This window comes from Frankia sp. CpI1-P (genome assembly GCF_001421075.1).
Taxonomy (GTDB): Bacteria; Actinomycetota; Actinomycetes; order Frankiales; family Frankiaceae; genus Frankia; species Frankia torreyi.
Genome location: NZ_LJJX01000030.1, coordinates 1 through 57671, shown reverse-complemented (window position 1 = coordinate 57671; position 57671 = coordinate 1). Strand labels below are relative to the sequence as shown.

The 57671-nt window shown below is 72.4% G+C and carries 36 protein-coding genes, 41 pseudogenes and 2 riboswitches; of the genes and pseudogenes, 50 read left to right on the top strand and 27 right to left on the bottom strand.

From position 1 onward, the window contains the following. Nucleotides 1–190 precede the first annotated feature (190 nt). Nucleotides 191–300, top strand: a pseudogene (locus tag FF86_RS64240) (DUF308 domain-containing protein); the annotation flags it as partial. A gap of 1 nt (nt 301) precedes the next feature. Next, nucleotides 302–943 (top strand): HdeD family acid-resistance protein (locus FF86_RS19480; protein ID WP_242419082.1); only part of this gene is annotated, 642 nt, incomplete at its 5' end. Nucleotides 944–993: 50 nt separating this feature from the next. Here FF86_RS19480 and FF86_RS19475 read toward each other — a convergent pair. Then, nucleotides 994–1773 carry an SDR family oxidoreductase gene (locus tag FF86_RS19475; protein ID WP_044887180.1) on the bottom strand — a complete coding sequence of 260 codons (780 nt, stop codon included), beginning with the start codon at nt 1771–1773 and terminating at the stop codon, nt 994–996. 542 nt (nt 1774–2315) lie between these two features. Between FF86_RS19475 and FF86_RS52625 the strand changes: the two are divergent. From FF86_RS52625 to FF86_RS19435, 15 genes and pseudogenes are all read left to right on the top strand, one after another. Further along, a pseudogene (locus FF86_RS52625) lies at nt 2316–2382 on the top strand (adenylate kinase); the annotation flags it as partial. A 1-nt stretch (nt 2383) separates the two neighbouring features. Then, nucleotides 2384–2738: molybdopterin-binding protein (locus FF86_RS19470; protein ID WP_242419081.1), on the top strand; the 355-nt coding region annotated here is incomplete at its 5' end. 201 nt (nt 2739–2939) lie between these two features. Next, a pseudogene (locus FF86_RS52620) lies at nt 2940–3105 on the top strand (Hsp70 family protein); the annotation flags it as partial. A gap of 1 nt (nt 3106) precedes the next feature. Next, nucleotides 3107–3767 (top strand): annotated as a pseudogene (locus FF86_RS52615) (Hsp70 family protein); the annotation flags it as partial. Nucleotide 3768: 1 nt separating this feature from the next. Then, a pseudogene (locus FF86_RS52610) lies at nt 3769–3872 on the top strand (hypothetical protein); the annotation flags it as partial. A 1-nt stretch (nt 3873) separates the two neighbouring features. Beyond that, nucleotides 3874–4144: pseudogene (locus tag FF86_RS52605) on the top strand (Hsp70 family protein); the annotation flags it as partial. A gap of 1 nt (nt 4145) precedes the next feature. Next, nucleotides 4146–4910 (top strand): Hsp70 family protein (locus tag FF86_RS52600; protein ID WP_242419080.1); only part of this gene is annotated, 765 nt, incomplete at its 5' end. Then, nucleotides 4903–5448 carry a nucleotide exchange factor GrpE gene (locus tag FF86_RS19460; protein ID WP_044887177.1) on the top strand — a complete coding sequence of 182 codons (546 nt, stop codon included), beginning with the start codon at nt 4903–4905 and terminating at the stop codon, nt 5446–5448. The genes FF86_RS52600 and FF86_RS19460, both read left to right, overlap by 8 nt. A gap of 13 nt (nt 5449–5461) precedes the next feature. After that, the gene (locus FF86_RS19455; RefSeq protein WP_044887176.1) at nt 5462–6484 is read left to right on the top strand and encodes a DnaJ C-terminal domain-containing protein; all 1023 of its coding nucleotides are present in this window, start codon (nt 5462–5464) and stop codon (nt 6482–6484) included. Then, nucleotides 6484–6798, top strand: a complete 315-nt coding sequence (locus FF86_RS19450; protein ID WP_044887175.1) for a chaperone modulator CbpM — start codon at nt 6484–6486, stop codon at nt 6796–6798. Before FF86_RS19455 ends, FF86_RS19450 begins: the two co-directional genes overlap by 1 nt. Further along, nucleotides 6795–6933, top strand: a pseudogene (locus FF86_RS62800) (hypothetical protein); the annotation flags it as partial. The gene FF86_RS19450 and the pseudogene FF86_RS62800, both read left to right, overlap by 4 nt. 1 nt (nt 6934) lies before the next feature. Beyond that, nucleotides 6935–7035, top strand: a pseudogene (locus FF86_RS52595) (hypothetical protein); the annotation flags it as partial. A 366-nt stretch (nt 7036–7401) separates the two neighbouring features. Next, nucleotides 7402–7867: pseudogene (locus FF86_RS64235) on the top strand (SRPBCC family protein); the annotation flags it as partial. A gap of 1 nt (nt 7868) precedes the next feature. Next, nucleotides 7869–8078, top strand: a pseudogene (locus FF86_RS52585) (cyclase); the annotation flags it as partial. 76 nt (nt 8079–8154) lie between these two features. Then, complete coding sequence (locus tag FF86_RS19435; RefSeq protein WP_044887173.1) at nt 8155–9327, top strand: zinc-dependent alcohol dehydrogenase; 1173 nt, start codon at nt 8155–8157, stop codon at nt 9325–9327. A gap of 69 nt (nt 9328–9396) precedes the next feature. On the opposite strand, the gene FF86_RS19430 is transcribed toward FF86_RS19435, so the two are convergent. Beyond that, nucleotides 9397–10092 carry a TetR/AcrR family transcriptional regulator gene (locus FF86_RS19430; protein WP_044887172.1) on the bottom strand — a complete coding sequence of 232 codons (696 nt, stop codon included), beginning with the start codon at nt 10090–10092 and terminating at the stop codon, nt 9397–9399. Between the two features lie 157 nt (nt 10093–10249). On the opposite strand from FF86_RS19430, the gene FF86_RS19425 reads away from it, so the two are divergent. Continuing rightward, the gene (locus tag FF86_RS19425; RefSeq protein WP_044887171.1) at nt 10250–11017 is read left to right on the top strand and encodes a HesA/MoeB/ThiF family protein; all 768 of its coding nucleotides are present in this window, start codon (nt 10250–10252) and stop codon (nt 11015–11017) included. A gap of 193 nt (nt 11018–11210) precedes the next feature. Here the strand turns inward: FF86_RS19425 and FF86_RS52580 are convergent, their stop codons facing one another. After that, on the bottom strand, nt 11211–11753 hold the full coding sequence (locus FF86_RS52580; RefSeq protein ID WP_242419079.1) for a hypothetical protein: 543 nt from the start codon (nt 11751–11753) through the stop codon (nt 11211–11213). Nucleotides 11754–12356: 603 nt separating this feature from the next. Further along, nucleotides 12357–13145, bottom strand: a pseudogene (locus FF86_RS52575) (hypothetical protein); the annotation flags it as partial. Nucleotides 13146–13907: 762 nt separating this feature from the next. On the opposite strand from FF86_RS52575, the gene FF86_RS19415 reads away from it, so the two are divergent. The 19 genes and pseudogenes from FF86_RS19415 to FF86_RS52510 all read left to right on the top strand — a co-directional run. After that, a complete protein-coding gene (locus tag FF86_RS19415; RefSeq protein ID WP_044887170.1) occupies nt 13908–14912 on the top strand; it encodes a MoxR family ATPase in 1005 nt (334 codons plus the stop codon). A gap of 1049 nt (nt 14913–15961) precedes the next feature. Beyond that, nucleotides 15962–17191, top strand: coding sequence for a DUF58 domain-containing protein (locus FF86_RS19410; protein ID WP_236705439.1), 1230 nt, complete (start codon nt 15962–15964; stop codon nt 17189–17191). Further along, nucleotides 17155–18924: pseudogene (locus tag FF86_RS64230) on the top strand (transglutaminase domain-containing protein); the annotation flags it as partial. The gene FF86_RS19410 and the pseudogene FF86_RS64230, both read left to right, overlap by 37 nt. A 1-nt stretch (nt 18925) precedes the next feature. Next, on the top strand, nt 18926–19938 hold a 1013-nt coding region (locus tag FF86_RS52565; RefSeq protein WP_242419078.1), incomplete at its 5' end, for a transglutaminase family protein. 300 nt (nt 19939–20238) lie between these two features. Beyond that, nucleotides 20239–20421 carry a hypothetical protein gene (locus FF86_RS19400; RefSeq protein ID WP_044887167.1) on the top strand — a complete coding sequence of 61 codons (183 nt, stop codon included), beginning with the start codon at nt 20239–20241 and terminating at the stop codon, nt 20419–20421. 109 nt (nt 20422–20530) lie between these two features. Continuing rightward, nucleotides 20531–20918, top strand: a pseudogene (locus FF86_RS52560) (PIG-L deacetylase family protein); the annotation flags it as partial. A 1-nt stretch (nt 20919) separates the two neighbouring features. Continuing rightward, nucleotides 20920–21289, top strand: a 370-nt coding sequence (locus tag FF86_RS52555) for a PIG-L deacetylase family protein (RefSeq protein WP_396229949.1), incomplete at its 5' end; no start/stop codon positions are given. Between the two features lie 187 nt (nt 21290–21476). Then, nucleotides 21477–21573, top strand: a riboswitch (glycine riboswitch). Beyond that, nucleotides 21574–21701: riboswitch (glycine riboswitch) on the top strand. A gap of 57 nt (nt 21702–21758) precedes the next feature. Further along, nucleotides 21759–22116: pseudogene (locus FF86_RS52550) on the top strand (glycine dehydrogenase (aminomethyl-transferring)); the annotation flags it as partial. A 1-nt stretch (nt 22117) separates the two neighbouring features. Further along, nucleotides 22118–22694 (top strand): annotated as a pseudogene (locus tag FF86_RS52545) (glycine dehydrogenase (aminomethyl-transferring)); the annotation flags it as partial. 1 nt (nt 22695) lies between these two features. After that, a pseudogene (locus tag FF86_RS52540) lies at nt 22696–23674 on the top strand (glycine dehydrogenase (aminomethyl-transferring)); the annotation flags it as partial. A gap of 1 nt (nt 23675) precedes the next feature. Then, nucleotides 23676–24785, top strand: a pseudogene (locus FF86_RS52535) (glycine dehydrogenase (aminomethyl-transferring)); the annotation flags it as partial. A gap of 682 nt (nt 24786–25467) precedes the next feature. After that, nucleotides 25468–25764, top strand: a pseudogene (locus FF86_RS64225) (FkbM family methyltransferase); the annotation flags it as partial. 1 nt (nt 25765) lies between these two features. Further along, nucleotides 25766–26139, top strand: a 374-nt coding sequence (locus tag FF86_RS52525) for an FkbM family methyltransferase (protein WP_242419077.1), incomplete at its 5' end; no start/stop codon positions are given. Between the two features lie 1682 nt (nt 26140–27821). Further along, nucleotides 27822–29275, top strand: a pseudogene (locus FF86_RS52520) (diguanylate cyclase); the annotation flags it as partial. A 1-nt stretch (nt 29276) separates the two neighbouring features. After that, nucleotides 29277–29330, top strand: a pseudogene (locus FF86_RS67150) (hypothetical protein); the annotation flags it as partial. A 1-nt stretch (nt 29331) separates the two neighbouring features. Then, nucleotides 29332–29628: pseudogene (locus FF86_RS52515) on the top strand (HD-GYP domain-containing protein); the annotation flags it as partial. Between the two features lies 1 nt (nt 29629). Beyond that, a pseudogene (locus FF86_RS67145) lies at nt 29630–29870 on the top strand (hypothetical protein); the annotation flags it as partial. A gap of 705 nt (nt 29871–30575) precedes the next feature. Further along, nucleotides 30576–31063, top strand: a pseudogene (locus tag FF86_RS64220) (glycosyltransferase family A protein); the annotation flags it as partial. A 1-nt stretch (nt 31064) separates the two neighbouring features. Further along, a pseudogene (locus FF86_RS52510) lies at nt 31065–31646 on the top strand (hypothetical protein); the annotation flags it as partial. Between the two features lie 41 nt (nt 31647–31687). Here FF86_RS52510 and FF86_RS19370 read toward each other — a convergent pair. After that, nucleotides 31688–32485 carry a TetR/AcrR family transcriptional regulator gene (locus FF86_RS19370; RefSeq protein WP_052681347.1) on the bottom strand — a complete coding sequence of 266 codons (798 nt, stop codon included), beginning with the start codon at nt 32483–32485 and terminating at the stop codon, nt 31688–31690. Between the two features lie 108 nt (nt 32486–32593). Between FF86_RS19370 and FF86_RS62795 the strand changes: the two are divergent. Together FF86_RS62795 and FF86_RS19365 are read left to right on the top strand one after the other, a co-directional pair. Next, nucleotides 32594–32767, top strand: a pseudogene (locus tag FF86_RS62795) (hypothetical protein); the annotation flags it as partial. 1 nt (nt 32768) lies between these two features. After that, the coding region (locus FF86_RS19365) for an MMPL family transporter (RefSeq protein WP_242419076.1) at nt 32769–35026 on the top strand (2258 nt) is incomplete at its 5' end. A 79-nt stretch (nt 35027–35105) separates the two neighbouring features. On the opposite strand, the pseudogene FF86_RS52505 reads toward FF86_RS19365, so the two are convergent. The 15 genes and pseudogenes from FF86_RS52505 to FF86_RS19335 form a co-directional block, all read right to left on the bottom strand. Next, nucleotides 35106–35285 (bottom strand): annotated as a pseudogene (locus FF86_RS52505) (glutamine synthetase); the annotation flags it as partial. A 1-nt stretch (nt 35286) separates the two neighbouring features. After that, a pseudogene (locus FF86_RS52500) lies at nt 35287–35498 on the bottom strand (glutamine synthetase); the annotation flags it as partial. Between the two features lies 1 nt (nt 35499). After that, nucleotides 35500–36494 (bottom strand): glutamine synthetase (locus tag FF86_RS19360; protein ID WP_242419090.1); only part of this gene is annotated, 995 nt, incomplete at its 3' end. Between the two features lie 224 nt (nt 36495–36718). Continuing rightward, nucleotides 36719–36964 (bottom strand): annotated as a pseudogene (locus FF86_RS52495) (IucA/IucC family protein); the annotation flags it as partial. Nucleotide 36965: 1 nt separating this feature from the next. Then, nucleotides 36966–38947 (bottom strand): IucA/IucC family siderophore biosynthesis protein (locus FF86_RS19355; RefSeq protein ID WP_242419075.1); only part of this gene is annotated, 1982 nt, incomplete at its 3' end. After that, nucleotides 38944–40333 (bottom strand): annotated as a pseudogene (locus tag FF86_RS19350) (lysine N(6)-hydroxylase/L-ornithine N(5)-oxygenase family protein); the annotation flags it as partial. The gene FF86_RS19355 and the pseudogene FF86_RS19350, both read right to left, overlap by 4 nt. 26 nt (nt 40334–40359) lie before the next feature. Then, nucleotides 40360–40566 (bottom strand): SidA/IucD/PvdA family monooxygenase (locus FF86_RS52485; protein WP_242419074.1); only part of this gene is annotated, 207 nt, incomplete at its 3' end. Next, nucleotides 40566–41023, bottom strand: a pseudogene (locus tag FF86_RS52480) (ferric iron reductase); the annotation flags it as partial. The pseudogene FF86_RS52480 and the gene FF86_RS52485, both read right to left, overlap by 1 nt. Nucleotide 41024: 1 nt before the next feature. Next, nucleotides 41025–41433, bottom strand: a pseudogene (locus FF86_RS62790) (IucA/IucC family C-terminal-domain containing protein); the annotation flags it as partial. Between the two features lies 1 nt (nt 41434). Next, nucleotides 41435–41648, bottom strand: a 214-nt coding sequence (locus FF86_RS52465) for an IucA/IucC family protein (RefSeq protein ID WP_242419089.1), incomplete at its 3' end; no start/stop codon positions are given. A 13-nt stretch (nt 41649–41661) separates the two neighbouring features. After that, nucleotides 41662–42398, bottom strand: a 737-nt coding sequence (locus FF86_RS62785; protein WP_304438161.1) for an IucA/IucC family protein, incomplete at its 3' end; no start/stop codon positions are given. A gap of 175 nt (nt 42399–42573) precedes the next feature. Further along, nucleotides 42574–43289 (bottom strand): annotated as a pseudogene (locus FF86_RS52455) (pyridoxal phosphate-dependent decarboxylase family protein); the annotation flags it as partial. 1 nt (nt 43290) lies between these two features. Further along, nucleotides 43291–44146 (bottom strand): pyridoxal-dependent decarboxylase (locus FF86_RS52450; protein ID WP_242419073.1); only part of this gene is annotated, 856 nt, incomplete at its 3' end. Continuing rightward, nucleotides 44143–44540, bottom strand: a pseudogene (locus FF86_RS52445) (aminotransferase class III-fold pyridoxal phosphate-dependent enzyme); the annotation flags it as partial. The gene FF86_RS52450 and the pseudogene FF86_RS52445, both read right to left, overlap by 4 nt. Before the next feature lies 1 nt (nt 44541). Beyond that, the coding region (locus tag FF86_RS19335; RefSeq protein ID WP_242419072.1) for a diaminobutyrate--2-oxoglutarate transaminase family protein at nt 44542–45582 on the bottom strand (1041 nt) is incomplete at its 3' end. 478 nt (nt 45583–46060) lie between these two features. Here FF86_RS19335 and FF86_RS19330 point away from each other — a divergent pair. Then, nucleotides 46061–47608, top strand: coding sequence for an alanine racemase (locus tag FF86_RS19330; RefSeq protein ID WP_044887155.1), 1548 nt, complete (start codon nt 46061–46063; stop codon nt 47606–47608). Between the two features lie 608 nt (nt 47609–48216). Beyond that, entirely contained in the window at nt 48217–48684 is a 468-nt protein-coding gene (locus FF86_RS33455) for a hypothetical protein (protein ID WP_055406242.1), read from the top strand. Between the two features lie 164 nt (nt 48685–48848). On the opposite strand, the pseudogene FF86_RS67140 reads toward FF86_RS33455, so the two are convergent. Continuing rightward, nucleotides 48849–48911 (bottom strand): annotated as a pseudogene (locus tag FF86_RS67140) (NUDIX hydrolase); the annotation flags it as partial. A 1-nt stretch (nt 48912) separates the two neighbouring features. Next, nucleotides 48913–49361: NUDIX hydrolase (locus FF86_RS62780; RefSeq protein WP_255355844.1), on the bottom strand; the 449-nt coding region annotated here is incomplete at its 3' end. A gap of 650 nt (nt 49362–50011) precedes the next feature. Between FF86_RS62780 and FF86_RS34300 the strand changes: the two genes are divergently transcribed. Beyond that, on the top strand, nt 50012–50158 hold the full coding sequence (locus tag FF86_RS34300; RefSeq protein ID WP_157866960.1) for a hypothetical protein: 147 nt from the start codon (nt 50012–50014) through the stop codon (nt 50156–50158). A 197-nt stretch (nt 50159–50355) separates the two neighbouring features. Here the strand turns inward: FF86_RS34300 and FF86_RS19310 are convergent, their stop codons facing one another. Next, a complete protein-coding gene (locus FF86_RS19310; protein ID WP_044887151.1) occupies nt 50356–50640 on the bottom strand; it encodes a hypothetical protein in 285 nt (94 codons plus the stop codon). A 50-nt stretch (nt 50641–50690) separates the two neighbouring features. Between FF86_RS19310 and FF86_RS67135 the strand changes: the two are divergent. From FF86_RS67135 to FF86_RS19300, 7 genes and pseudogenes are all read left to right on the top strand, one after another. Then, nucleotides 50691–51226: pseudogene (locus tag FF86_RS67135) on the top strand (transposase); the annotation flags it as partial. Between the two features lies 1 nt (nt 51227). Beyond that, nucleotides 51228–51349, top strand: a pseudogene (locus FF86_RS67130) (hypothetical protein); the annotation flags it as partial. Between the two features lies 1 nt (nt 51350). Then, nucleotides 51351–51463: pseudogene (locus tag FF86_RS67125) on the top strand (hypothetical protein); the annotation flags it as partial. Nucleotides 51464–51590: 127 nt separating this feature from the next. Next, nucleotides 51591–51852 (top strand): annotated as a pseudogene (locus FF86_RS67120) (IS1182 family transposase); the annotation flags it as partial. 1 nt (nt 51853) lies between these two features. Next, a pseudogene (locus FF86_RS67115) lies at nt 51854–51913 on the top strand (hypothetical protein); the annotation flags it as partial. A gap of 1 nt (nt 51914) precedes the next feature. Further along, nucleotides 51915–52460, top strand: a 546-nt coding sequence (locus FF86_RS52435; protein ID WP_242419071.1) for a transposase, incomplete at its 5' end; no start/stop codon positions are given. A 69-nt stretch (nt 52461–52529) separates the two neighbouring features. After that, nucleotides 52530–53552, top strand: a complete 1023-nt coding sequence (locus FF86_RS19300) for a bifunctional lytic transglycosylase/C40 family peptidase (protein WP_052681450.1) — start codon at nt 52530–52532, stop codon at nt 53550–53552. A 51-nt stretch (nt 53553–53603) separates the two neighbouring features. Here the strand turns inward: FF86_RS19300 and FF86_RS19295 are convergent, their stop codons facing one another. The 4 genes and pseudogenes from FF86_RS19295 to FF86_RS52420 form a co-directional block, all read right to left on the bottom strand. Continuing rightward, the gene (locus tag FF86_RS19295) at nt 53604–54461 is read right to left on the bottom strand and encodes an ATP-binding protein (RefSeq protein WP_055406246.1); all 858 of its coding nucleotides are present in this window, start codon (nt 54459–54461) and stop codon (nt 53604–53606) included. 203 nt (nt 54462–54664) lie between these two features. Then, nucleotides 54665–55673 (bottom strand): annotated as a pseudogene (locus FF86_RS52430) (PP2C family protein-serine/threonine phosphatase); the annotation flags it as partial. Between the two features lies 1 nt (nt 55674). Continuing rightward, nucleotides 55675–55870, bottom strand: a pseudogene (locus tag FF86_RS52425) (hypothetical protein); the annotation flags it as partial. Nucleotide 55871: 1 nt separating this feature from the next. Next, on the bottom strand, nt 55872–56776 hold a 905-nt coding region (locus tag FF86_RS52420; RefSeq protein WP_242419070.1), incomplete at its 3' end, for an ATP-binding protein. A 493-nt stretch (nt 56777–57269) separates the two neighbouring features. Here FF86_RS52420 and FF86_RS52415 point away from each other — a divergent pair. After that, nucleotides 57270–57671 (top strand): HAMP domain-containing protein (locus FF86_RS52415; RefSeq protein WP_242419087.1); only part of this gene is annotated, 402 nt, incomplete at both ends.

The window sequence follows — 57671 nt, the reverse complement described above, 5'->3', positions numbered from 1 at the left end:
GACGTGCCTGCGGCTCGCGGGTCCGGAGCCGCGCCCGACCTGAATAGTCCGGCACCGCGGCCGGCGGTCCGCCGGGACGATTTCCGGTGGTCATGCGTGGTCGGCTCTACGGTGGGAATCAGGGTGCTGACCTGTGGTCCAGAAGTGAGGGACGGATCCCGCCAGACGGGACGACCCTGACGAGACGGGGGTGGGAACTGTGATCGATCAACGGGCTGCGGACCGAAGGACGCAGTCGCGGTCAGCCGGTATTCCGTGGTACGCACTTCTCGCCGTAGGTGTGGCTTTCACCCTGTTCGCNCTGGCGATCCCGCAGTTCGACATGCATTCCCTGAAGAGGATCGCGGTGGTGCTGGGGATCGTCCTGCTGCTGGGCGCGGCCAGCGAGGTGCTGGCCGCGGGGGCGACCGCCCGGGACTGGCGGTGGTCCCACCTGCTGCTCGCCGCGCTGTTCGTGGTGGGCGGGATCGTGGCGCTGGTCTGGCCGGATCCCACCTTCAAGGTGGTGGCTCGGACGGTGGCCTGGTTCTTCCTGATCAAGGGTGTGTACGACATCATCAACTCGTTCGCGGCCCGGCGCTCCGAGCAGCACGCCGAGGCCGAGGCGGACGGGCGGGCGCCGGCGCAGTGGTGGATGCCGCTCGTCGTCGGCGCGCTGGAGATCGGGGTCGCGTTCTGGGCGGTGGGCTACCCGCGGGACTCGCGGTCGCTGCTGGCCCTGTGGGTCGGGCTCGCCGCTCTCGCACTCGGCCTGACCAAGATCGCCATGGCTCTGCGGCTACGGGGAGTCCGGGCGCCCGCGCCCCTGGACAGCCTGCACCTGGACGACCTGACGACCGCCGGCTTCGGCGGCAGGGCGGTCGCGGAGGGCGGACGCCTGGAAGGGGGCCGCGCCCAGCGGGCGACGACGACCAGCGACCGCTACCCGACCGGCGACCGGTAGACGATCGGCGACCGGTAGGTGACTGACGATAGACCGGCCCGCTGGCGGCCTCAGGCGGTGGGGCCGCCGGCGAGTACCGACCAGCCGGCGTCGACGCGTAGGACCGTTCCGGTCGCCGGGCGCAGGGCGGGGTCGAGGGCCAACCCGACGGCGGCGGCGACGTCCGCCGGTTCCAGGATGCGGTGCAGCACCGAGTTGTCCGCCAGCGCCTTCTCGCGTTCCGCGTTGAGGACCGCTGCGGTGGCCTCGGTGCGCACGGCGCCGGGCGCGACGGTCAGGACGCTGATCCCGTCGCGGGCCGTCTCCGCGGCGACGTGGCGGGCGAAGGTGGCCAGCGCCGCCTTCGCCGTGCCGTGGGCGAGCCGGCCCGCGCCCACGTAGTCGGCGGCGGTGCTGCCGAGATAGACCAGCCGCCCCTCGCCCTGCGCCCGCATGACCGCCACCACCTGCTGGGTGATGTGGAAGGCCCCGGCGAGCTCGCCGGTCATCTTCGCGGCGAACGCCGCCCAGGTCAGCTCGCTCAGCGGTGCGAAGGGCGGGGCGACGGTGTTCGCGTTGACCACCAGCGCGTCGATCCGGCCGCGGTCGGCGAGCACGGTCGCGACCAGCGACGCCACGTCGTCCGGGGCGGTGACGTCACCCGCCAGCGCGACCGCGCTGCCCCCCGACCGGTGAATTCCCGCGACCACGGCGGCCGCCGCGTCGGCATCGCGCCGGTAGTTCACGACCACGTGATAACCGCGGCGGGCGAGGTCGGCGGCGATCGCCGCCCCGATTCCCCGCCCCGCCCCGGTGACGATCGCCGTCGCTGTCGTCGGTGTTTCTGCCATTCCGACCTCGTTGCGGATGAGGGAGTGGACCGTGGACCTCGGCGGATTCCCAGATCCCGGGCGCCGCCATCCGCGAGGCGGCATTCGGGCCGACGCCTCGCCGGCCGCCGAGGCGAACCGCACCCAACGCCGGCGACGGTCGTCATTGCCCGTACTCTATCCGCCGGTCGGTCCGCGGGCGGGGTACGGCCGGAACGTTTTGGTGGGAACATCCGGGTGGCCCGGTTCGAGCCGCTTTGCGCCGCCCTGGCCCGGAGCGGATAGCCNGGAACGCCGTCCCCGGGCGGTAATGTGCGGGGCCGGCGGGAGCCAGTCGAGCGCTCTCGGGTATCGGCAGCCGTCTCCGAAATGTGGGATCGGCCACATCCGTGCGGCCACTTGCCTACGCTTTTCCAGACGCAAAGGGAGACGCATCCGCGGCGTTCACCCGCGGCTCTTTTCGGTACGTGCGGAAATCAAGGCGCGATCGGAGCGGGCACGTGTCCCAGGCGAACGAGTAGAACTGAAGGGACGCGCTGGGTGGACCGACGAAAGGTGTAGCCGTGAGTCTGACCATACGTAACCAACTGACCGGAACCGTCACCGACATCACCGAAGGTGCGGTGATGANTACTGTACTAATCGCATTGCCTGGCGGGCAGAAGGTGACGGCCGCGGTGACCATAGATGCGATCAAGGAACTCGGCCTGTCGGCGGGCTCCACCGTCGAAGTGCTGATCAAGTCCACCGAGGTTTCCCTCACCACCGGCAGCGTGGACGGTCTGAGCATCCGCAACCAGCTCCGCGGCACGATCTCCAGCCTCGAGACCGGCGGCGCGATGGCCGTCGCGCACATCGCCCTCGACAGCGGCGGCGAGCTCACCTCCGCGATCACCCTGGCCGCCGCGACCGATCTCGGCCTTGCCGAGGGTTCCTCCGTCACCGCCCTGATCAAGTCGACGGAAGTGGCCCTCGCGGCCGTCTGAGCGGCCCGGCACGGTGCCGACGCCCGCGCCGCCGCGGCCGCCACGAGCGACCACGGCGGCGTCGAGCACCGCCCGCGCCGCTCGGTATCGGGGCCGGCCGGGCCCGTGACCTGCCGGGATCTGGCGTCACACCCGATTGGTTCCGGCCCACGGGGGCAGCCTTCGCGTGACCCGCACGTCGCGGACTCCCGGGAGGGCATCGTGGGTAAGGCTGTAGGAATCGACCTGGGGACGACGAACTCGGTCATCGCCGCCGTGGAAGGCGGCCAGCCGACCGTCATCCCCAATGCCGAGGGAGCCCGGACGACCCCTTCCGTGGTCGCATTCACGCAGAGTGGGGAGAGGCTGGTCGGGGAGCTTGCCCGCCNCCAGGCAATTCTCAATCCGAAGGGCACGATAACCGCGGTGAAGCGGTTCATCGGCCGCCGGTACAGCGAGGTGGCAAGCGAACTTCGGACCGTCACCTACGACATTCATCGGGGCACCGACGACGCGGCGCGGATCGTCGTGCGCGGGCGGCAGTACGCGCCCGAGGAGATTTCCGCGATGGTGCTGCGGAAACTGGTCGACGACGCCGCCCGATTCCTCGGCGAGAAGGTCACCGAAGCGGTCATCACCGTGCCGGCCTACTTCAACGACGCGCAGCGGCAGGCCACGAAGGACGCCGGCCGGATCGCCGGCCTGGAGGTCCTGCGGATCATCAACGAGCCGACCGCGGCGGCGCTGGCGTACGGGATGGACAAGCGCGCGCACGAGACCGTGCTCGTCTTCGACCTCGGCGGCGGCACGTTCGACGTGTCGATCCTCGACGTCGGCGACGGCATCGTCGAGGTGCGCGCGACCGCCGGCGACACCCATCTCGGCGGCAGCGACTGGGACCGCCGCCTCGTCGACCTGCTCGCCGACGAGTTCACGAACAACAACGGCATCGACCTGCGCAGCGACCCGCAGGCGCTGCAGCGGCTGTTCGAGGCCGGGGAGAAGGCGAAGATCGAGCTTTCCTCGGTGACGCAGACGCAGGTGAACCTGNCGTTCGTCACGGCCGACGCAGGCGGCCCGAAGCACCTCGACACCACCGTGACCCGCTCGCAGTTCGAGCAGGTGACGGCGGATCTGCTTGAACGGTGCATGGGGNCGCTGCGGCAGGCGATGTCGGACGCGAAACTCTCCGAGCGGGACCTCGACGAGGTGATCCTCGTCGGCGGCGCCACCCGCATGCCGGCTGTGCAGGCCCTCGTGCGCCGGCTGACCGCCGGCAAGGATCCGAACATGACGGTCAACCCGGACGAGGTCGTCGCCGTCGGCGCCGCCATCCAGGCCGCGGTCATCAAGGGCGAGGTCTCCGACGTGCTGCTGCTGGACGTCACCCCGCTCTCCCTCGGAGTGGAGACCCTCGGCGGCGTGAGNACGAAGGTGATCGACCGCAACACCACGATCCCGGCGCGGCGCACCGAGACGTTCTCCACGGCGGAGGACAACCAGTCGGCGGTGGACATCGTCGTGCTCCAGGGGGAACGCGAGATGGCCGCCGACAACCGGACGCTGGGCCGGTTCCGCCTGGAGGGAATCCGCCCCGCCCCGCGCGGTCGGGCACAGGTCGACGTCACCTACGACATCGACGCCAACGGCATCCTCAACGTCACGGCGAAGGACACCGACACCGGCGTCGAGCAGCGGATCACCATCTCGGACAACACCAACCTGCCGTCCGAGGACATCGAGCGCATGGTCGCCGACGCCGAGCGCAACCGGGCCGAGGACATCCGGCTGCGGGAGAACGCCGACGCCCGCAACCAGCTCGACACCATCGTCTACCAGGTCGAACGCCGACTCGCCGAGCTCGGCGGCCGGGTTGCGACGCACGAGTCGGCCCGCGCCGAGCAGCTCATCGCCGATGCCCGGCGCGCCCTGGCCGAGAACGCCGACGTCGACCGCGCCCGGCCGATCATCAACGATCTGCAGCAGATCCTCTATGGTCTGCCCGCCGCCGGGGAGCGGGAGACGGCGTCCGCGCCGGGAGGTACGTCGTCGTCGGCCGGCGGTGCCGGTGCGGCCGGCGCAGCCGGTGGTGCCGGTGGTGGTGGGGCTGGCGGGGTCGGTGCTGGCGGAGGCCAGGGGGCCGGTGGGGACGACGTCATCGACGCCGAGTTCACCACCGGGGACGATGGCTGAGGACCGGTCGGACGCCGAGCGGCCCGACATCGAGCGGCCCGACATCGAGCGGCCCGACGCGGCGACGGCATCCGATCTCGCCGTCCAGCTCGAACAGTGCCAGGCGGCTCACCTGCGGACGCTGGCGGACTTCGACAACGTCCGTCGGCGGACGGGCCGGGAGATCGCCGCGGCGAAGGCAGCCGAGCGGGATCGGGTGGTGCTGGCCTGGCTGCCCGTGCTGGATCATCTCGAACTGGCGCTCGGGCACGCCGAGTCTCATCCTGATGCGCTCGTCGACGGCGTCCGCGGGGTCCGCCACCTCGCCCTGGAGGCCCTGCGGGCCAGCGGGGTCAGCCGCATCGACGCCGACAGCGGTCTGTTCGATCCCCACCGGCACGAGGTCGGGGCCGTCGTCGACGGCTCCGCGTGGGCGACGGCGGGCCCGGCCGGAACCGTCGTCGAGGTGATGCGCCCCGGCTACCAGGCCGACGGGCACGTGCTGCGGCCGGCGTCGGTGGCCGTGAGCGCCGGCCCGCGCTCGCCGACGGCGTCGTGACTGTGGAGATCAGATGAGCGCCAGCGGAACCAGGGATCGCAGCCGGGGGAACTTCTACGAGATCCTCGGCGTCCCCCGCGACGCCGACCCCGACGCCATCCAGAGCGCCTACCGCAGGCTCGCCCGCAGATACCACCCGGACATCAACTCCGATCCGCGGGCCGAGGAGCGGTTCAAGGAGGTGTCGGAGGCCTACGACATCCTGTCCGACCCGGAGAGCCGAAAGCGGTACGACCGGTTCGGCCGGGACTTCCGCCGGATGCCCGAGGGCGCCGAACACTGGGCCGGTGCCGGTGCCGGTGCCGGTGCCGGTGCCGGTGCCCGTGCCCGTGCCCGTGCCGGCCCCGGTGCCGGTCCGGGAACGGGTGGCGGCGGCGGTCCGGATGCCCGTTTCGAGGGCTTCTCGGGTTTCGAGGGCTTCGGCGTCGACGACCTGTTCGGCGGCTTCTTCCGCCGCCGCGACCAGGCGGGCCCGGTGCCCGGTGCGGACCAGGAAGCCGAGATCGAGGTCGGCCTGGCCGAGGCGTACCACGGGGGGCGGCGGCGGATCACTCTGCCCGCCTCCGGTGGCGGCACGCGGGAGGTGGAGGTGACGATCCCGGCCGGGGTCACCGACGGCCAGCGGCTGCGGCTGGCCGGGCAGGGCGGCCAGGGCCGCGGCGGGGGCGGGCGTGGCGACCTGTACCTGGTGGTGCGGCTGGCCCCGGATCCGAGGTTCCGGGTCGAGGGCCGCGATGTGTACATCGATCTGCCGCTCGCGCCGTGGGAGGGAGTCCTCGGCGCGCGTGTCACCCTGCCCAATCCGGCCGGCGGCGAGGCGACCCTCACCGTCCCGCCCGGCACCTCCACCGGCCGCCGTCTGCGCCTGCGCGGACGGGGCCTGCCTCGGCCCGGGCGTGCTCCGTACCGCGGTGAGGGCGCCGGCGACCTCTACGCCCACGCGCGGATCATGGTCCCGCCGAAGCCGACCGAACGGGAGCGGGAGCTGTTCGCCGAGCTCGCCGGGACGTCGTCGTTCAACCCGAGGGAGCGGTGATGACCACGCTGCTGGTGCGCACCCGAGCCGTCGACCGTCGCGACCAGGCGCTTGATCTGGACGCCTTCTGCGCCGCGGTCCGGCTGCATCCCGATCTGGTTCGCCGGCTGGTGGCGCTCGGCCTGCTCGACGCCGACATCGACCCCGCCGGCCGCTACACGCTCGCGGCGACGGCGGTGGCCCGCGCCGCCCGCATCGAACGGCTCCGCCGTGACCTCGGCATCACCTACGCCGCGAGCGGGGTCGTGCTCGACCTGCTCGACCGGATCGGTGAACTCGAACGGCTGCTGCGAGTCCGAGGAGGTCGATCATGACCACTACCGGGGTGGATCCCCATCTCGCGCTGGTTCGACCCGTTGTTCCGCACACCGCGCGCGGCTGTGAGGACTGCCTGCGGGTCGGCTCCGTCTGGGTGCACCTGCGGCTGTGCCTGACCTGCGGCCACGTCGNCTGCTGCGACTCCTCCCCGCTGCGCCACGCCCGGGCCCACGCGCACGCCACCGCCCATCCGATCGTGCGCTCCTTCGAACCGGGCGAGCACTGGCGCTGGTNCTACGTCGACGAGACCTTCGTCTGACCGGGATCAGGAGCCGATCACGAATGCCCACGCCCGGCCGGCACGGCCGGCCGGCCGAAGTCGAAACGGGGGATCAGCGATGAGCACGCAGAACAGTCAACAGCAGTTCCGCGACCCGCAGGCGCGCNAGCCCGGCGACCAGGGAGAACGCGGCGGCGCGCGAGGTGCCGTCCGCCCGGACGCCCTCGGCAGCGCGCTCGGCTGGTTCGGCATCGGCCTCGGCGCGACCGAGCTCGGGGCGCCCGACCTGGTCGCCCGGGCCATCGGAGCCGACGACTCGGCCGTCTCCAGGACCCTGACGCGGATCTTCGGCGGCCACAAGATCGCCGGCGGGGTCGGCGTGCTCGGCAGCGAGCAGCCGGGCCGGTGGCTGTGGGGACGGGTCGCGGGCGACCTGCTCGACCTGTCGGCGCTGGCGCTCGTCGCGGCCCGGCGCCGGGTGACCGGCGCCGGCCTGGCCCGCCCGCTGTTGGCCGTGGGCTCGGTCGTCGGCGTCACCGTGCTGGACGTCATCGCCGCCCGCCGCCACAGCCGCGCCGAGGCGCCGGGCCATCTGGTGCACGCGAGGTCGAGCACCACCATCCGCCGGGCCCCCCAGGACCTCTACCGCCGGTGGCACGACTTCGAGTCGTTGCCCACGTTCATGTACCACCTCGACTCGGTGCGGACCACCGACGGAACCTCGCACTGGAAGATCCGGGGACCGGCCGGGAGGAAGATCAAATGGGATGCCCGGATCGTCGAGGACCGGCCCGACGAGCTGATCGCCTGGCGGTCGGTCGGCCGCTCGGACGTCCGCAACGCCGNCACGGTGCGCTTCCGGCCGGCGCCCGGGGGCCGGGGGACCGAGGTCCAGGTCGACCTGGAGTACCAGCCGCCCGCCGGAGCCGCCGGCGTCGCGCTCGCGAAGGTGCTCGGGGAGGAACCCGGTCAGCTTCTCGCCGAGGACCTGCGCCGCTTCAAGCAGCTCATGGAGACCGGCGAGGTCGTCCGGTCCGAGGCGAGTCCGACCGGCTCNCGGCCGGCCAGCCGCCTGCTGCGCCAGCACCCGGCCCGGCCGCTCGGCCGAGCGTAACGCGAAGGGACTCCAGTCATGCGTGCAAACTGCTGGCTCGGTCGGGGCGAGGTCGAGGTCCGACAGGTCCCCGATCCGCAGATCCTGAACAGCCATGACGCGGTCATCCGGGTCTCCAAGACCGCCATCTGCGGCACCGACCTGCATCTCTACGACGGGTTCGTGCCGACGATGATGAAGGGGGACGTGCTCGGCCACGAGTTCATGGGCGAGGTGGTCGACGTCGGTCACGACGTGGAGACCCTTCGCATCGGCGACCGGGTCGTCGTGCCGTTCCCCATCGCGTGCGGACGGTGCAACACCTGCCTGGCCGGCGACTACTCGCTGTGCGAGAACTCCAACCCGAACGCCTCCCTGGCGGAGAAGATCCTCGGCCACGCCCCCGGCGGCATCTTCGGCTACTCGCACATGCTCGGCGGATTCCCCGGCGGGCAGGCCGAGTACGCCCGGGTGCCGTTCGCCGACATCGGACCCATCAAGATCGAGGACGACCTGCCGGACGAGCGCGTGCTGTTCCTCTCCGACATCCTCCCCACCGGGTACATGGGGGCCGAGTTCTGCGACATCACGCCCGGTGACGTCATCGCCGTCTGGGGGGCCGGGCCGGTCGGCCAGTTCGCCGTCGCGAGCGCCTTCCTGCTCGGCGCCGAGCGGGTCATCGTCATCGACCGGTTTCCCTACCGGCTCGAGATGGCCCGGGACAACTCGGGGGCCGAGCCCGTCAACTACGAGGAGTCCGACGTCCGCGAGGCGCTGCTGGAGCTGACCGCCGGGCGCGGCCCGGACGCCTGCATCGACGCCGTGGGCCTCGAGGCGCACCATTTCTCGCACGCGGCCCACTCCTACGACCGTGCGAAGCAGGTCACCCGGCAGGAAAGTGACCGCCCGTTCGCCCTGCGGGAGGCGGTGCGCAACTGCCGCAACGGCGGTGTCGTCTCGGTCATCGGCGTCTACGGCGGGTTCGTCGACAAGTTCCCGATGGGCTCACTGATGAACCGCGGACTGACCCTGCGGTCCGGGCAGTGCCACGTGCAGCGGTATCTGCGGCCGCTGCTCGACCGGATCCGCAACGGCGAGATCGACCCGAGTTTCGTCATCACTCACCGACTCGGCCTCGACGACGCGCCCCACGGCTTCACGACGTTCAGGGACAAGGAGGACGAGTGCATGAAGGTGGTACTCACCCCTTGACCGGACGGCCGGATGACCGGACGGCCGGATGACCGCAGCCGGACGGCCGGACGACCGGACCACTACCCGCTACCCGCCCCGCGGCCCGTCCGCGGCCGCCTTGTCCTGCACCCCGGGCGGCTGCTCGGCCAGCGTCTCGCCGCGCATCACGGTGAGCAGCTCGGATTCCGGTGGAGGCGGCGGCGCCGACGTCGCGGCGGCGGCCTGCAGCCCGTCGAGCAGGAGGGCGATCAGCCGGGCGGAGCTCTCCGGGGCGTGCGCGCCGGCACGGTGGATGAGACCGGCGTTGGCCATCAGGATGATCAGAATGTCCTGCGGGGCGAAATCGGCGCGTAGCGCCCCCGCGTGCTGTGCGCGGCGGATGGTGCGCACCACGTCCCGCCGGGCGTTGTCGCGTGCCGCGTCGATCGCGGCGTCCGGGAAGGCGTCGCTGGCCAGCAGGTCGGCCAGCCCCCGATCCGCCGCCTGCATCCGGCACAGTGCTGTCAGGTAGCCGCGCAGGGCAGTCCACGGATCGGGTTCGGCCGCCGCGGCGGCCGCCATCTGCGCGTACTTTTCCATCTGCTCGGACAGGGCGGCGGCGACGAGCTGGCAGCGCGAGCCGAAATGCCGGTAGAGCGTGGCGTTCCCGACGTTGGCACGCTGCGCGATCTCATCGAGTGAGGCCTGGATGCCCTGCTCCGCGAACACCCGGCGAGCGGTCGCCAGAATCGCCTGCCGGTTACGGCGAGCGTCCGCGCGGGTAGCCGGTGCAAGATCAGACATCCAGTCATCCTAACCGCGGGCGGGGACGGGACCGGCGTTCTTGGTACTGTGGTCGGCGAACCGGGGATTCGTCCCCGGTGGGGGTGAGAAGCGCGCAAACGCGGGAAACCAGAGCCAACTTCTGGAAAACGTCGGCCACACCAGACGAGGGCAGGTCATGGACACCCAGCGCTTCACGCGCCAACTGATGGCCGGTTTCGGCCCCGGTGAGCAGGAGCGTCTGAGCGGGGCGACGGTGCTCGTGGCCGGGATCGGCGGGGTGGGCGGCGCCGCCACCACCTATCTCGCCGCCGCCGGCGTCGGGCGACTGGTGTTGGTCCATCCCGGCCCGTTGGAGAAGCCCGATCTGAACCGCCAGACCCTGATGCGCCCCGACCGGATCGGCGAGCCCCGAGTCCTGATCGCCGCGGACACCCTGGGTATCCACTACCCGGAGGTCGCGGTGGAGACCTGGGACCGGGACCTGTTCGATCCGCTGCTGCCCGAGCTGGTGGCCGCCGCCGACGTCGTGATCGACGCGCGGCACAACTTCCCCGAACGCTTCCAGATCAACCGAATGTGCCTGGACGCCGAGGTGCCTCTGGTCGTCGCGGCGATGAACGCGACCGAGATCCAGTTGCTCACCGTCGCCGGGGACAGCGCATGCCTGCGGTGCGTTTTCGCCGAGGGCGACCCCGACTGGGATCCCCTCGGGTTCCCCGTCTTCGGAGCGGTCGCGGGGACGGTCGGGTGCCTCGCGGCGATGGAGGTCATCAAGCTGATCTCCGGGTTCGGCGAGCCGTCCATCGGCCGGATGCTCGTCGCCGATCTGTGGGATCTGGACGTCCGTTCGCTGTCGGTGGTGCGCGACCCCACCTGCGCGGACTGCGGCTCCCGGCAGCGGACGCCTCGCGCCTCCCGGCTGGACAGCGCCTCAGGGCGTTAGGGCAGCCGGCCACCGCACCGTCTCGAGGCGGCCGTGGCCAGGCCCGGTCGCGCGGGCTCGGCCGTGTCCAGGGCTGGTCGTCGCGCGGGCCCGTTCGTCGCGCGGGCCCGTTCGTCGCGCGGAGCCACCCCTGGTCGGCGGGCTGTCCGGCGCCAAGCCGGATCGTGGGCGAGGCAGGTGTCCAGGCCGGTCGTCAGGTGGGCCGGCGGGGGGAGTGGGGCTGCGTCGTCGGATCCCCGCCGGGAAGCTCGACGAGTGTCTGCTCCGGCTGGGTGGTGATGCCCGGCCGTGGGCTCGGGGTGTCCGTGGGCTGCGGGGGACGCGGGACGGGCGATGTCGTCGCCGGTGGAGGCGGCAGGGTGACCACGTTCCCGGTTTCGGGGTCGGGGATGACGGCCGGCTGTGGTCGCGTCCCCGCCCGCTCGGCGGTCGCGGGCGCCGGGCGCGGTTCGACGGGCGTGGCCTGCGGTCGGGGCGGCGGGGCCGGCAGCGGGCGAGCTGGAGCCGTGCCGGTCTGACCCGGCAGCCCCGATGGCTGTTTCGCTACCGTCGCCCGCCGCGTGCCGTCGATGAGCACGGCGTCGGGGCCGGCCGGATCGTTCACCCACACCTGATCGCCCTCGGCGGTCACGGTGATCCGCGCGGTGTCTGCGGCGGTCGCCGGCTCGGGGGCGGACCCGGGGACGACGATCGGTGAGATGAATCCGCGAGTGCGCGTATCGAAGACCCAGACCATCCGGCCATCCTGGTCCGGGATGTAGATCATCCCGCCATGTCCGACCGGTGGACCGAGCCGGCGGGGAGCTACCGGCCCCTCGTCCCCCTCGCCTCCGCGGCCCGCTTCGCCGCCTCCGGCCGCTGCGTCCCCTTTGGCCGCGTCGCCTCCGCGGATTGGGTCGCCTCCGGTGACGTCGGGTCCACTGGCCTGCCCGTCCGGTCGGGCCAGGTCGCCGCCCGTGTGGGCGTCCCCCGGAGGCGTCGCCGAGCCCTCTGATGATCTCGCAGGTCGATCGATGTCGGGGAGCCCGGTCGGGGCTGCGGGGCCGGCGGAGGCCGCGTCGCCGCCACCCCCCGCTCGGACTGTGTCGTCCCCCGGCGGGGATGGACTGCCCTCCGCTCGGGCCGTGCCACCCCCCGGCTGGGTCGTGCCACCTCCCGGCTGGGCCGTGCTGCCCCCCGCTCGGGCCCTTCCATCATCCGGCACGGTTGGCAGATCATGCGCGGTCACCGTGCCGTCGTGGACGTCTGCGAGCAGGAGCCGTCCGGCAACCGTGTCGATTACTGGGACGGTGCCCTGCTCTGTCGCGTCGGCCGCAACCACCACCGGGTCGGACGGTGNGGACGCGGTGGTCAGGGTCACCGGCAACGCGATCGCCCGGCCAGGCCGGGCGCCGGCGAGCGGGATCGCCGTCCCGGCCGTGCCGTCGACGACCACCGGGCGATCCTGGGCCAGCACGATGTCGATCTGATGGTCCGGTCGGGCGACGGGAATCGGGGCCGACGCCACGCCATCGCGGATCGGCACCACGGAGCCGCTGGTACGCACGGGCACCCACAACGTTCCGTCCCGCGTCCGGACGACGGCGCCGAGGGCTCCGCCGAGGTCGATGACCGGTCCAACGTCGGTGAGCAACCGTCCGTCCAGGCGTCGTACCCGCCCACTCGCACCATCAACGGCGTAGATCACCTTGCTCCCTGCGATCACTGTCGTGCCGGGACGCAGGCTGGCCGTTCGGGCGGGGGCAAGGCGTTGCGGCTCGATCAGGTGGAGCAGGCCGGCGTCCTCGTCGCAGACGAGGAGATCCGGGCCGTTGCGCAGGACGGACAGCCGATGTCCGACTGCGCCGGGCACGGTGACGGCCGCGTCCGCCCGCTCGGTCGTGCTCTGCAGGTGCGTGACGGTGCCGGTCGACTCGCTCGCCAGCCAACTGCCGCCGGTGGTGAGGTCGAGGGCGAACGGTGGCGTTCCGGGTGCGGCGGCGGCCAGCCCGGCGCCCACGCACAGCGCCGCGCCGGCCGCTGCCGTGATGACGCGACGCAGCCGCCGCCCGAATGCGGAGATGGTCGTGGTCTCACTTTCCCTGATCAGGGCCGGCGCGCGGGCGCGGCAAGGCAGCTCCGGCAGCACGGCCGTGCCGGGCGTCGTTGGTCCTCGGCGCCGGAGTGCAGGCGGTGGGAGCGGACAGCCCGAACGGGTCGGTGTCCTCGAACGGGTCGGTGTCTGTGTGGGCGTGCCACCCCGCCCGCCCACACAGACACCGCGGGGGAGCGCCGCGGGAGGGGTACAGCGCTCACCGCATCCCAGGCGCCATACCCAACGGCGCGCGGGAGTCTGTTGATATTCATGTGTTGACGTCGACTATCCCGAGATGGACCACTTGGGCGGGTCATCCCTCTTGGTAGGTAGGACGCGGCGTTCGTCGGACAGGTTGCGACGCGCTTGATGCCTTTCGTGACATCACCTCGGGGGAGTCGCGCAGCATGGCGGACGCCGGTGCGGCGCGTGCATGCCGGTGTGGGCCTCCTGGCCATCAGATCAACAACTAATTCAGGCTATGGCACAACGAAACGGGGGTGCCCGTCGNCTACCGCAGCGGAACGGATCGTCTCCGTGTCGGCGACGGCCGCTGGAGTCGCCGTTCCCGGGCGGATCTCCCCACCGCCCGCGGGCGGACCGGGCCGGTCGCCCCCTAGTCCGGCACGGTCCGCCCCCCGACTCGTACCCGCCCGCCCGCACCAGCCCGATCGCAGCAGGTGCGACCGGTAGCAGCACGACTCGTACCCGCCCGATCGGTCCCGACGAGGAGGAGCCCGACCCGGTGATGAGCAGCCAGTCCGCGCGGCGAGGACGGTCAGCGTTCCCTACCCCGACCGGACCAGGAGGCAGGGCATGACAAACAGGAACGACGACCGCGACCACCTGCGCGGCGACCAGTCCGGCGTGGCCGCGTTCTCGGCCACCTTCCATGACGTCGTCGCGAATATCGAGAAGGTCATCCGGGGCAAGCGGGATGTTGTCGAACTCGCGACGATCTGCCTGTTCGCCGAGGGGCACCTGCTCGTCGAGGACGTTCCGGGCCTGGGTAAGACCTCGCTGGCCCGAAGCCTCGCGGCCTCGGTCAACGCCGGCTGCCACCGCATCCAGTTCACGCCGGACCTGCTGCCGGCGGACATCACCGGGACGATGGTGTACGACCAGCGTGCCAACGAGTTCGGCTTCCGCCGCGGACCCGTCTTCGCCAACCTCGTCATCGGCGACGAGATCAACCGCGCCTCACCGAAGACGCAGTCGGCCCTGCTGGAGGTGATGGAGGAAGGGCGGGTCACCGCTGACGGCACGGGCTATCCCGTGCCCCGCCCGTTCATGGTCGTGGCGACGCAGAACCCGATCGACATGGACGGGACATACAGCCTTCCCGAGGCCCAACTGGACCGGTTCCTCATGCGGCTGAGGATGGGGTACCCGTCGGTCGATGCCGAGCTGGAGATCCTTGAAGGCCGGCAGGTGGGACGGCGGATCGAGGACCTGAGGCCGGTGATGCGGGCGGAGGACGTCGTCGCCCGAACGGCCCAGACCTTCGCCGTCCACGTCGCGCCGGCGCTGCGCCGTTACCTCGTGGACCTGGTGGCCGCCACGCGGACCATCCCCGACATCGTCCGGTTGGGGGCGAGCCCACGGGGCAGCATCGCGCTGCTGCGCGCTGTCCAGGTCAGGGCCGCCGCGCACGCCCGGGTGTTTGCCACTCCCGACGACGTCAAGGCAGTGGCCGGCCCGGTCCTGGCGCATCGTCTGGTGCTCAGCCCGGAGGCCGAACTGCGGCGCGTCATCGCCGAGGATGTCGTCGACGAGATCCTGCAGACGGTGCCGTCACCGCGCCGGCTCGTCGGAATCTGATCGTGTCGTCCCCCGACGACCGTCGCCAGGGCGGCGACCGGGCTGACCGCGGGCTGCTCCGGGTCATCGACGCGGACACGGCGACCACCCCCTTGCCCGCCTTGATGCCGCCCGCCCCGCTGCCGTCCGCCTCGGTGTCCCCGTCTCCAGCCTCCCTCGCCCGGACCATGCAGCGCCGGACGGGCCGGTCCGCGCCGGACCGGCCCGAACCCGGGCGGACCGTGCGCGGGCTCGGCGAGCGTCACCGTCCGCCTACCCAGGAGCCGCTCCCGCGCCCGGCCGCGGTGGGCCGGCGAGTCGCCTCGGCGGGCCGGCAGCTCACCCCGACCGGTGCGGACGCCGCGGAACGGGCGGGCTCGACCCCGCCGGGTTGGGCCCCCTCCATGGTCGGACCTGCGGAACGCGTTGCTTCCGGGACGGCGGAACCGGACGTGGCCACGGCGGAATGGCCGGCACCGGCCCGAAACGGGCCTGCCCGGTCGGAACCCGTCTCGTCGAGTTCGGGCGCGTCGGGATCTGGACCGGTGGGGCCCGATCGGTCCGGTCCCGGGAGCGCTGCGTCCCCGGCGAAGCAGGGCTGCCCGTCGGATCGTGGAGCCGTGGGGAGCGGGGATCCGCCGGGAAGGGCCCGCCTGAGGGTCACCCCGCTGGGATGGGGGATGTGCGTCACCGTCGCGGCCCTGCTCCTGGGCGCTCGAGTGCTGCGATACGCGGAGCTGGCTGTACTCGGCGGGGCCGGGGCCGCGGCGATGGGTCTGGCGGCTGCTACGGCCGTTCGCCGCCCAAGGGTGTCGGTGGCGGTCCGCGTGTCGCCCAGACGGGTCACCCGAAGTGAGGCCGCCACCCTCACCGTCACGGTCCGCAACCTGTCGCGGTGGCCTTCGCCGCCGTTCACCCTTCATCTGCCGCATGGCCCTGCCGCCGCGCGCCCGGACCTACCGGGGCCGGGTGCTCCCCGTGCGGGGCGGCTGCTGGCCGCTTCGGACCTGGTGGAGACGTGGTGGGAACGGCGTACGTCGACTATCGCCGCCCGCGGAGGCGACGGCCGCGTGCACACCCTTCCGGCCGCGCGCCAAGGGACGCCGCGCACCGGCGCCGCGCCTGGCGGCCACCCGCCGCGGGCTGCCGGCGCCCTGCACGCACCAGACTCCACGCCGTCCCACGGCACCGGCACCGATGGCCGGGGCGCGGCCGGGGCACCGGATTCGTATCCCCCGGACGGGCCGGACACGCTGGCTGCGGCCGTGTCCGTCCAGGTGCCCCGACTCGCCGGCTCGGGTTGCCGGACGATCGAGCTGGCCATGGACACCAGGCGGCGCGGGGTGGTCCGGCTGGGCCCCGCCGAGGTGATCAGATCGGATCCGTTCGGGCTCACCCTGCGCCGGCAGCGGCTGGCGGCGGCCGACACCCTGCACGTCCGGCCGCGGACCCGGCCGCTGGCGCCGCTGGCCTCCGCGCCCTCGCGCGACCCGGATGGGCAGACCGGACTGGGCACGGCCGGGGGACTGGAGATCCACACCCTGCGGAGGTACGCGCCCGGTGAGGACCTCCGCCTCGTGCACTGGCCGTCCAGCGCGCGGGCGGGCGAGCTGATGGTCCGCACCCACGTCGATCCCAGCGAGCCGGCTGCCACCGTCGTCCTCGACAACCGGCCGGCCGCCTATCCGCCCGGCCGGGTCGGCGTCGCGACGTTCGAGGAGGCCGTGGACATCACCGCCGCCGCGGTGATGACCTGCGCACAGGAGGCGTTCGGGGTCCGGCTCGTGACGACCGCCGGGTTGCGGGTGGCAGGCCGGCGCCGCCGACGGGACGCCGACGTGCTGATGGACGAGCTGGCGGGCGTGCATCTGGACGACACCGCCTCGCTGGATGTCGTCGCGACGCTGCGGCGCGGCGGGCTCGGCACGCTGGTGCTCGTCACCGGTGGATTCGACCGACAGGCGCTGGCCGCACTCGCCCCGGTGGCCCACGCATACGGGCGCGTCGTTCTGGTCCGGGTGGGCCCCCGCAGCCCGGCCGCCGCCCGGGCCATCGACCGGCGCGACTCCTCCGACCGGGCCCGCCTGCGGACCGCATCGCCCGGCCGGGTGGCGGGGATCGGCGTGCTCGGCAGCACCGTCCCCACCGGCGGTACGCACCTGGACGGCACCACCACCCGGGCCGCCGGCCGGCTGACGGTGATCGACATTCCCGACGCCGAGGCGCTCGGCGACTACTGGCCGACCGGCGAACGGCACCGGCGATGGCCGCGGGGCTCCCCACGGACGAGCCGATCATGACGCAGATCGGTGGACCGTCCGGCGGGGCCATGCGCTCGGCGTCCGGCTCGAGCGGGGGGCACGTCGTCGGGGTCGACCTTCCCGCCCGTCGGGAGGAGCCGGTGCGGCCTCGCCTGGCGGCCCTGGTGGTGGTGGCGGGACTCGCGATCGTGGGCGGGTTCGGGTTCCGCCGGGTCTTCACCCTCCCCGATCTCCAGGTGATCATCCCTGTCGCCGCGGTCGTGCCCGTGATCACAACCGCGGTGCTGGGTCTGCGACGCCGGCCGGTGCCACTCGTCGGGACGATCGCGACCTGGGCCGGGGGGTTCGTGGTCTGGGCCACCTGCACGGTAGCGGCCGGTGCGGGCGGGTTCTGGGCGCGGTTGTCCCTGGTCCGCTCGGGCGTCCTGCGCGGATGGGCGCGCCTGCTGGACGCGGCCGTCCCGGCCCCGCCCGACGGGGCCCTCCTGCTCGTACCAGCGGCACTGACCTGGCTGGCCGCCGCCGTCGGCGCGGAGCTCGTCGTCCGCACCAGGGCCCGGCTCCTGCCCGCGTTGCCCGCTGCCCTCGTCCTGGCGGTCGCGGTCGCCTACGCGGCCCCCGTGCCGGGATCCGACGCGCCGTTCGCCGCCGCGTTCGCCGCGCTGGCCGCGGTCCTCGTCCGGGTTCGCGGGAGCGGCCCGTCCCGGCCACTGGGAGAGGCCGCAGCCGCCATCCCAGGCCCCACCGGGCCGGGCGTCGGCTCGGGTGAGGCCGCAGGGTCCCCCCGATCCGGGCCAGGTCTGCTACCCGTGGCAAGCCCGCGAGGTTGGGCGGCGCTCCGCCTCGCGGCGCGGTCCATCGTCGCCGTGGCCGTCGTCGTGGGAGCCGGTCTGGCACTCGCGAATGGTCCGATCGGGCCGGATGGGCGACCGCCCGTCGACCCTCGCGACCACCGCACAATCGCGCCGGCACCGCTTGCCGCCCTCAACCCCCTGAGTCGGCTAGCCGGCTGGACCGCCCATCCTGACCAGGTCCTGTTCCGGCTGGGTCTGTCCCCGCAGCCGTCGGGGCCGGTCGCGCTACGGCTCGCCGTCCTCGACTCCTACGACGGCGCCACCTGGTCCACGAGCGGCCGTTACCTGCCCGCGGGACGGGCGATCATCGGCGGGCCAGGCGACCGGGGGCAGGCCGGGCGCGACGCCGGCCAGGATGGTGGTCGGCCGTCCACGCCGGTCACCCAGGACCTGACCGTCGTCGACCTCGGTGGCGATCTTGTGCCCGCCCTCGCCCGGCTCGGCCAGTTCATCGTGGTCTCCGCCGCCGGCACGGTGTCGCCCGCCTCGCCCGCCTCGACCACTGCTCGCACGCCGCATCCCCCGGGCGGGGATCGCTCCACGGTGGCTCCCGAGGGGCCGGCGGGCCAGTTCGCGGTCGATCCGGAGGACGGCACACTCGTGCGCACCACGCCGCTGCACCCAGGCAACCGACTGCGCCTTGTCTCCACCCCGCCGGCCACCATGACCGCCGACAGGCTGCTCGCCCTCACCGTCTCCGCGACGCCGGCCAACGCCCCCTACCTCGCAGTGCCCGGCGGGATCCCTCCGGTGCTGCGGGAACTGGCCTCCGTCGCCACTAACGGCGGGGCGACGCCGTACCAGCGGGCCGCCCTGCTGCGCCAGTACCTGATGGCCAGCTTCAGCTTTGATCCCACCGTGCCCGCCGGGCATTCGCTCGCCCACATCGACCACTTCCTCGGCCAGACCCGACGCGGCNCCTCCGAACAGTTCGCCACGACGTTCGTCCTCGCGGCGAGGCTGCTGGGCCTGCCCGCCCGCCTCGTCGTGGGATTCACGGCTGCCGACCCACCCGGCGTAACCCGCACGATCCGGGGTGCCGATGCCCTGGCCTGGGCGGAGGTCAACTTCGACGGCGCCGGTTGGCTGCCGTTCTTCCCCACTCCCCGAGCGGGGGACGAACGCGGTGCGACGGTGGCCGGGTCCACTCAGGGCGAGTCCTCCGCACAGACCTCACTCGTGGAAGCGGTGCTGCGTACCACCATCTCCGTGCCGCCCGGTCGGGCGGAGGCCACCCTGCCGGGAGAGGCCCCACCTCGTTCCGCCGACCGGCGATCGCCATCCCCCGGCTGGGCGGACCTCGTCATCCCCTCGGCGACGGCCGTCGGCGTCACCGCCGTGCTTGGCTGTCTCCTCCTTGGCTGGCTGCTGCCGATCGCGCGGCGTCGGCGGGTGCGGCGCGCCGCGAAGGGCAGCAGGGCGCGGATCGTCGTCGCCTGGCAGCGGGCCATCGAGATGTTCGCCGACTCCGACCGGGCGATGCCGCGGGCGGCCAGCCCGAGCGAGGTGGTGGCCCTCGCGGCGGACCTGGTCGACGACGCCGGACTCACCGCCCTGCGTGGGTTGGCCGACCTCGCCACGCTCGCTCTGTTCGACGACGGCACCATCGGTCGCTGGGAGGAGGGACCCGGCCGGCGCGCCGCGGATGAGGCGTGGCGCCTGCTTGACGGCCTCGAGCAGGCGGTCCGTCGCGCCGTCCCCCGCCATCGCCGACTCGGCAGGCGGATCTCGCCGCGCACGGTCCGCACCGAGCTGCGCAGGCTGCGCCGGACGGCGCCGGCGCCCCAGCGTGCCGCCCACCGCCCGCCGGGGCCAGGCGGACCCGATGCCTCCGTCCCCGCGGCCGAGCGCCGCCGCCGGACCCCTGCATCGGGTTCCGGTCCGACTTCGCCGTGGCCCGAGCGGGCCACGGCCGGCAGGGATCACAGGTAGCCCACGGCAGGTCGGCATCCCCGGAACGGGTCCGTTCTGTCGCTATCTGGACGGTCCGCACCGAATGCGCCGGCATCCGGTCCGCGGCGCGTGGGCCGGTCCACAGCGGTTCCGGCCTGTCGCGGGCGGGTAGTCCCAGACCGGGCGGCTTGTGGGAGTGGGCCGTGCGGGGACCGGGCCCGGCCGGGCGCCGTGCGCAGCCGCGTGCGGGGCGGCCCATCATCCGGGCGGGTGTGCGGCCGCGACCATGGGCCCCGATCGGGCCATGCCGATCGCGGCCGGAGACAGGAGGAGGCAGCCATGGCTCAGGCGATGAAAGGACGCACGAGGCCCGCCGGCGCGGGCACCTCCAACGACGAGATGGCCAGGCAGGTCGCGAGCCAGACCTCGTCGGACCGGATGGCCGAGGAGATCTTCCGCCGGGAGAAGGACGGCGCGCTGACGGACACCGAAGCAGCCAAGAGCGAGGCGCTGCAGCACTGAGGCGCCGGGGGCCGGCCCTGCGTCGCCACCAGGCCCGGGACGAGCGTCACGGCCGGTCCCGGGCCGGATGTCCGTGCGGAGCGTCGGCGGTTCGGCGTATGGATGAGCGATGCACGAAGACACCCCCGAGGCGGGCCGCCCCTTCACCGACGACGGCACCCCCGAACCGGTCTGGCGGGCCTGGCAGCCGGGATGGTCGGAACTGGACCTCACCCCCGCACCGCCGGCAGTGGTCGTCGTGGCCCCCCATCCGGACGATGAGGTTCTCGGCGTCGGCGGGCTGCTCGTCCGCCTGCACGGACTCGGAGCCGCGATCACCGTCGTCGCGGTCACCGATGGTGATGCATCTCATCCCGGGTCGCCGACGCTGGCCCCGGCCGAACTGGCCCGACGACGGATCGCCGAGCAGCATGCCGCGCTGACCGCGCTGGGGCTGGCGCAGGTGCCGGTGCACCGGATCGGGCTGGGGGACGGGCGGGTCGCCGGGCATGAGGCGGNCCTTGCTGACCAGGTGGAACCGCTGCTCACCCCCGGCTGCTGGGTGCTGACCACGTACACCGGAGACCGCCATCCGGACCATGAGGCCACGGGGCGCGCGGCGATGCTGGCGGCGGAACGGGCCGGCGCGCGGCTGTTGGAATACCCCGTCTGGACCTGGCACTGGGCGGTTCCGGATGACCCCAGGGTGCCGTGGGCGAGGGCTCGGACGGTGCCCCTGCCCATCCCGGTGCAGGAGGCCAAGCGGCGTGCGGTCGACTGCTACACCACCCAGATCGCCCCACTGTCCGACGACCCGGCGGATTCGACGGTCCTCGGGGCGCAGGTGCTGGCCAGGCTGCTGCGCCCCTACGAAACGCTCTTCGTCTAGTCCATCGTCGGAGCACGTCGCCCGGAGCACGTCGCCCGGAGCACGTCGCACGGAGCACGTCGCCCGGAGCGTGTCGTCGAGGGTGTGTTGTCGAGGGCCTGTCGTCGAGCGCAGGCCCCGACCATCGTTGGCCAGGGATCGCGATCGCGGTTAGTCTGCGGGGCAACGAACTGCATACCGCTGCCGCTCACACCCGTGCGGGAGAGTCCCGGCTGCCACCTGCCGGGACGCCGAAGGAGCAAGCTCTCCCCATAAACTCTCAGGCCCCCAACCGCCGGGTCAGGCAACTCTGGAAAGTGGACATCCCGGTGTCCCGCCGACGGTGAAAGCCGCGGCCGCCGTCCGCGGGTCCTCGGCTCGGACCCATGGCGGCGGCGGCCGGTGAAGCTCTCAGGCCAATGACAGAGGGGGAGGCCCGCCGCGGCGTCGGCTTCGTTGTCGTCGTCGCCCGACCTCCGGAGCGCTCATCATGTATGACGGCACCGATCACGAGGACGCCTCCGCAGCGGCCGCCACCAGCAACGCCACTGGTCCGGCAGCCGTGGCTTATCCGCAGTTCGCCGACCGCCACATCGGCCCGGACGCCGGGGCCCAGCGCTCCATGCTCGCCGCGCTCGGGGTGGAATCGCTGCGGGCGCTGACCGACGTCGCGGTCCCGGCCGTCATCCAGGACCGCAGCCTCGAGCTGCCCGCGGCGCTCGACGAGACGGCGGTCCTGGCGGCGCTGCGCGCGCTCGGACGCAACAACCGTCCGGTGCCGTCGATGATCGGTCTGGGCTTCCATCCCGCGGTGCTGCCCGGCGTCATCCAGCGCAACGTTCTCGAGANCCCCGCCTGGTACACCGCCTACACGCCGTACCAGCCGGAGATCTCCCAGGGCCGGCTGGAGGCGCTGCTGAACTTCCAGACGGTGATCACCGATCTGACGGGTCTGGCGGTGGCCGGAGCGTCCCTGCTCGACGAGCCGACCGCCGCGGCCGAGGCGATGCAGATCGCGCTGCGCACGGCGAAGGGGTCCCGCGCGACGTTCCTCATCGACGCGGACACGCTCCCCCAGACGATCGCGGTCGTGGCGACCCGAGCGGAGGCGCTGGGTGTGACCGTCCACGTCGCCGACCTGTCCCGTGGCCTGGCGGCGGGCGGCCCCGCCGCCCCGGACGCCGGGGTGCCCGCGGAGGTGCTGGACTCGACGTTCGGGCTGCTGCTGTCCTACCCGGGGCCGGGCGGGGCGCTGCGCGACCCGCGGTCGGTGATCGCCGAGGCACGTGAGCGGGGGATCGTCGTCACGGTCGCGGCAGACCCGCTGGCACTGACGCTGCTGCGCTCGCCCGGCGAGCTCGGCGCCGACATCGCCGTCGGCAGCACCCAGCGTTTCGGGCTGCCGCTGTCGTTCGGCGGGCCGCACNCCGGCTACCTGGCGGTCCGCAAGGGTCTGGAGCGGTCCCTGCCCGGACGGCTGGTCGGGGTGTCGGTCGACGCGGACGGCGCGCCCGCCTACCGGCTCACCCTGCAGACCCGTGAGCAGCACATTCGACGGGAGAAGGCGACGAGCAACATCTGCACCGCCCAGGTGCTGCCCGCCGTGCTCGCCTCGATGTACGCCGTCTATCACGGCCCGCAGGGACTGGCCGGGATCGCCCTGCGCATCCACGGACTCGCGGTCCGGCTCGCCGAGGGGCTGCGGGCCGGCGGGGTACCCACCGGCGCCGATGCCTTCTTCGACACCGTCGTCGCGGCGGTACCGGGCCGGGCCGCCGAGGTGGTGGCCAAGGCGCTGGCACACGGCGTCAACGTGCGGCTCGTCGACGGCGACCACGTCGGGGTCTCCTGCAACGAGACGACCGTGGAGGCGGATCTGCGCGCCGTCTGGGCGGCATTCGGGGTGCCCGCGGCGGCATCGGCCGAGGTGATGGTCCCGGCGGTCCCGGCGGCCCCGATCGCCCCGTCGGCGTTGCCCCGTGAGCTGGTGCGTACCGACTCCTACCTCGAGCACCCGGTCTTCCACGAGCACCGCTCCGAGACGGCGATGCTGCGTTACCTGCGCCGGCTGTCCGATCTCGATCTGGCCCTCGACCGGGGCATGATCCCGCTGGGGTCCTGCACGATGAAGCTGAACGCGACCACCGAGATGGCCGCAGTCACCTGGCCGGAGTTCGCCGACATCCACCCGTTCGCGCCCCTCGACCAGGCCGGCGGATACCTGACGATGATTCGCGATCTGGAGGACTGGCTGGCCCGGATCACCGGCTACGCGGGCGTTTCGGTGCAGCCGAATGCTGGCAGCCAGGGTGAGCTCGCCGGCCTGCTCGCGATTCGCGCCTATCACCGCGACAACGCGGTGCCCGGGGCGCCGGTCCGCGACGTCTGTCTCATTCCCTCCTCCGCNCACGGGACGAATGCGGCGAGCGCCGCCATGGCCGGAATGCGTGTCGTCGTGGTCGCCTGCGACGACGACGGGAATGTCGATCTTGACGATCTGGCGCTCCGGGCGCGGGCGAACGCCGATGTTCTTGCCGCGCTGATGGTGACCTATCCGTCGACGCACGGCGTCTATGAGGAGGGCATCGGACAGGCGTGCGCGATCGTCCACGAGGCCGGTGGCCTGGTCTATGTCGACGGGGCGAATCTCAACGCGCTCGTCGGGCTCGCGAAGCCCGGCCAGTTCGGCGCCGACGTCAGCCATCTCAACCTGCACAAGACGTTCTGCATCCCGCACGGCGGCGGCGGGCCGGGGGTCGGCCCGGTCGCGGTCGGCGAGAAGCTGCTGCCCTACCTGCCGAACCACCCGCTGCGGGCCGAGGCCGGGCCGGCGAGCGGGGTCGGACCCATCTCGGGGTCGCCGTGGGGCTCCGCCGGAATTCTGATGATTCCCTGGGCGTACATCCGGATGATGGGGGCGGACGGTCTGCGCCAGGCCACCTCGGTCGCCGTACTGAACGCCAACTACATCGCCCACCGGCTCCGTCCGCACTTTCCGGTGCTCTATGCCGGGCGGGACGGACTGGTCGCGCACGAATGCATTCTCGACCTGCGGCCGCTGACGAAGCGGACCGGTGTCACGGTGGACGATGTGGCCAAGCGGCTCATCGACTACGGTTTCCACGCGCCGACCATGTCCTTCCCCGTGGCCGGCACCCTGATGGTCGAACCGACCGAGAGTGAGGATCTGGCCGAGATCGACCGTTTCTGCGATGCCATGATTGCGATTCGCGCGGAGGCGGACAAGGTCGGTGACGGAACCTGGCCGCGCACGGACAATCCGCTGCGCAACGCCCCGCACACCGCCCAGATGGTCACCGCCGACGAATGGCCGCATCCTTATGCGCGGTCCGTTGCGGCCTATCCGGTAGCCGCACTGCGGGCCGCGAAGTACTGGCCGCCGGTGCGGCGAATCGACGGCGCGTACGGCGATCGCAACCTGGTCTGCACCTGCCCGCCGGTCGAGTCCTTCGCCGCGCGGTCCGAGGACGGCCCCGTTCTCGTCGCCGCCGGCTGACGGCGGCCCCGGACCGGAGAGGGCGTGTTCCTCCCCGCGCGGGGTCCCACGTCGGGGTGCGGGGCCGCGGTCGTGGGGTTTCGGGGCCGTGTCAGCATCGTGACATGGCCGCGGCCCCGGCCGTCCCGGCGTGGTGACCGTCAGGTCGGCTGGCTGGTGTCGTCGGGTCACGGTGCGGCGGAATGCCCGTGGACCCGCTGCGGGCGGGTGCGGCGACCTCGTTCGACGCCAGCGGCCGAACGTCGCGGGAGGGCCACTCCTCGCAGGGGCGGAACCCCACGGGTGATAGCCATGTTTCTTTCCGTGAGAACGTGTGCGGACTTCGCCTGCTCCAACGCAATGCGTGGTCCCGGTGGCCGTCGGATCGTGGTGCGTGGGGAGAGGGTCAGTCACTCTTCCCGAGTGTGAGGGTTTGGTTGGGCAAGTCTTCCGCTGCGGTAGTATTCTGCCGACGGCGCCGCTCGCGATGGCGGCAAGGTGGTACCACCGCTATTGACCGTTGATCGTGCCCCCCTAATAGTGGGTGGCCAGCTGCTGTGGTGGAACGCGGGGTTCAGTCACTCCGGCAGATCACCGATGGGGCAACGGGAGGTTGTGGCGGATGGATCCTCGGGNGGAAAAGCAGCTTGCTCAGGTCCGCCGGAAGGCGGTCGATTTGGGCCTCGGTCCGGCGTTGAAGCTGGTGCGTGACACCGTCGTGCCGACGGCCAGGCGCAATCGCAATGACGATCGTCACCTGGCGCTGCTGCTGTCGTTCGTGTTGCGGGAGAACTCCAACTGCATCGACGTGGGCGCGCACCGGGGAGACGTGCTCCGGACGATTCTGCAGCACGCCCCGCGGGGACGGCACATCGCCTACGAGCCGCTGCCGCACATGGCGGCCTCCCTGACGACCGACTTCCCGACGGTCCAGGTGCGCCAGGCGGCGCTGTCGGACAAGCCGGGAGTGCTGCCGTTCACCTACGTCCGCAGCCGGCCCNCCTACAGTGGGCTGCGCGACCGGGTGCCGGACACCGAGGACGTCGAACAGATCGAGGTGGCGGTCGAGGTTCTCGACGAGGCGCTGCCCACGGACTACCTGCCGACCCTCATCAAGGTCGACGTCGAGGGCGCCGAGTACGGGGTGTTTCGCGGTGCCCGGAAACTGATCGCCGCCAGCCGGCCGCATCTGGTGTTCGAGTTCGGCGCCGGTGCCCGCGACTACGGCACGACGGCGGATGAGATGTACGAGCTCGTCGACAGCGATCTGGGGCTGCGGATCTTCGATCTCGACGGCGACGGTCCGTATACCCTGCCCAAGTTCCGGGACACCTTCGAGACCGGTCGCCACTTCAACTTCGTCGCGCATCCCTGACGGTCGCCTGCGAACCACCGCGCAGCGTCGATGCCCGGCCGGCCGGCGAGGATGAGGCCGCTCGGGCGGGGTCGGTCTGTCATCCGCCGGCCCTCGTCGGCGTGTGGCGGATGACCGCGGCGGCCGGCCCGCGAGACACCCCGGACGGAGCCATCCGGGTACGCCGTGAGCCCCTCCGCGGACCATTGGTCCGCATACGTGGTTACGCACCCGGCGAGTGGAAGCGGAGAACAAGAATCGGACAAGAGTCCATACGAGGACTCAAACGAGCGAGTACGAAGAGCGACGGTTCGGTACGGTTTCGGAAGGTCGCGGCGATCGACACACCGGAACCGTCTGGGCGGGACCGGTGTCGCCGCTGCTGCCGGATCCGGTAATGGATCGCCGGGAGGCATCGGGCGTACGCGGCCGGTATGCGCACCACCCGTCCGGTCAACTGAGAGGCTGCTCATGGCCCGCTCCCCCCGGGGTGGCTGTTCGCCGCCAGCCGGTCCTGCATCGTCCACGAGCCCCAGGTCGTCGGTGGACCAACCGACGATGGGTCTGCCGCGGGCCGTTTCCCGAGGCCACCACGTCCCCACGCCCGCCGGGCGCCCCAGGTCCGGGCTTGGGGTCGCGTCGGCGTCACCGCCTTCGCCGCCACCGTCCCGAACGGATCCTGCGTCCCGAACCGAGGGGTGATGCCGGCCCCGCCGTGGCGCGCCCGGCCGGGCCGTGGCTGGCTAGCCTGTCCAGGTGTCGGCCTGGCCGCGGTCATCGCCTTCGTCCTGCCGCCCGCGGTGGGTGTCGGACTCGGCTTCCGGATGGCGTTGTACCTGCTGGTGAGCCTGTCGGCCGCCGGTGCCCTGCTCGCCGGACCGCATCGCCTCGCCGTCGTTCCGCGGCGTGGCTGGGTGCTCCTCGCGGGCGGTCAGGTTCTCTACGCGGCTACTGGTGCGGCCCTCTTCATCTACCCTCGCATGTCCTCGGTCACAACCGGCGCGGCGGCGGACCTCGTTCTGTTCCTCCGTTATCCGCTGCTGGTCGCCGGCCTNCTGGCACTGCTGCGGGCGCGTTGTCCCGGGCGGAGTGCGGCCGGCCTGTTGGACACCGCNATGGTCCTCGCCGCGGCCTGGCTGCTGTCCTGGGTGTATCTGGTGGCACCGGCGGTGCGGGCCGGGGGTGCGTCGGCGGCCGGGATCGTCCCGGTGGTGTGCGCGGCGGCGAGTCTGGTGGTGGTCGGTGTGACCGTCCGGCTCGCGGTGGGGGACGGCGAGCACCCGGCCACGTTGCTCCTGCTGGCGGGTGGGGTGCTCGTGAGCGTGGCCGCGGACGCCGTCGATGTGTTCACCCGCCTCGGCGACGCCGCCGCGGGAGGCCTGGGGATGGGTGGTTCGGGCGGTACAGCCGTCGACGGGCGGGACGCCGCCCGGATGGTAAGCGCTCTTCTGTTCACCGCCGCCGCGCTCCATCCCTCGCTGGCCCGATCGGGGCCGTCGGTGGCGCCGTCGGTGGCGCCGTCGGTGGCGCCGTCGGCGGTGCCGAGCCGCGGCGGGTGGCGGTTGGCCACCTTGGGCGGTCTCGGGCTGGTCGGGCCGGTGGTGCTCGGCGTGCAGGCTGGTCGCGGCGATCTCCGGGACGTCGGCATGATCGCGGTGGTGAGCGCCGGAATCGTGCTTCTGATCATCGTCCGGATGGCCNGGCTGGAGGCCGATCAGCGACACCTCGCGATCACGGATGGCCTGACCGGGCTACGGACCCGTCGGTATCTGGAGGCCGAGCTGCGGGTCGCCGCCCGGCGGGCTCGTCGGGTCGGGTCGGGGATGGGCCTTCTCCTCGTCGACGTCGACCACTTCAAGTCCGTGAATGACCGGTTCGGCCATCCGACCGGCGACCAGGTGCTCGCCGAGGTGGCCCGGCGATTGCTCGACGTGACCCGTCCGGGGGATGTCGTGGCCCGCTACGGGGGGGAGGAGTTCGCGCTGCTTGCGCTGGACGTCCGGGGCGACACGCTGGCGGACATCGCCGAGCGGCTGCGGCTCGGCGTGGGTCGGGAGCCCGTGCAGGTGACGCTGCCCGTGCCGGCCCCCGCTGCTTCCACCGACTGGTCAGCCGCTTCCGCAGAGTGGTCAGACTCTTCCGCAGGGTGGTCGGGCGCTTCCGCCGACTGGTCGCCCTTCCCCGCCGGCGCGGGGGCTGCGGCGGCCCCGGCGGCCGACGTCATCCGGACCGCGGGAAGCATCGCGATGACAACTCGCAGCGACGGCCGACCGGACACGGCGGGTCAGCTCAGGACCGCCACGGGTACCGGATCGTCGTCGCTGTCCGTGCCGGTAACGGTCTCGGTCGGCGGCGCTGTCCTGCCCGACCACGCGGGCGACGTCTACGCGCTGGTCGCGGTCGCGGACCGGGCCCTGTACGCCGCCAAGGAGGCGGGCCGGGACCGGGTCGCGATCGGTCCGGAGGGGGCGCAGCGCCCAGGGCGCGTTCCGGCCGCGGCGCCGACGCCCTCCGGACGGGCCTCCCCCCACCCGCGGCCGCCCCGAGTCCCGAGCGCCGGTCGACCGGCGCTCGACTCCACAGCATCCCGACGCTCACCGATGGACTGGCCGGCCGGCGACCAGCCCGTGGCCGACGGAGGTGCGGCGGATCCGCTCGGCATCCGGCCGCCCACGTTCCCGCGGCCTGCCGTCGATCCGTTCGGGTCCGGGCCCTCCCCGATCGTGGCGTCTGCCCTCGATCCGCTCCGAACGGGTCTGCGGATCGACGATTCCGCGTCGTCGCTGCGGTGGACGGACCGTCCTCACCCGGCCGAGCCAGTCGAGAACGATCCGGAGGGCGCCCTCCGGCCGGGCGCGTCATCCGGCGCGTCGGCGTCCGGCTGGGACGGGCCCTGGGGCGGTGACGACGGCGAAGCGGCCCGATCGCGCCAGGCGACCACCGCCAACCCGGACGGCACGCCGGCCGTGCTCGCCGAGCCCGCGGCGGTGGCCGCAGCCGCCGCGGCGGTGGCCACCGCGGTGGCCGCGGTACTGGTCGCGGAGCCGCGCGAGCTGCCCAGACGCCTGCCCGACAGCGTCGAGTGCCTGCGCCGGATCGCCGAGCAGGTTGACGCCTGGCATGCGCCGCGTGCGGACGGCCGGGCGGTGGGGCACTGNCTCGCCGAGGTGCTCACCGTGCTCGGCCATGCCGCCGTGGCACGCCACCGGGCCNGGCTGGCCGGGCGGCTGCACAACGTCGGAAAGATCCTCCTGCCACCGCACGTCCTGGCCCGTCCGGGCCCCCTGGACGCCGAGGAGTGGCGGCTGATCCGGATGCACCCGGTGATGGGCGCGAATCTGCTCGCCCAGGTGCCGGATCTGCGGGTCGAGTCGGAGATCATCGCCCAGCAGCGGGAGTGGTTCGGTGGGGGTGGTTATCCCAGCGGGATCGCCGGGTCCCGGATCCGGATGGAGGCACGGGCCCTCGCGGTCTGCACCGCCTGGGCGGCGATGCGCGGCGGACGCGGGGNGCGGGCTCCCCTGAGCGGACCCGCCGCCCGCGAGCAGCTTCGGGCCGGGCGCGCCACCCAGTTCGACCCGACGGTCGTCGACGTCTTCCTCGCTCTGGAGGCCGACGGGCGGGTCGGGCTGCCCCATCCGGGCGACCGGCTTACGACCACCCCGGCCGCGTGGGCGTCCACACGGCCGGCGCTGGGGCTCGCCCGATCGCGCGCCGGCGTCCCGGCCGTGATGCTGACCGAGGGAGACTGACGACGTATGAGCGAGTCCGCCCCTTGGCGAGCCCGTCTCTGTGGGTGAGCCCGTCTCTGTGGGTGAGGTGAGCCGGCCTCTGTGGGTGAGCCGGCCTCTGTGGTCCCCAGCGACCGCCGCGGCTTCCTGTTCCTCGCCGCACGGGCCGGGTAGCCCTCTCGGCCTACCGGATCGGTGAGTCGGTGAGTCGGCGTATCCGTTGGGTCGATGCCGGCCTGGCATCGGCTGGCCCGGCAGCGGGTAGTTCTCTCCCGATCGGTCCCGGAGTAACCGCTCCGGGCGCTTGGCCAGACACCCACCGTAGCCACGTGGGACGGTAGTGCGGTTCCGGTGCGGCGCGGCGTGTTCGTGGCCGGTCCCGAAAGTGGTGGTTGATACCCGCGGGGAAAGAGGGGGAGTGACGGACCGGGCCACAACCCCGATACTTTGACGCTCCAGCACCTGGCATGTGTCGGATCGGTTNTGCTCCGCCAGACCGCGAAGAGGACGCGGCGAACCCGAGTGCGGGGAGGTGCCGGAAACGACCGGGGCGGTCGAGGCGTTGCGAACGGAGGTACGCAATCATGCGGTCAGTGGCACGAGGGGGATTCACCGCCCGGTCCGCCTGATACCCACCTCGCAACGCCCGTTGCAGATCCCCATAGGACGTCGCCACCGGTACGGGGGTTGTCCGTACCCAAGAAAGGTCACGAGAGAGGGGCGTCCGTGCGAACGCTCGAACCCACCAGCCTCGACCTCGACACAATCGAGGTGGACAAGCTTGCCAAGGGCATCACCCTGAGCCTGTTGATCCCGGCCCGTGGCCCGGAGGCGGCCCGGACTCTCGGCGAGATCATCGCGCAGAACCGGCAGCGGTGGATGCAGGAGCGCAGTGTGCTGGACGAGATCGGCGTCGTCGTCGATCCGTCCTCGGACGGCGACGAGCACGACCTCGTGCGCATCGCGACGGACGCGGGCGCGAGCTGGGTCGTCCGCGGGCAGTCCGTCCTGCAACGCCATGCCGGCCGGGAGGCCACGACGACCGGTGGGAAGGCCGGCGCCATGCGCAGCCTCGCCTACCTTGCGTTCGGTAATCGTCTCATCTTCCACGACGCCGATCTGGAAAGCTACGATCCGTACACGGTTGGGGTGCTCGCCGCTGCGACGACCGCCGGCAACGCTCCACTTTTCGTGAACGGAAGTTCGCGTAGGGTNACGGGTGACGGTCAGCCCGGCGGGCGCACCACGGAGATGCTGCGATCGTTGTTGTCGAAACAGCTCGCCCGGTATGTGCCGTCCATCACGCGGACTATCCAGCCCCTGATCGGGGAGTTCGTCATCGACGCGGATGTCTTCGCGGCGCTGGCCTTCTCGCGCGGGTATGGCGTGGAGACCTCGCTGAAGGTTCTGGCGCTCGACCTGCTCGACTACTCGGACAGCCTGCAGGTCGAGCTGCCGATCAAGTATCAGGTCGGCCAGCATTACCACAGCCTCGTGAAACAGTTCCATGAGATTAGTTTCACAATCGATGTCCTGGAAGCGTACTTCCAACGGCGCCGTGTCGATCCGCACGTCGCCATCTGGCAGATCGCCGACAACTACGACCTGCTTTTTCCGGGACGCACCTACGCTCTGCACCGGCCGCCGGGCTACGACGAGACGGATTTCGTCCCGCGTATGGGCTTCTACCAGCCGCTGGCCACGGCACCGGCGTATCAGGCCCGACTTCCGGAGATCAAGAGTGCCCGCCGGGTCGCACTGGACGCGCTGGAGCGCCGGATGCGTACTTCGGCCTGACCGATCTGCCCCGACCGGGCCGGGTGGCCCGGTCGGGTGCTCTACCGGCCGCCCATGCGGGCTGGTCCAGACCCGACCGTCCGGTCCGGTCGGGTCGGGTCATCCGCGCCGGGCGGGCTCGCCGGGACGATCGCCCGGCAGGCCTGGGTGAACACGTCGATCATCTGTCGGTCGAACAGGTCGGCAGGATCTTCGAGGGCCGGGGGGAGGTGGCCGAAGGACTCCAGCGACAGGAAGCCGTGCAACTGGGTCCAGGCCGCCAGGCAGACCGCCATGCCACCGGGGTCGATCGCCACGCCGTGGTCGCCAGCCCAGGCGCGCAGCCTGACCTGCATCGTCGGGGTGAGCCCGGCTTCGACATGGCCGGTGTCGACCAGTCCGGCCTCGATCGCCTCCGTCATGCAGCGGAACAGCACGGTCACCGACCGCTGCAGCTCGGCGGCCACCCGGGTGCCGACGAACCCGCCTTCCGGTACCCGCGTACCGAAGATCAACGTGTACTCGACGGCGTGGTCCAGCGCCCAGTGGCGGTGCGCCCGGGCGACGTCCAGCCACCGACCGAGATGATCGTGCGGATCGCCCGCCGTGAACGCTGCCTCGAGGGCGTCGGCCAGCGAGGCGAAGCCGTCGGCCGTCAGCTCCGCCAGCAGGACCTCGCGGCTGTCCACGTAGCGGTACAGGGCCGAGGGGGCCATGCCCATCGCCCGCGCTACCCCCCGAAGGGACAGGGCGGCGGGACCGAGCTCCGCCAACTGGGCATGCGCCGTCTGCTTGATCTCGTCGAGGGTGGCCCGCCGTAGCCGCTCCCGGCGGGGGACTGGACTACTCACAGCGGCCATGGTCGATCTCGGGGTGAACGCTGTCAACTTTGCGTCAGTTCGGCCTTGACGAGAACACCCGGCGCGAACACTGTTCTCTCCAGGGTTGCCCCATCTGTGGAGGAAGCCGTGTTCTCGTCCCTTGTGGCGCTGGTGACGCGCCGCCCTCGCCTGGTGCTGGTCCTCACGGTCGTCGTCCTGCTCGGCGGCGGCGTCCTCGCGAGCACCGCCTTCGGCAAGCTGCAGACCGGGGGCTTCGACGACCCGGCTTCGGAGTCCACCCGGGCAGCCGATGTGATGGACNCCCGCTTTCACGGCCATCCGAACGTGCTCCTTCTCGTCACCGCCCGGCGAGGGGATGTCGACGACGCGACGGTCGCCGCCGCGGGCCGGTCCGTGGCGGCCGATCTCGTCGCCCAGCCCGGCGCCCGCGACGTCGTGTCCTACTGGACCGGCGGCGGGCCGGCGCTGCGCTCCCGGGACGGCCGATCGGCCCTGGTCGTGGCCAGTGTGCGGAACGATGACCAGGCCTCGGACATCGTCGATCGCTACGAGTCGAGTCGAGAATGGTCGGACACGGTGACCGTGCTGCCGGGTGGTGCGGCGACGGTGGGCGAGGACATCGGCAACCAGGTCTCCAGCGACCTCGCCGTGGCCGAGTCGATCGCCATCCCCATCACCCTGGTGCTCCTGGTGATGGCGTTTGCCGGCGTCGTCGCCGCGCTGCTGCCGCTGGGCATCGGCCTGCTCGGCATCGTCGGCGGTTTCGCGACGCTGTCCGTGATCGGCGGGCTCACCGACGTGTCGATCTTTGCCGTGAACCTCGCGACGGCGATGGGCCTCGGCCTCGGCATCGACTACTCCCTGCTGATGGTCAGCCGGTTCCGCGAGGAACTGGCGGCCGGGCGTGACCGTGCGGACGCGGTGGCGGTGACCGTTCACTCCGCCGGTCGGACCATCCTGTTCAGCGGTGCCACGGTGATCGTGGCGTTGGCCGTGATGCTGCTGTTCCCGCCGTTCTTCCTGAAGTCCATGGCCTATGCGGGGATCGCGGTGACGCTGGTGGCGGTGGTCGCGGCGATCGTGTCGCTGCCGGCCCTGCTGATGGTGCTCGGCGAGCGGGTGAACTCCTGGCGGGTGGGTGGCCTGATCGGACTGGTCCGCCGACGCCGGACGAGTCGGTCCGGGCCGGTGGAAGTCTCCGGCGCGGATGGGGGGAACGGGGGGGACGCGATCGCGATTCGGCAGACGGGCGAATCCCCGTTCTGGCGGCGGGTGGCGGCGACGGTGATGCGCCGCCCGGTGCTCACCGGGCTGCCGGTGGTCGCGGTGCTGCTCGTACTCGGGGCGCCGTTCCTGCACGTCAACTTCGGGACGCCGGACGACCGGGTGCTTCAGCCCGGCTCCGCGTCGAGCCGGGTGGTCGGGGACGCGCTGCGCGAGGACTTCGCGGCCGACCTCGGCGGTGCGATGGAAGTCGTCGTGCAGGCCGAGGGGACGCGATCGGTCGACCGGCCGGCGCTGGCCGCATACACGGCGACGCTGTCGCGGCTGCCCGACGTGGCCCGCGTGGACGGTGCGCTGGGAACCTACGTGCAGGGCCGCCGTGTCCTACCCGCCGAGCCGACCAGTAGCCGCTTCGCCGTCGCCGGTGCGGACTCGCTGCAGGTGGTGACCTCGGTGGACTACGCGTCGGGTCGCGCGCAGGCACTCGTCCGGGCCGCCCGGGCCGTGCCGGCGCCCGCCGGGACCAGCGCCCTGATCGGCGGGGCGCCCGCCGTGCTGGTAGACGGCAAGAACACGGTCGCCGACCGGCTCCCCCTCGCGCTCGGCCTGATCGCGTTGGCCACCTTCGTCCTGATGTTCCTGTTCACCGGCAGCGTGCTGCTACCGGTGAAGGCGATCGTGCTCAACGGCCTCGCCATGTGCGCGGTGTTCGGCGCATCCGTATGGATCTTCAGTGACGGGCACCTCGAGGGACTGCTCGACTTCACCCCCGGCCCGCTGGACACGTCCATGCCAGTGCTGCTGTTCTGCATCGCCTTCGGGTTGTCGATGGACTACGAGGTCTTCCTGCTGTCGCGGATCAGGGAGGCGCACGATGCCGGTGCCTCCAACGCCGAGGCCGTCGCCGCCGGGCTCGCCCGGGTGGGCCGGATCGTGACCACCGCGGCGGCGCTGCTCGCCGTCACCTTCGTCGCCTTCGCGACCTCGTCGGTCCGCTTCATGCAGATGTTCGGCGTCGGCACGGCGTTGGCCATCGTGCTGGACGCGACGCTCATCCGGGGGGTGCTCGTCCCGGCGTTCATGCGGGTTGCGGGCAACGCGAACTGGTGGGCGCCGCGCCCCCTGCGGATCCTGCATGACCGGTTCGGACTCCGCGAGTACCGCGCGCCCGCACCCCCGGCCCGGCCGGGCTCCCCGCTCGTCCCGCGCGCAGGGCACGGATCGGCGGCTGTGGGCCTGGCACCGGCGCAGCGGTCCGCGGCCCAGGGCGGGGCGTCGCCGCGCGGCGACGCCGGACAGGGCCCGGCTGGGCGGCCGGGGCCGTCGGCGGGCTGACCGGATCGAGGCCGTCCCCGAGAAGGGGGCTGTGGGGCCCCGTGCGTGGGCGGCGGCGGGCCGCCGGCGCCGGCTCGGCTCAGAAGCGCTCGAAGCCGCGTCGACGTTCCCAGTCGGTGACCGTGCTCTCGTACGCGGCCAGCTCGACCTCAGCCGCATGCGCCAGATGGGCGACCACCCGGTCACCGAAGGCGGCGCGGGCCACCGCGCTTGACCGCCACCGCTCGACGGCGTCGCGCAGCGTCGCGGGCAGCGGCGTNAGTCCCGGCATGGTGAACGCGTTGCCGATCCGGCCGGGCTCGAGCGCCAGCCCGTGCTCCATCCCGAACCGGCCGGCGGCGATCATGCCGGCCACGGCGAGGTAGGGGTTGGCGTCCCCGCCGGGCACGCGGTGCTCGATGCGCAGCCCCGTCCCGCTGCCGACGACGCGTACGGCGCACGTCCGGTTGTCGCGCCCCCAGCTCACCCCGGTNGGCGCGAACGTGCCGGGGGCGAGCCGCTTGTAGGAGTTGACGTTGGGCGCGAACAGCAACGTGAAGTCGGCCATGCAGGCCAGCTGGCCGGCGACGAACGAGCACATCAGCGGCGACATCCCTGCGGTGTCGGATCGGCCGGCACCGGCCGCGGCCGCGAACACCGGCTCGTCCCCGTCCACCCCCCGCAGGGAGAGGTGGACGTGACAGGAGTTTCCCTCGCCCTCGTCGTACTTCGCCATGAAGGTCAACGCCTGCGCCGACGCGGCGGCGATCTTCTTGGCGGTCGTCTTGTAGAGGGCGTGGTTGTCGCACGCCTGGAGCGCCTCGGCGTAGCGGAACACGATTTCGTACTGGCCCGGATGGACCTCGCCCCGAGCCGACTCGACCGCGATCCCGGCGTCGGCCATGGCCCGCCGGATGCGGCGGGTCAGATCGTCGAGTTCCTCGGTGCCGAACAGTGCGTAGTCGATGTTGTAGCGGCTGGCCGGAGTAAGCCTCGACCAGGAACGCCGCGCCGCCCGTTTGTAGGACTCGCGGAAGACCAGGAACTCCAGCTCGGTCCCGACGAGGGCGGTGAGTCCGGCGGCGGCGAGCGCGTCGAGCTGGCGGCGCAGCACCGCTCGGGGGGCGACGTCCACGGGGGACCCGTCGGGCCAGGTCGCGTCCGCCAGGACCACCGCGCAGGACGGGCGCCACGGTGCCCGGCGCAGGCTGGTCAGATCGGGTCGGAGTCGAAGATCGCCGAAGCCGTCATACCAGGGAGTGCGCGGATAGCCGCCGTCGGTCTGCATGTCCACGTCGACGGCGTGCAGGTAGGTGCACGCCCCCATCCCGTCGGCGAGCACCTCGCCGGTGAAGTGGTCGGGGGACACGGCGCTGCCGACCAGCCGGCCCTGCAGGTCGACGGTGGCGACGACCACCTCCTCGACGGCGTGGTCGCCGGTCAGCAGCCGGTGCAGAGCCTCGACGCCCGCCGCCTGCGGATCGGTCAGGGCCTGCGGATCTGCCAGCGCCTGGAGATCTGCCAGGGCCTGGGGGTCGGCGTCCGCCGATCGCGGGCCGGCACCGTCGCTGGTACTGGTCCGATCGGGTGGCGATGCCGGGGCGGCGGGCTGCGGCGGTGCGGGGGCGGGCGGGTGGCCGGCCGGTTCGGCCGGGCTCGGCCGCTCGGCGGGCCCCGCCGAGCGGGCGGGTGGTATCGGCGCTGGCAGCGACGTCACTGGTCCTCCGTTCGTGCCATCGAAACCTCGGCCTGGGACGCCGGCCCGTGGGAGGTCACCGCCGCCACCGGGTTGGCCACCTTCCCGTGCATCAGGTCGAACCCGCCGTCCCGGTCCGCCCGGTCGTGGAACCCGGCGCCGGCGAGCTGCTCGCGGTTGAGGCAGACCCGGTCGAACCGCGGCGTGAGCAGATCGATCTCGCGGAAGCGTTCCCCCAGCTGGGGGAACCGCGCGTGATAGCCNTCGACCGCCGCCCGGACCAGCCGCCAGAACTCGCCCTCCTCGACCTGCAGATGATCCGCCGCGAGCACGGAGAAGTAACGGAAGTGGCCGGCGAACACGGCGGAGAGCACCGAGTGGGCCAGCAACGGCCCGGGCCAGCGGCGGCAGTGCGCGGCCGCCTGCGTGGGCATGCCCGCGCGTTCGGGAAAGTCGCCGTCCACCAGCTCGATGTCGGCGCCGAAGTCCTTCACCGCGATCCGTCGGGGTAGCTGCTCGGCGTCGAAGATGCAGATGATGTTCTCGCCATGCGGGGTGAAGGCGACCCCGTACCGGTACAGGTAGTGCAGCAGTGGCGGCAGCAACGCGGTGAAGAGGGCGCCAAGCCAGTCGCGGGCCGACTGGCCCGATCGGGCCACCAGTTCGGCAGCCAGGGACCGTCCGTCCGACCCGATCGTGAGCAGCGACGCGAGGCTGCGAGCCTGCTCCCCGTCGACGAGATGCCGCTCCACCGGATCGCGCCAGATCACGCCGAGCAACTCGTGCAGCCGGTAGGGCGCGCCGGGGATGGCATCGTAGGCCCGGTGGCCGACGGCGGCGCCGGCCACCTCGGACAGCGGCAGCACCCCCGTCACCTCCCGCAGGAACGGATCGGCGTCGCGCAGGTCGAGCAGCCAGCGCGACACTGCCGGCCCGGCGGCGGCGTCCGCCGCGGACATGCCACGCCAGACCAGGGTGTTGCGGATCATCAGGGCAAGCTTGACGTTGCGCCGCTCCGGCCGGTCGATGTTGGCCAGCGTGCGGACGGCCTGCAGCGGGAGGTACCGGTCCGGTCCCTCGCCCAACGGGACCAGCAGACCCGTGGCGAGCTCGGCGGCGAACAGCGGGACGATCACGTTCTCCCACTGCCATGGGTGCACCGGCAGCCAGACGTAGTCCTCGGCCGCCGCTCCGACGGCCAACAGGCCCGGCTCGCTGGACGGGTCGGGCTCGCTGGACGGGTCGGGCTCGCTGGATGGGGCGCGGCAGCTGGATGGGCCGAGGTCGGTGAGCGGGCCGAGGTCGGTGGACGAAGGGGGTGCCGTGGGCGTTGGGAGGTGGCTGGCCTGGGCGGCGGCGTCCCGCGGTGGTGCAGTGGCCACCAGGGCACGGGCGAGGACGTCGGCGAAGCGGACGCGGGTTTCGGTGTCTAGCTCCGCGCGGACCAGAGCTGCATTGCCCGACTGGTCCGCGGCGGCCCCGTCCGGTAGGCCGGGACCGGTCGAGGCGATGTCCCAGTACCGCCCGATCGCGGGATGCGCTGCCACCCAGCGCAGGCGGAAGGGCGACCGGGCCTCCGGGGTGTATCGGCTGGCGGCCGCGCCGAAGCCGAGGCGTCCCTTGTTGGCGACGAGGCAGGGATGGCCCGACTGATGTCCTTCCAACGCGACGAAGGGCAGGCGGGCGAGGAGGGCCGCGGGCGACGCCGTGGCCAGAAGGTGCTGATCGGCCGACTGGGTGGCGAGCAGGTCGCGCACCACGTCGGCGAGGACCGGATCGGGCCATCCGAGTAGGGACTGCGCATCCCGCAGGAACCGCACCGGGTCGTCGGCGGCAGCCTCGTCGATCCGCCCTTGGCCACGCGGGTCGACCGGCCGGCGGTCGTCCGGTCCGCTCGGGGGAGACAGGATGGTCCCCTGCCCGTCGACCGGCGGGGCGGTGCGGGTGAGGCTCGCGGGATCGATCCACCAGGATCCGAACGTGCCCCGCCGGGCGCGAAATCGGTAGACGGCGCCGGCTGTCACCAGCCGGTGGGCCAGCGCGGGTCCCCGGCCGATCGGGGGATGCTCCGCGAGGTCCGTGTCACCGGTGTAGTCCTCGATCTGCGGACTGAGCAGATCCTCGTAGGCGAGTTCCGCGATGAGCTTGGTCAGCAGTATGCGACCGGCCTGCCGCCAGCGGTCGGCTGACCCGCCCGGCCTCGCAACCGGCGGCGGGGATCCTGCGGCAGGTGGGCGGAGGGTCACCGGTCGGCCTCCCCGAGCATCACGGGATGCCGCCGTACCCCCCGATCGGAGGCTGCATCCCGCGCGCCGTCGGGTTCCCGACGCCCCCCACCATCCGCCGCCGGGGAGGCGGCGGCGCTGCCGGGCCCGACATGGCCCGTCGGCGCTGTTGTCGCCGTGGCCCGCGGTGCGTGGTGGGACCCGCCCGTCCGGGGAGGGGCACCGAAGGTCGTGAACGCCGAAGGCGGCGGCAGTCGGTATGCGTGTCCTCCGGTCAGGTCATCGAGGATGACCGCGGCCCGCCAGGCACCCAGGCCGAGATCGGGGGCACCGACCCCGTGGGTGTGCAGCTCGGCGTTCTGGACGTAGAGATGTCCGGTCACGCTGGGGTCGGTGGCGATCCGGTAACGGGCGTCGATCTGGAACCGACCTCCGTCGTCGAGAGCCAGCAGCCCGACCATCGGATCGAGCAGGGCCGGGCGCCGAGCGGCGTATCCCGTGGCCAGCACCACCGCGTCCGTGGTCAGCGCAAAGGCCCGGTTCTGATCATCGTGGCGGCAGTCGAGCACTGTCTCTCCCCGCTCGCCGTCCAGCGACGCCGACTGCACCGACACCCCCGGCAGCAGCGTGACCGCCTCGTCGCCACCGTCGATCGTCCGTTCGTAGAGCAGGTCGTAGATCTCTGCGATGGTGTCCGCGTCGATCCCCTTGTAGAGCTGCCACTGCGCCGGGACGAGCGCGTCCTTGCGGCCCTGCTCCAGGCCGTGGAAGTAGCGCACGTAGTCGGGGGTGAACTGTTCGAGGCCCAGCTTCGAGTACTCCATCGGCGCGAAGGCTGGGGTGCGGGTGATCCAGGTCAGGTGCTGCGCCGCCGTCTGCTGGTTGCGCAGCAGGTCGGCGAACACCTCGGCGCCGGACTGGCCCGATCCGACCACGGCGACGTGGGATAGTCCGGCCAGGGACGTGCGCCGCTCGCGGTAGTACGCCGAGTGAAACACCCGGTCACCCGCGACTCCCGCGAAGGCGGGTGGCATGGTCGGTTCGGTGCCGATTCCGAGCACCACATGCCTCGCGGTCACCACCCGGGTGGACCAGGTGCCAGCCCGGTCGGAGGGCTCTGCGTGCGCCGTCGCAGCAGGCGGGGCCGTCTGCCTGACCACGAGGCGAAACAACCCGGCGTCGGGATGCCAGCGGACCGCCTCCACCCGGGCGCCGAAATGGGTGGATTGCAGGCCCTCGGCGACCCACCGGCAGTAGGCGTCGTACTCGCGGCGGGGGATGTGGAAGCGTTCGTAGAGGTAGAAGCGAAAGAGCCGGTCGTGCGCCTGCAGGTAGGACAGGAACGACCATGGGCTGGTCGGATCGATGAGGGTGACCAGGTCGGCGAGGAACGGCACCTGCAGGGTCNTGCCCTCCAGCAGCAGGCCGGGGTNCCAGGTGAATGCCGGCGCCTGCTCGAAGAAGGCGGCCCGCAGACCGGGGAGGCCGTCGGCCAGTGCGGCCAGTGACAGGTTGAACGGCCCCAGCCCGACCCCTACAACGTCGTAGTCCGGTGCCTCCGGATGGGGGAGGCCGGATGCCGGCACCGTGACCGGGGTCCGCGGCGGCTCGTCGCGGGGTTCGGGCGGGATGCGGGACATCACGGGGCGGCCTCCAACAGCGGGTTCGGAATCTGTACGTAGACCGACTGGGTGGCCACCGGTCCGATCAGCTCGTCGCGGCCGTCCACACAGGTGCGCAGGTTGCCCTTGCTGGGCAGGGTGGCGGCCGTCAGGAGGGTGTCGAGTAGCCGGCGGCGGACGGCGGGTGGCCCGGCCGGGCTGTGGTCCGATCGGGTGTCTGAGGCCATCCGGGACAGCAGATTGCGTGCTCGCCCGAGCAGGCGGTGTTCGTCGGCGACATCGGCCGCGCCCAGGGCCCCTGCCACGGCGAAGACGTTGTTCACGAACAGGTAGTAGATGATGCGTTCCGCCACCAGTTCGTCGTCGAAGATCGCGTCGAGGCCCATGGCGAAGCCGGGTAGCAGGCGTTCCATGGCTGCGGCGGCCGAGGCGGCCACGTAGTAGCCCTGGCTGTCGCGGTACCACCCGGCCACCGNCCAGCCGTCGGTGTCCAGGCTGATCAGGGTGTTCTGCAGATGCGCCTCAACGCCCACACCAAACCACAGGTACAGGTCGAGCACGGGCGCTGCGAGCACGCTCAGGTAGCGCCCGAACCAGGTCTCGGCGAGCTCCTGGGGGGATTCTCCCCGGCGGTCGGCCAGCCGGATGAGCAGGCGGGGGAGCATCGCCGCCCGGGACCGACCGCGGCTGTCCGCCGCCCGATCGGGCCGGGGCGCGATCAGCGCCGCCAGGCTCATCGCCCGATCGGTCGGGCCGAAGGGGTTCGTGCGGATGGCGGTCTCCAGCCCCACCACGCCGTTGCTGCCGTCCGAGGACTCGCCGAACGTCCCGGCCGACCGGGGGATGCCCAGCCGCTCGGATCTCCCGGATGGTGGGGACCGGTCCNCATGGGTGACCGCCACCCAGTCGGGCTCCCCGATGAGGTGGAAGTCCGGATGTCGGGCGGTGAGAGCGGCACCGAGGCCCGCGTCGACCAGCCTGGTGATCATCTCTGCCAGTCGAAGCTCCCCGAGATGCAGGACCCGGCGAGAGTTGGTGATCCGCAGGCCCAGGGAGAGCTTGAGCATGACCCGGCGGTCCGGCCGCCAGACCGTGCGCAGGGACGACGTCGGNTACCACAGCGGGCCCGACTCGCCGAGGTCCACGAGGCGGCCGTCGGCGAGCAGCCGGGCAAGGGGGCTGTCCGCGCGTTCGGTGAGTTCACGGGCCTGCCACGGATGGGCCGGCACCGGAACGTAGCCGGGTGGAAGGCACCTGTCCGGCAGACCGCCCAGGTCGGCGCCGGTCGGTGCCGACGGGCCTGCTCCGATCGGGCGGCACCCCGCCGCCTCGCTGTGGGCGGCACCGCCGCCGTACAGCTCGGTCAGCAGGCGCGTGACCGGATGGCGGCCCGCCGGCGATGTCGCCGTGGGGCTGCGCTCGGCCGCTGGGGCGACCGACGTCGACACCACCGAGGGATGAGCGGCGAACCAGTGCAGCGCGAAGGAGCCGGCCCGCTCGGGGGAGTAGGCGGCCATCGCCCGGTCGGAGGCCCCCTGCCGGCTCATCGCGGCCGGGTGGAAGGGATGGCCCGTGAGCGACGCCTGCTCGGCGGCGAGGAACGGGGGGACGGCACTCGGGTGCCCCTGTGTCCGACGGGCGTCGAGATGGGCGGCGATCCGGCAGGCCGAATCGAGGATCCGGTCCAGCGCCTCGGCCCCGTGGGCGGCGGGCAGCCCCTGTTCCGCGGTGATCTCCCGGACGAGGAGCGCGGCGAGCAGGCCGGCGTCGACGGCCGACGGCGCGCCCGCCGGGGAGACTAGCTCGGGCTGGGCGAACCGGTGCCACCCGGACGGCGAGCGGTGGGTCATCGTCGCCCGGACGGACAGGCCCGACGCCGGCAGCTTGACGTCGATCGCGCGGGCGCCGGCGGCCGGCAGCGCGCCGGTCTCCCGAAGCCAGCAGCGCAGGAGAGTCTCGGTGACGAGATCATCAGCGATGGCCGCAGCCGTGGGCTGGTCTCCGGTCACGAGGCGCTCCCGATGNCACCGCCGTCCGCGCCGGCGAGTTCGTCGCCGATCGCGGCGATCAGGCGGAGCAGCGCGTCCACGTCGGCTTCGGTGGCGTCGGGATTCAGCAGGGTGAGCTTCAGGTGCACGGCCCGATCGGGTCCCGCTCGGGTCCGGCCGACCACCGCGCGCCCGTCGAGCAGCAGCGTGCGACGGATGTCCGCGTTGAGCCGGTTCAGTCGATCGGTGGTGCAGTCCGCCGCCGAGCCGGTGGCGCCGGCCTGCGGCCGGTAGCGGAAGACGACCGTGCTCAGCGTGACCGGAAAGGCGGCCTCGAGGCGGGGATCGGCGAGGACGGTCCGTTCCGCGTGCCGGGCGAGATCGTGGCAGGCGTCGACCAGGGCGCCCAGCCCGTCGCGGCCGAGCGCGCGCAACGTCACCGCGATCGGGAAGGAGTCCGCGCGGCGGGTGGTCCGCAGGGACCGGTCCAGGAGGCTGGGAAAGCCGGCGGCCTCGTCGTCCTCGGAGCGGAGGTAGTCCGCATGCGCGGCGCGCAGGCTGGGCCACTCGTCCGGACGGGGCGTCAGGAAGACGCCGGCCGGAGCCGGCTGCCAGCCCAGCTTGTGCAGGTCCAGGGACACCGAGTCGGCGAGCGCGAGCCCGTCCAGGTGGCCGGCCAGCCGGTCGGAGAACAGCGCGCCGCCGCCGTATGCCGCGTCCACGTGCAACCAGCCGGACGAGGTGAGATGGCCCNTTCCGGCCGGTGCCGCCGGGGGTCGCCGCCCGCGTAGCCGGCGCCGGTGCTCCTCGACCGCAGCCGCGATCTCGCGCAGCGGGTCGACGGCCCCGGCGTCGGTGGTGCCCGCGGTGGCCACGACGACGGCCGGGCCGGGGTACTCGGCGAGCGTCCGTCGCAGCAGGTCGACCCGCATCCGGTCCTGGCCGTCGGTGGGGATGGTGGCCCCCGGCGGGGCATCGAGGCCCAGCACCGCGGCGGCGCGGTCCACCGACAGGTGCGCGGCAGCCGAGCGGAACACGCGCAGCCGCCCGTTCGGCCCCGCCGCTTCCGTAACCCCACCGGCTGTCCCCGCGGCCCCCGGGCGGGCGGCATCCCGGGCGAGAAGCAGGCCCATGAGATTGGACTCCGTGCCGCCGGTGGTGATCGTGCCGGTGGCCCGATCCGGGTCGAAGCCGGCCAGCCCGGCGAGCGCGGCGACGACCTCGGTCTCGATCGTGGTCGCGGCCGGGGCCTGATCCCAGGAGTCCAGGGACGGGTTGAGGGCGCTCACGGCGAGGTCGGCGGCGACCGCCACGGGCAGCGGGGGGCAGTGCAGATGGGCGGCGCACCATGGGTCCGCCGGGTCCACGGACCCGGCCGCGAGGGCCTCCACCAAGCCGGTGAGCGCGGCCGTGGCGCCAATACCGGTGCGCGTGAGCAGGCTGGTGCGGTTGGGCGATACGCCGAGGGCGGCCTGGATCGCCGCACGCACTCGCGCGGGTCCACCGGCCGGCAGCGGTCCGCCGCGCCGACGCCGGCCCTCGGCCAGCGCGGCGAGGGTCAGCCCGACGAGCTCGTTCAGGCCCCGCCGGGGCTCCGGCGCTTCGCTCACGTGGTCGGACGCCCGGTGGCGTCGGCGGTGAGCCGCCGCACGGCCGCATCGGCGGCGTCGGCGAGGATCGCCAGGGCGCGCTCGCTCTCCTCCTCGCCGATGATCAGGGGTGGTAGGAGCCGGATGACCGCCCCGTGCCGCCCACCGAGCTCGATGATCAGTCCACGGCGGAGGCACTCGGCCCGGACCAGGGCAGCGAGCCGGGGATCGGCGGGATGCGCGCCGACCGCGTCCGCCTCGATCGTCGGATCGACCAGCTCGGCGCCGAGCATGAGCCCCCGGCCGCGCACGTTCCCCACGTACGGACGGTCACGGGCGAGATCCTCGAGGCCGGCCAACAGGCGGGAGCCCAGGCGGGCGGCGCGTTCGTCGAGTCCGTCCTGGCGCACCCGGCNCAGGGTGGCACGGCCGGCGACCATCGCGAGCTGGTTGCCGCGGAAGGTGCCGGTGTGCGCGCCGGGCGTCCAGACGTCCAGCTCGGCCCGGTAGGCGATCACGGCCATCGGCAGTCCGCCGCCGATCGCCTTGGACATCACGAGGATGTCGGGGGTGATCCCGCTGTGCTGCGCGGCCCAGAACCGTCCGGTCCGCCCCACCCCGGTCTGCACCTCGTCGAGGATGAACGGGATGCCGCGCCGGCGGGTGATCTCCCGGATGGCCCGCAGCCAGCCGTCCGGCGCCGCGACCACGCCACCCTCTCCCTGGACTACCTCCACGATCAGTCCGGCCGGATCGGTGACCCCGCCGAGCGGGTCATCCAGCAGCCGTTCGATGTAGCGGATGGAGAGTTCCGCACCGTCCGGACCGGCGGCGCGGCCGGCCGGGGATCCCACCCCGAACGGGCACCGGTACGGGTAGGGAAAGGGCAATCGGACAACCGAGGCCGTGGCCGGCAACGGGTTCTTGACGGCGACGTTGCCGGTCACGGCCAGCGCGCCCGCGGTCATGCCGTGGTAGCCACCGGTGAACGCGAGCATGGTCTGGTTTCCGGTCGCCGTCTGGGCGAGCTTGATAGCCGCCTCCACCGCGTCGGCCCCGCTCGGACCGCAGAAGTGCAGCTTGACATCGCTGCCCAGCCCCGGTGGCAGGCAGGCCCGAAGCTCCTCGGTGAACGCGTCCTTCTCGGGGGTGGCGAGGTCCAGGGTGTGCAGGGGGGCGCCGCGGGAGAGCGCCGCGGTGATCGCCTGGACCACGTCCGGATGGTTGTGGCCCAGGGCCAGAGTGCCGGCACCGGACAGGCAGTCCAGGTAGCTCCGGCCGTCCGCGCCGACGACCGTGGCTCCGCCCGCGCGGACCGGCACGATCGGGAGGGTGCGCGCGTAGGTTCGGGCGGACGACTCCCGCTCGCGCTGCCGCGCCAGGATGGCGGCGGGATCCCAGGCCGGGGGGACCGGGTCGATGCTGGTGCTGATGCCGTTTCGAGCGGAAATCGTCATTGCGGGCGACTCCCTTTCGAGCGGACCGTGTTCAAGGAAGCCTAACCTAACTCCGCGGCGAGCTGTTGCTCCGCGCAAGGATACGGTCGCGTCTGGCACCATCGGCGGATCCCTCCATGGTCCGCCTGGATGCCCTGCATCGTCGTGGAATTGCTGCTCCTGAGGCCCTCCCTGGCTCGGGCCCCCGCCATTCGGGCAGTGTCCGAGCGCACACCCGGGGGTGGACTCTCCGGCTGGCATGGTCGTGTCTGTCTTGGGACGTGGCTGTGCCGTCGGTGCGTGGCCCGATTCCGCCCCGCTCAAATGGGCTGATCACCCCTGCGCCCGGGCCGCTGCGGCCGTCGTCGCCGGAGGAGCGCGGAGCCGGGTCGACCACGCATTCGGCATTTTATTGCGCGGAATACGCCGCATTCGTCACTGTGGGAACGGCGTGGTGGTCCGATCGGGCGATGACCGGGCCCCGGGGAGGAGGACTCGGATGGACCTGCCGCCGTCCGCGGCTCCGCTGCATGCCCTGCCCGCGGAGCGCCTACCCCTCGCGGTGCTCGCGGCGGTGCGCGATCGACCGGCGGGGACGGCGGAGATCAGCGCCTACCTCTACGACCCGACCGTCGCCGCGCGCAACGCCGCCGCGCTGCGTGCCTGCCTGCCTGGCTGGGCGGCACTCTGCTACGCGGTGAAGGCCAACGGCTTCCCGCCGGTCCTCGACGCGCTGCTGCGGGGCACCGGCGCAGGCCGTTCGGGTCTGGCCAGGACGCACCCCACCCTCCTGGGCGCGGACCGGTCGGCCGTCCCCGGAGTGGGCCAGGAGGCCGCCGCCACCGGCGCGGACCGCGGGTGTGCCGTCCCCCGTCTGGACCTGCCGTCCGCCGCTTCCGAGGCCGGCGAGGACATCGTGGTCCCCCGACTGGACCCGAACGCCGTCGTCCCCGGTCTCGGTGGGGTGGACGGTTTCGAGGTCTCTTCGGTGCGTGAGATGCGCCTGGCCCTGGCGACCTACGGCCGAGTGGCCGCCGCCCGATCGCCCTACCTGGTCGCGTCCGGCCCGGCGAAGTCGGTCACTCTGCTGACCGCGCTGGTCGAGTCCGGCGTGTCCATCGTCAACGTCGAGAGCCCGGGTGAGCTACGGCGGCTGGAGGCTGTCGCGGCGCGGCTCGGTCGGCGGGTCACCGTGGCGGTGCGGGTGAACCCGGCGCGGGTCTCCCTCACGGGCTCCCTGCAGATGGGGGGACGGCCGAGCGCGTTCGGGGTGCCCGAGTCGGAGGTGCCGGCCGTGCTGGATCTGGCGAAGCGTCTGCCCCATCTGGACGTGGCCGGATTCCATGTCCACGCGGTGTCGGGCAACCTCGACGCAGCCGCCCATCTGGACTACGTCCGCTGGTGCCTCGGGTTCGCCGAGCGCACGGCCGCCGACGCCGGGATCGACCTGCGGGTGGTCGACGTGGGTGGGGGACTTGGCGTGCCGTTCGAGCCGGACCGGCGCGGCGAGCGGCCCTTCGACCTGGACCGGTTCGGGGAGGGCCTCGCGCGGCTATCGGTCCCAGCCGGCGTCGATGTGATCTTCGAGCCGGGCCGGCTGCTCGTGGCCGACTGCGGCTGGTACGCCGCCGAGGTGATCGACGTCAAACGCTCCTACGGGACCGATTTCGTCGTGCTGCGCGGCGGCATCCACCATTTCGCCCTGCCGACCTCCTGGGAGATCGTGCACAACTTCGCGGTCGTGGCGAGGTCCCATCCGAGCGGCGCGGAGAAACAGAAAGAAGCCGAGGACGTCGGGGGCGCGGGAGAGAACGGGGGCGTCGACACGACCGGACGTCCGGTCACCGTCGTGGGCGAGCTGTGTACCCCGGAGGACACTCTCGCGCGCGACATCACGGTCGGATCGGTGCGGCCCGGCGACGTCATCGTCTTCCCGCTGGCCGGAGCCTACGGCTACGAGTTCGCGCTCGCGGACTTCCTCGGCCATCCTCGGCCGCGCCGCATCGTGCTTGCGACATCGGCCGACGGCGGTCCGCAGGGCGGGTGACACGGGCGGTCGCCGGGGTCTCGCGGCGGGGCCCCGGTCGGACCCGTCGCAGACGAACGTCACCGGGCGCGGGACGGGCGGGATGCCCGGCCGAACCCGAGCCCCGACGCAGGCGTCCGCTCCACCGCCGGTCCCCTGCGGTCGATGGGGAACCCAGGGGAGGACCCGTGTCTATCGCGTCCGGCGGACGGGCAGCAATGTCGATGGCTGTGCGTGTTAGTCGGAAGAATGGTAAATAGGCTGTTTTGTCTCCACGCAACGCAATGGCTGCAAAATTCTCTATGTACAGACAACGCGACTCGGCTAGACTTGTCCTGGTCGCATCCAATGTGGTTGCCGGGCTCGATCCACCCGGTCGGCCGCGGATGACGGCCGACTACCGCCGGCGTGTGGTGAATTATCGTCCGGGCCGATCAAGCCGACCAGTCCGTTCCGTCTACCAAGTATGAAGGTGGTCTCCTCTTCGGTTACAGCCTGATCGGCTGCTTTCGGTGGTTCCTTGGTCTCGGCCTTCTGGTCTGCTGGTCGTGTTCGCCCGGCGTCGCGTCGGTGATCCGTGTGGTCGTGGCAACGGCCGATCCGAAGCCGGTTGTGCGGGGGGAATTCTCATGCTTTCGTTTCTGCGTGGGCGCGTGTCCGGGCATCGGTACCGAACCGCCGTCCCCCTTCTTCTGGGGGCCGTACTGCTCGGTGCAGTTCTGGGTGGCGGTGGCTATGCGTATGCGTCCGGCACATCTTTCGACAATCCCTGGGTCTTCCGGGCGACGAACCAGGCGAGCGAGGGGCTGCGCATCCAGTCCACCGGTGGGCCGAACGGTCAGCTACTCATTGTGTACGATAATTTTAACCAGCCTATCTTCGCCGTCAACAAGGCGGGCGGGGCGAGCGTGTTCGGCGACAACTTCAACGTGCACCAGGGCGGTGACATCTTCCATCCCTGGGTCAGACTGAGCGTCGTCGATCCGCGGCCGGCGGACTGCGTGACCACCGGTCAGCTCGTCATCGGCGGATCAGCCACCTCGGGCGGTCGGATCTGGCGATGCGTCGTCGGCCGTGGCTGGCTCCCCGTGCTCTGACGTGTATCTGGCGGAATTCCCGTCCGCCCGGTGGGCTGCATCGACGGAGGCATCCCGGTACCCACCTTCGCCGCCCGGCGGGCTTGCTGAATTCGGCGGTGTCCCGAGGGTCCATGGCGGGTGACCCGGAGGCTGGCCCGGGCCGGCGTTCACGGTTCATCAANGAGCAGGGCCATGACGCCGACGAGGGTGGCGCTGCTCACGATCTTTCGGTGGCGGATGAGCTCNCCGATCTCGCCGAGCGGTATCCATTCGATGCGATCCGACTCGTTGCGTTCCGTGGGCGGTCCGGTGAACGTGGCGGAGTCCGCCCGGAACACGAAGTGCTGCGCGTCGGTGATGCCGTTCGCGGGCTGCGCGTAGATCAGGGGCCGCAGCGGCCCCGGGCGCCAGCCGGTCTCCTCCTCCAGTTCCCGGGCGGCGGCGTCGATGGGTTCCTCGCCGTCCTCCACCAGACCCATCGGCAGTTCCCAGCCCCAGGTGTCAGTGACAAACCGGTGCCGCCACAGCATGAGTACCCGCCGCGACTCGTCCAGCAGCGAGGTGATGGCGACATCGCGCAGCCGGACCACGTGATACTCCGCCCGCTGCCCGTCCGGCTGCTCCACGTCGAGGTAGGCGAGGTTGACCCAGGGCGTCTGGAAGACGGACCGCTCCTGATGAACCCGCCACTTCATGAAGGCTCCCTGCTCGTGCGACAACTGACCGTCCGCCGCCCGCCGTCCGCCGTCCGCCGTCCGCCGTCCGCCGTCCGCCGTCCGCCGTCCGCCGTCCGCCTGCAGCCGGACGGCGAGGCCGTTTGCTCGATGCGGGATCGGATCTGCCGCTCCGCAGGGACGGTGGCGGTTTCCCCTGCGCCGGCGTTCTCGTCGAAGGGGTCGCGGTGGAGGCCGCCATCGATCCAGATCGGTGGCGGCGGATTCGACCGAGCAAAAACATCAGGCGCTTCCGTGCCCCGGGTAATTCGGCGCCCTGTCCTCACCTACGGTGCGAACCGATGTTATCGTCTACGCGTAGACGCCGGGAGGATCCTGATGACTGAGCCGGTGAAGCGGCGGCGCTCTCTGCTGGGTGATGCTCTGCCAGCACGAACGTTCGACCAAGGGGTCGATCTTGAGGTTGCGGAGTGGATCCTGGGAGCCTTGACCGCCAGGATCTCCAGTCTGCTGGCTGAGGAGCCGGACGAGACGGTGGCGCANAGTCTCCGGGCGGAGCGTGCCGCCCTGGCCGCCGAGCGGCGTCGAATGATTGCCGGGGGCCCGTCTGCAGTCGCCCGGGTGCTCCAGGAGTACGGACCGCGGGCTAGGCAGCTCCGAGAAGAGCGGCAGTGACCGAGGAGTTCAGGCTCGATCCGAAGAGCCACCAGGAGATTTTCGTCCACGAGATCGTTCCCGAACTGCTCGCGGGGGCGCGGTGGCAGGAGGTTCCGATCGTCTTCCTGCTCGGCGGCCAGCCTGGGGTCAATGCCACGTAGCCTATTTTGATCATGTTCGGTTGAGGGTGTGGATCCTGGCCGTCGCTGGAGCGTGATGGCNGATGCTGGCGGCCTCGCCGGGTTTTTTGACGCGGTAGTTGTTGTGGCGGGCGCGTTTCACCGCGCGGGGGCAGGTGCGTTCACGGCGGTCGGGGATCAGGAGCCGGGCGAGGTTGGACAGGTGCTTGGGAAGGTGGTCAGTCCAGTCCTGAGGGGGGAATGTCCGCCGTCCCGGTGGCGGTACGGCGGATCAGGCGGAGGGCCTTGGCGAAAGAGATCGAGTCCGGGTCGAGGTCCGCGGCGGCGGACGCCTGCGCGGTCAGGTCACTGATCGCATGGTGGACGATCAGATAGGACCAGATCTCCTGGTAGACCAGGTCCGGAAGACGGGACCGTAGGACTCGCCCGGGGCCGCGGAGATGGGTTTTGAGCTGGTTGTTGACTCTGCTGCTTAATTCGGCTGGGTGTCGTGGGTGCGGCATGATCTCCTCTGCGGTCCGGGTCGCCTCGTGGGCCGCGGGAGGTGGGGCACATGTCGTTGCAGCCGAAGGGGCTGCCCGAGATCCCGGCGCAGACCGTGGCGGTCGCGCGGGCGGCGTTCCCGCGGGGGACGCCGGCGATGCGGCTGCGGGACCGGCTCGCCGAGGTGTTCGTCGATAAGCCGTTCACCCCGGCGTTCGGCCGGCGGGGGGCGCCGGGTCTGCCGCCGGCGGTGTTGTCGCTGGTCACGGTGCTGCAGTTCACCGAGAACCTCACCGACCGGCAGGCCGCGGCGATGGCGGTCCGCGCGATCGACTGGAAGTACGCCCTCGGCGCGGAACTGACCGACACCGGGTTCGACGCCACTGTGCTGTCCCGGTTCCGGACCCGCCTGGCCGACCATGGCCTGGAACGGGTGGTGTTCGACCGGCTCGTGGAGGTCTGCCGTGAGCGGGGCCTGATCGGCGCCGGTGGCCGGGCGCGCACCGACTCCACCCATGTGATCAGCGTGGTGCGGGACCTGAACCGGACCGAGCTCGCCGGGGAGAGTGTGCGGGCGGCGTTGGAGGCCCTCGCGGTCGCGGCCCCNGACTGGCTGGCCGACACCCTGAACGTCGACGAGTTGGCGCACCGCTACGGCGAGCGGGTCAACGGATGGACGATGCCGTCGTCGACGGCGGCCCGGGACCGCCTCGCGGTGGTGTTCGGCCANGACGCGCTCGCGGTGTGCCGGGCGGTGGGCGCGCCCACCGCACCCGGCTGGCCGCGCGAGATCCCCGCGGTGGCGTTCCTACAGCAGATGCTGGTGCAGACCTACTACCTGTCNACCGACAGCCGGGGACGGGAGGTGATCGTGAAGCGGGACGCCGACCAGCAGGGTGTCCCGCCCGGACATCGCCGCTTGGCCTCCCCNTANGACCGCGACGCGCGGTGGGCGGCCAAGGGCGACGACCTGTTCTGGTGCGGCTACAAGGTCCACCTCACCGAAACCTGCGACCCTCCCACCGAAGCCGAAGCCGAAGCCGAAGCCGAAGCCGAAGCCGAAGCCGAAGCCGAAGCCGAAGCCGAAGCCGAAGCGTTGCCGTTACGGCTGATCACGGACGTTCTCACCACCCAGGCGACCGTCCCCGACGTGAAGGCCACCCTGCCCGTCCAGGCCGCCCTCGCCGAGCGTGGCCTCGCCCCCGCCGAGCACTACCTCGACGCCGGCTACTNCTCCGCCGACCTGATCCACGACGCCGCCACCCGCGGCATCACCATGGTCACCCCCGCCCTNCTCGACCACTCACCCCAGGCCAGAGCCGGCGCCGGCTTCGACAAGGCCGCGTTCCGGATCAACTGGAAAGCCCGCCAGGCCCGCTGCCCGCAAGGCCACACCAGCACCGGCTGGTACCCCGTCCGCCAGCACGACCGGGACGCCATCGTCGTGCAGTTCGCCCACACCGACTGCCACCCCTGCCCCACCCGCACCGAGTGCACCACCGCGGCGCGTGGCACCCGCTACCTCAGCCTGCGCCCCCAAGAACTCCACGAGACCCTCACCGCCGCCCGCGCCGAACAGGCCACGGACACCTGGAAGACCCGGTACGCGCTGCGCGCCGGGATCGAGGGCACGATCAACCAGGCCCTCGATGTCACCGGCCTGCGCTACGCCCGCTACTGCGGCCTACCCAAGACCCGCCTCCAACACGCCTTCTCCGCCACCGCGGTCAACATCATCCGCCTCGACGCCCACGGGAACCCCGACCAACCGGCCTTCACACCCCGCACCAGCAGACTCACCCGCCTCAGCCACCAACTCGCAACCCAAACCCCGAATTAAGCAGCAGAGTCTTCACCGCGATCAGCATCAAGTCGTCCTGACTCGTGATGAGGGGGTGGATCCCGGGCGATGGCGGTCGAGACCATGCCGGCGCAGGGAGCATCGACGCCACCGCTGGCGGCCATCCTCGCCGGATCGGCGATGGTGCTGGTCGTGGGCTTTGTCGCGATCTTCGGCGGGGCGATCTCCGGGGACTCCGGCGGCGCAACCGGCCAGTACGCGGACGCCGGGACGATCCCCGGCGCCTACGTGGGCGCGATCCTCAGTGCCGGTCAGACCTGCGCCACCCTCAGTCCCGGTCTGCTCGCCGCCCAGCTCAAGCAGGAGTCCGGCTTCCGGCCCGGTGCTCGATCACCGGTCGGCGCCCTCGGCATCGCGCAGTTCCTGCCCGGCACCTGGGCCAGCCACGGCCGGGACGGGGACGGGGACGGCCGGGCCGACATTCTCAATCCCGCCGACGCGATCCCGTCTGCGGCCGCCTACGACTGCTCGGTGGCCGCCGCGGTCGCGGATGTGCCCGGGGACCCGGTACGGCTCATGCTCGCCGCCTACAACGCCGGCCCGGGCGCTGTGCGTGCCTACCAGGGCGTTCCGCCCTTTTCGGAGACCCAGAGCTACGTCGAGTCGATCCTCGCCGCCGTGCCCGGCATGACCGCGGCGCTCAGCAGCGCGAGCGCCCCGATCGGACCGGCGACCGAGGCGGCCGCGGCCGCGATCGCCTTCGCGCGCGGTGAGCTTGGTGATCCCTACGTGCTCGGCGCGAACGGGCCGGATGCCTGGGACTGTTCCTCGCTCGTCCAGGCGGCCTACGCCGCGGCCGGGGTCAGACTGCCCCGCACGACCTACGACCAGGTCGACGCCTCCGGTCCGAGCATCGCGCTGATGCCGTTGTCGGCCTGGCAGCCGGGGGACCTGCTGTTCGCCGCGGGATCGGACGGAACCCCCTCGAATCCGGGGCATGTGGGCATCTACCTTGGCGGCAACCAGGTTCTGCACGCCCCGCACACCGGCGACGTGGTCAAGATCGTGACACTGGATCGTTACGAGAAGGTCACCCGGGTCACCAGGCCGTCGGCGCTGTCGACGGAGTGAGTCGCGCCGGCCCGGCGCCTGCGCGCTTCCATGGGCGGCGGCCCCGGGGCCTCAGAACAGTCGGGTGATGATCCTGGTGTCGGGCTGGCCGTCGTCCGATCGGGGGACGCCCGGCCCGGAGATGGCCGGCCGGATCCTGCCCGAACCGGGGCGGGACCGCCGCTGGGAGATGGCGGAGGTCGTGGATGCCGCGGGCGTCGCCGTCGGCCCGTCGGCGCGCAGGCCGGAAGACACCAGGGCGGCCCGCGGCGCGGCGGGGGGCGCAGCCTTGTCCGGCGGTGGCGTGGACGGCGGTGGCGTGGACGGCGGTTGCGTGGACGGCGAGGCGGGTCCATCGGAACGCCCCTGGTGCGGGTGTCCCGCGGCGACCCGGGTGGAATCCGTCGGGTCCGAGGTGCCGGCGGACGCCGGGGTGCGGTCGCCGTCGCGGGAGGCCGTCGCCGTGGCCTCGCCGTCGCCGGCGGGGGCGGGCTCGTGCGGCACCGGCAGGTCGAACCAGAGGTACTTGCCCGACTCCGCCATGACCGTCCCCCAGCTTCCGGCGAGGGCGTCGAGGACGAGCAGGCCGCGGCCGCCCTCGGCGTCGGGCGCGGCCGTGCGCCGCTGCGGCAGGACGGTCGAGGTGTCCGAGACGGAAGCGTGGATCAGCCCGGGGCGCATCTCGATGAGCAGCCACAACGGTGGCTGGCCGTACTTGACGGCGTTGGTCACGAGCTCGCTGACGAGCAGCTCGGCGGTGCTGCGGACGTCCTCGGGGAGCTGCGCCATCCGCATGCCCTCCCGCAGGACCCGACGGGCCTGGGGAACGGCCGAGGGCAGATAGGGAAGCTCGGCGAGTATGTGGGTCGCGGGTGGGCAACGCGAGGTCGCCTGCCGAACCACGTCCATCGGAACCGAAGACGCGCTCATCTACCACCAAGCCTGAACAACGAGGACATCGCTCATCGTGTACCCGCTCANGGCCGATTGAAGCCTCGGAATCCGGATCGCACCCCTTGGGGCGATGCCCACTCGGCATTCGATCTTGCTGTGGACGCCGGACCTGCGTTTATGGCCGCCGACCGGCTTCGTCGCGGGGGGACGTGACGGCCGTCGCCACCACCCGGGGCCGGTCAGCCGGGTACCCGCGCGACCAGGATCGCGACGTCGTCGCGCAGGTTGCCGCCGGCGAAGCGCTCGGCCGCGGCGAGCACCCGGTCGGCGATGCCCTGCGCCGACAGCCCCGCGCACCCGGCGACCGCCGCCAGCAGCCGATCCTCGCCGAGCAGGTCGCGGCCGTCGCGGGCCTCGATCACCCCGTCGGTGTAGAAGACCAGCGACTCGCCGGCGCCGAGGGTGACGTCGATGCCGGGGAAGGAGACCTCGTCGTCGTCGAGCACGCCGAGCAGGGTGCCGGGCCGGCCGACGAGCGAGGCGTGCCCGTCGGCATGCAGCACCACCGGCTGGGGGTGCCCGGCGAGGAACAGCCGCAGCCGGATTCCGGCGGCCTGCGCGTCCCCGGCCGGGCCCCCGCCGGGCAGGCTCGCGGGGCCCGTGATCGACGCCGCGGCCAGGGTGCAGAACCGGCCCTGACCGTTGGGGTGCGAGGAGGCGGCGTCACGCAGTGTCCGGTTCAGTTCGAGCAGTACCTCGCCGAGGTCGGTGCCGCGCCCGGTGAGCAGCCGCAGGACGGCGCGGGCCACCCCGGTGACCGTCGCGGCCTCGGCGCCCTTGCCACAGACGTCGCCGATGGCGATCGTCCAGCCCAGCGGGCCCCACAGCAGGTCGAAGAAGTCCCCGCCGACGTCCAGACCGGCCGACTGCGCGGCGCCGTAGGCGGAGCCGAGATCGAGTCCTTCGATCATCGGCAGGTCCGGCGGGCGCAGCCCGGCCTGCAACGTGCCGGCGAGCTCCACCTGGCGGCTGTAGAGGCGGGCGTTGTCGATGGCGAACGCGGCCCGGCGGGCGAGGTCGGCGAGCAGGTCGATCTCGTCGGCGGCGAACGCGTTGCCCTCCGGGCGCCCGAGGGCGAGCACCCCGAGCACCCGGCGGCGGGCCTTGAGCACCATCACCAGGGTCGGGCCGCCGAACGCGGTCAGCGAGTGCACCCGGTCGCCGCTCGCGGAGCGCACCGCGGCCATCNGCACCCCGCCCGGGTCGGCCGCCGCCGTGCTCAGCGCGCCGGCCATGTTCTCCTCGGCGTGGGCGGCCGACCACAGCGCCGGATCGGCGTTCTCCCGATGCAGGTAGACCGCGCACCACTGGGCGAGTCGGGGGACCGGCAGCCGGGCCAGCAGGGCCAGCGAATGGCCGAGGTCGAGGCTGCCGGCGAGCAGGTCNGACGCCTCGGCGAGGAACGACAGCATCCCGATCCGGCGCTCCTCGGCGCGGCGCATGTCGCCGCCGCCGAGGGCCAGCGCCATCCACCGGGTCGCCAGCCGGATGCGGTCGACGTCGAGCCCGGCCGGGCCTGCCCCGGGCGCCGGCCACAGCAGCAGCTCGCCGAGGCTCGACTGGGTCGGGTCCAGCGGGAACGCCACCGCCTCGTCGGCCTCGCCGACGACGCCAAGGGTGGCCACGGTCTCGACCCGGCCGCCGTCGCGGCCGGGGCGTCGCACCAGCCCGGCGGTCACGGTCAGGGCGTCGACGAGCTGCGCGAGAAGCTCGTTCACCTCGCCCTCGGCGGTCAGGGCGCGCGCGGTGTCGCGGGCGATGAGCCGTGCCGGGCGCATCTGGGCCGGCACGATCACCGCCTCGTCGTCGGCGGTGGAGTCCTCCTGCGGGACGTCCGCGGAACCGAGCCGGAACCAGACGGTCTTGCCGCCGGGACGGTGCTCGGTGCCCCAGCTCGTCGCGAGCGCGTCGACGAGGGCGAGGCCGCGGCCGTCCTCGCGCAGCCCGTCGAGGCCGAAGTCGGCCTCCTCGGGGAACGCCGACGGCGGGCGCGGCACGTCCACCTTCTTCACCCGCGCCATGCCGATGCGCACCGGGTGCCGGTCGGCGACGCCGACGCGAACGCCGTCGCCCTCCTGGCGGACGTCGACGGTGGCCGCGGTGCCCGCGTGCACGACGACGTTGGTGACCAGCTCGGTGACCAGCAGGAGCGCGGAGTCGAGCAGGTCGTCGTCGAGCCGGCCGTGCAGCGTCTCGAGCACGAAGCGCCGCGCGGACCGAGGGGAATCGGGCGTCGGCGGCAGCGTGATGGCCTGCGTCGGCGTCGTCGGACCCCCTCCTACGCCATTCATGTCGCTCAGTCTCTCCTGCGTTGTCCATCGTGAGGCGGATACTGGCGGCTGGTGTCACCTGTCCACCGACGCCCGCCCACGCCGGTGCCCCGAGGAGACCGCCCCTGGCCCGGGCTCCTCCGCCCGGCCCGTCGTCCGAGACGATCGTGCCGACCGAGCTCAGGTAGGAGACCGATGAGTTCCACTGACGACCAGCAGGCCCCGGCTCGCCGTGATCCCGTTGCACCCGGCGGTGACGCTATCGCGACCATCGTCCCTCATGCGACCCGCGACGTGGACGAGACCCGGACATCGCGCACCTCGTCGGATGAGCTGATCGCCGATCTCCTGCACGGTCTGACCNGGTTGTGNGAGGGCGACTTCGCCACCCGCCTGCCGGCCCGGGAGGGGTATGCCGGCGACGTGGTGCGCAAGTTCGACGAGCTGGCCGCCATCCAGGAGCGCCATGCCGGCGAGCTGGCCCGGGTCAGCAAGGTGATCCGCCGCGACGGGNGGCTCACCCTGCGGATGGAGGACCAGGGCAGCCCCGGCGGCTGGTCGGACATGACCCAGGCAGCGAACTCCCTCATCGACGACCTGGCCCGCCCGACCCACGAGGTCGCGCGCGTCATCGCCGCGGTGGCCGAGGGGGACCTGTCCCAGCACATGGCGCTGGAGATCGCCGGCCAGCCGGTGCGCGGGGAGTTCCTGCGGATCGGCACCACGGTGAACACGATGGTGGACCAGCTCTCGTCGTTCGCCGATGAGGTGACCCGGGTGGCCCGCGAGGTCGGTACCGAGGGCAACCTGGGCGGGCAGGCCAAGGTCAAGGACGTCTCCGGGGTCTGGCGGGACCTGACCGAGTCGGTGAACTCGATGGCGGGCAACCTGACCAGCCAGGTCCGCAACATCGCCC

What these genes read in the sequence shown, in the direction of transcription:
- FF86_RS19430 (WP_044887172.1), bottom strand. Translation starts at nt 10,092, where the DNA reads ATGTCTGATCTTGCACCGGCTACCCGCGCGGACGCTCGCCGTAACCGG.
- FF86_RS19425 (WP_044887171.1), top strand. Translation starts at nt 10,250, where the DNA reads ATGGACACCCAGCGCTTCACGCGCCAACTGATGGCCGGTTTCGGCCCC.
- FF86_RS19300 (WP_052681450.1), top strand. Translation starts at nt 52,530, where the DNA reads ATGGCGGTCGAGACCATGCCGGCGCAGGGAGCATCGACGCCACCGCTG.
- FF86_RS19455 (WP_044887176.1), top strand. Translation starts at nt 5,462, where the DNA reads ATGAGCGCCAGCGGAACCAGGGATCGCAGCCGGGGGAACTTCTACGAG.
- FF86_RS19460 (WP_044887177.1), top strand. Translation starts at nt 4,903, where the DNA reads ATGGCTGAGGACCGGTCGGACGCCGAGCGGCCCGACATCGAGCGGCCC.
- FF86_RS52580 (WP_242419079.1), bottom strand. Translation starts at nt 11,753, where the DNA reads ATGGTCTGGGTCTTCGATACGCGCACTCGCGGATTCATCTCACCGATC.
- FF86_RS19400 (WP_044887167.1), top strand. Translation starts at nt 20,239, where the DNA reads ATGGCTCAGGCGATGAAAGGACGCACGAGGCCCGCCGGCGCGGGCACC.
- FF86_RS19435 (WP_044887173.1), top strand. Translation starts at nt 8,155, where the DNA reads ATGCGTGCAAACTGCTGGCTCGGTCGGGGCGAGGTCGAGGTCCGACAG.
- FF86_RS19370 (WP_052681347.1), bottom strand. Translation starts at nt 32,485, where the DNA reads ATGGCCGCTGTGAGTAGTCCAGTCCCCCGCCGGGAGCGGCTACGGCGG.
- FF86_RS33455 (WP_055406242.1), top strand. Translation starts at nt 48,217, where the DNA reads ATGCTTTCGTTTCTGCGTGGGCGCGTGTCCGGGCATCGGTACCGAACC.
- FF86_RS19475 (WP_044887180.1), bottom strand. Translation starts at nt 1,773, where the DNA reads ATGGCAGAAACACCGACGACAGCGACGGCGATCGTCACCGGGGCGGGG.
- FF86_RS19330 (WP_044887155.1), top strand. Translation starts at nt 46,061, where the DNA reads ATGGACCTGCCGCCGTCCGCGGCTCCGCTGCATGCCCTGCCCGCGGAG.
- FF86_RS19295 (WP_055406246.1), bottom strand. Translation starts at nt 54,461, where the DNA reads ATGAGCGCGTCTTCGGTTCCGATGGACGTGGTTCGGCAGGCGACCTCG.
- FF86_RS19450 (WP_044887175.1), top strand. Translation starts at nt 6,484, where the DNA reads ATGACCACGCTGCTGGTGCGCACCCGAGCCGTCGACCGTCGCGACCAG.
- FF86_RS19310 (WP_044887151.1), bottom strand. Translation starts at nt 50,640, where the DNA reads ATGCCGCACCCACGACACCCAGCCGAATTAAGCAGCAGAGTCAACAAC.
- FF86_RS19415 (WP_044887170.1), top strand. Translation starts at nt 13,908, where the DNA reads ATGACAAACAGGAACGACGACCGCGACCACCTGCGCGGCGACCAGTCC.